Genomic DNA, 52,706 nt, shown 5'->3' with positions numbered 1-52,706 from the left:
CCCGACGGGCAATGGGACTACGACCAGCTCACCCCCACCACCTGGCTCTGGACCAGCCCCCACGACCTCCGCTACCTCGTCCACCCCGACGGCACCACCGAGCTCTGACGCGCACGCTCCGAGCTCGCACAGGGCTGCCCCTGGCAGTCGCTCTCGTGAACCCTCAGACTCTGGGCATGTCTCGGAGCACCCGCCGCGGTTCGCGCCTCTCCTCCCGCCTGGTGGCCACGGCGCTGCTGGCCGGATCCCTGAGCGCCTGTGGCAGCGCGGAGGTCGCGGTCGTCGACGACGTCACCGTCCTGATCGGCGCACGCAGCGGCTCGGGGATGGACGCCCTGCTCCCAGGGCGCCTCGCCGTCGTCGACGGGTGCCTCGGGCTGGACTACGAGGACGGCGCAGTGTCCTACGTCGTCATCTGGCCGCACGGGACCGAGGTCGTGCGGGACAGCCCGCTGACCATCGCCCTCCCGGACGGCGAGGAGCACCAGCTCGGCGACCAGCTCTCGGTGGGCGGCGGCGAGTCGTCGTCCCCGACGGCCGGTGGCATCGACGTCGAGGAGGAGTGCCCCGGCGCGGCCGTCTGGCTGGGCAGCGACTGACCGACGCCTCCGTGCGGCACGATGGCGCGCATGCGTGCGGTGAGCTGTGAAGGCGGAGAGCTGTCCCTGGTCGACCTGCCCGACCCCGAGCCGGGACCTGGCCAGCTGGTGCTGCGGGTGCGGCGTACCGGGATCTGCGGCTCCGACCTGCACGCCCGACGGCACGCCGATGAGCTGGCGGCGGTGATGGACGAGCTGGCCTACGCCCACAGCATCCGCTCCACCGAGCCGACGGTCCTCGGGCACGAGCTGTGCGGCGAGGTCGTCGCGCAGGGCCGCGGCACCGCGCGCTCCTTCCCGCTGGGCTCCCGCGTCGTGGCCTTCCCCCTCGTCCGCGGCACCGAGGGCGTGCACCCGGTCGGGCTGTCGCCGCTGGCGCCGGGCGGGTACGCCGAGCAGGTGCTGGTCGAGGCGTCGATGTCCCACCGCGTGCCGGACGCCCTCGACGACGACCTGGCGGCGCTGACCGAGCCGATGGCGGTGGCGCTGCACGCCGTGCGCCGAGGCGAGGTCGGGAAGCGCGACACCGCGATCGTGCTGGGCTGCGGTCCGGTGGGCCTGGCGGTCGTCCTGCTGCTCAAGTCGCGCGGGGTGCGCACCGTCGTGGCCAGCGACCCCTCGGCCGCGCGCCGCCGGCTCGCACGCGACTGCGGGGCCGACGTGGTGGTGGACCCCAGGGTGGAGTCCCCGTGGACGGCGGCCCCCGGCCGCGGGTGGCGTACGACGGCGCCGGAGCTGCTCGACTTCGCGGTCAGCACCATGGAGCGACTGCGCAGGGTGCCCGGCTGGCAGCACGTGAACCGGGCCGCCGAGCTCGCCGGGGCGGCCGACCAGCCCGCACCGGTCGTGTTCGAGTGCGTCGGCGTCCCCGGGATGCTCGAGCAGGTGCTGACCGAGGCACCACTGGCGTCGCGGGTCGTGGTGGTCGGCGTCTGCATGGCGCCCGACACGATCCGGCCCTCGATGGCGGTCAACAAGGAGCTCGACCTGCGCTTCGTGCTCGGCTACACGCCGCTGGAGTTCCACGACACGCTGCAGCTGCTCGCCAAGGGCAGCGTCGACCCGTCGCCACTGCTCACCGGTGTGGTCGGTCTCGAGGGCGTGCCCGCGGCGTTCGACGCCCTCGAGGCAGCCGACCGGCACGCGAAGATCCTCATCGACCCGAGGCTCACGGGCGCCGAGGTGCGCCTCCGCTGACCCGCTAGAGCAGCCGTCGGTCCGAGGCCCAGCGCGTCAGCTCGTGGCGCGAGGACAGCTGCAGCTTGCGCAGCACCGAGGACATGTGGGTCTCGACGGTCTTGATGGAGATGAACAGCTCCTTGGCGACCTCCTTGTAGGCGTAGCCGCGCGCGATCAGCCGCATCACCTCCCGCTCTCGCTCGGTGAGCCGGTCGAGGTCCTCGTCGACCGCGGCCACCTCGATCGACCCGGCGAACGCGTCGAGCACGAAGCCGGCCAGTCGCGGGCTGAAGACGGCGTCACCGTCCGCGACCCGTCCGATCGCCGCGACGAGCTCCGGCCCGGTGATCGTCTTGGTGACGTAGCCGCGCGCCCCGCCGCGGATGGTGCCGATGACGTCCTCGGCCGCGTCACTGACCGACAGCGCGAGGTAGCGGGTGTCGGGGTGCGGACGCCGCCTCATGACCTCCGCTCCCCCGCCGCCGGGCAGGTGCACGTCGAGCAGCACGACCTCGGGTCGGTGGGTCGCGATCGCCGCGACGGCCTCGTCGACGTCGGCCGCCTCGGCCACCACCTCGACCCGGCCCTCGCCGGCGGCGGCCAGCTCGGCGCGCACCCCGGCGCGGAACATCGCGTGGTCGTCGACGACCACGACGCGGACGGGCTGGCTCACGGGCTCTCCTCCTGCGGTTCACCGGGCTCGGACTCACGGGGCTGGCGCGGCATTGCGAGGCGCACCTCGGTGCCCTCGCCCGGCGCGGTGCGGACCTCGGCGCGGCCGCCGTGACGGGTCATCCGGTCCACGATGCTGCCGCGGACGCCCTGCCGGTCCTCGGGGACCGAGTCGAGGTCGAAGCCGGCGCCCCGGTCGCGGACGAACACCTCGACCAGGCTCGGCCCGACCTCGGCGTACACGTCCACGCGGCCGGTGCCGGCGTGCTTCGCGGCGTTGGTGACCGCCTCGCGGGTCGCGGCGACCAGCGGCCGCAGTCCCTCGGTCATCGGGCACTCCCCCACGACGACCACGTCGACGCTGATGCCGTGGGCGTCCTCGAGCTCGGCGGTCACCGCGCGCAGCGCGCCGGAGACGGTCGCGGCGTCGGTGGTGTCGCCGGCGAAGAGCCAGGCCCGCAGGTCGCGCTCCTGGGCGCGGGCCAGCCGCGCGACGGTCGGCCCGTCGTGGGCCGACTTCTGGATCAGGGCGAGCGTCTGCAGCACCGAGTCGTGCAGGTGCGCAGCCACGTCGGCCCGCTCCTGCGAGCGCACCCGCTCCTCGCGCTCGGCGCTGAGGTCGGAGGCCAGGCGGTAGACCCACGGCCCCACCACGACGGCCAGCGCCGCGACGCCGAGCAGGGCGGCGACCAGCACACCCTGCGCCTGGCCGCCGTTGTCGAAGCCGACGATGAAGACCGCGGCCACGAGCAGCAGCCCGCCCGCCGCGATCCGCGCGTACGACGCCCAGCCACCGGACCCCAGGACGACCCGCACCGGATCGACCCGGCCGGTAGTGTCCAGCCACCGCTCGCGCTGCGCCTCGTCGGCCTGGCGCCACAGCAGCGCGACGCCGGTGAGGCCGATCGCGATCGGCCAGAACACCGCGCCCCGGCCGAGCGTGGCCTCGAGCAGCAGCACCGCGCCCAGGGCCAGCGCCGCGAGCGCGACCGCGGGCCCGACGTCCTGCAGGCGGCGCGACCGGCCCGGTCGCCGGCCGCCGCGGGTGGCGCTCGCGAGCCCGGGCGGCTCCTCCTCGAAGCGTGCGTCGGCCGGGAGGACCAGCCACAGCCCGGCGTACATCGCGATGCCCATGCCCCCGAGCACGGCCGCGAGCAGCATCGCCACCCGCACCCACACCACCGGCACCGCCAGGTGGCGCGCCAGGCCCGCGCAGACACCGCCCAGCACGGGGTCACGGGTGTCGCGGAAGGCCTTGCGCGGCGCGCGGTCCGCGGGCGGGACATGGGTGGAGGTCATGGCCCGACCATCGTCACACAGGGGCAGGGGACCCACCACGGGGATCGACCCCTGCCCGACCCCGGGGGTGCGACCCCGAGGACCAGGGTTGTCCCCGATGGTGCCGGGGACGCCCTGGCGCCAGGCTGGAGCCATGACCGAGACACCGACCTCTCCACCTGGCCCGGCCGGCCCGCCGCCCCCGGGTGACGACCAGGGCCCCCGCACCTCCGGCGAGGAGGTGCGCGACCTGGGCCGCATCCGCCGCTCCACCACCGACAACAAGGTGGCCGGTGTGGCCGGGGGCCTGGCCCGCCACCTCGACGTGGACCCGGTGATCCTGCGGGTGGCGTTCGTGGTGCTCACCTTCTTCGGCGGCGCCGGGTTGATCGCCTACGCCGCCGGCTGGCTGCTGCTGCCGATGGACGACGGGTCCGAGGGCGTGATCCGGATGGAGGACCGCAACCGCGCGGTCGTCCTGACCATCGTCACGGTGCTCGCCGGCCTGGCGATCGTCGCCGAGCTGGCTGGGGACGCCTGGGGGCCGTTCTGGTTCCCGTGGCAGCTGGCCGCGGTCGCGGTGATCGCCGCGGTGCTCATCAACCGGCACGAACGGCGCCGCTCGGCACCCCCGGCGCCGCCCCAGCACGGGCCCCAGCACGGGCCTCAGCACGGGCCTCAGCACGGGTACGGCCAGTCCGCCCAGGGCTGGGTCGGCGAGCAGGCACCGCAGCAGACGTGGGTGGCGCCACAGCAGACCTGGGTGGCGCCCCCGCCGCCCGTGGTCCGGGACCCGCGCCGTCGCGGACCGCGACTGTTCTGGTTCACCGCCGCCCTGGTCACGCTGGCGCTCGGCGTCCTGGGCACCGTCGACCTGGCGGGGGCCTCCGTGGCCGACGGCGCCTACCCCGCGCTCGCGCTGGGCGTGATCGGCACGATGCTCGTCGTCGGCTCCTTCTTCGGCCGCGCCGGCGGGCTCATCCTGGTCGGCCTGCTCACCGTGCCGGTCCTCCTCGGCGCGACCGCCGCCGACCGGATCGACACCGAGCCGCTGCAGGAGGCGCCGACGAGCGCGGCGTCGCTGGACCCGTCGTACCGGATGGGCGTCGGCGAGCTGGTCATCGACCTGCGCGACATCGAGGACCTCGACGAGCTCGACGGCCGGGTCCTCGACATCACCGTGCAGGTCGGGCGGATCGAGGTGCTGGTCCCCCGCGACCTCACCGTCGAGGCGACGGCCACGGTGCACGGGCCCGGCGAGATCCGGCTCTTCGGGGAGCAGCGCGGCGGGATCGACACGCAGGCCACCGAGACGCACGACGGCGGTCCGGGCAGCCCGGTGCTGCAGCTGGACGCCGAGACCAACCTGGGAGAGATCGTGGTGAGGACCCGATGAGCGAGCACGTGCAGGAGCCGGAGCAGATGCAGGAGCAGAAGCCGACGATCTGGGAGGCCGGCCGCCACCCGGTCAACATCGGCCAGCTGGTGATGGGCCTGACGTTCCTCGGCCTGGTCGCGGTGTGGGCGCTGTTCACCACCGACGCCGTGGACGGCGGCGACGTGCGCTGGCTGCTGCCGGTGCCGTTCGTCCTGGCCGGGGCCGCGGGCCTGGTGGCCAGCGCCGTGTCGGGCGCCGCCCGACGCGACCGCTGGAGCTAGCCGCGCTCAGACCTCGAGCAGGTCGCGGGCGGCCAGGCAGAGCTCGGGCTGGTCGGTGATGAGCCCGTCGACCCCCATCTCCAGCAGCAGCGCGGCGTAGCCCCGCAGGTCACCGTGGCCGGCGGGGCCGTCGCCGCCCCGGAACGCCGCGGGCAGGAAGCGGTCCTCGGCACGCAGCGTCCACACGTGCACCGAGAGCCACTCACGGTGCGCGTCGCGGACCAGCCGGGTCGGCAGCACCCGGTCACCCGCGTCGTGGGCCACCAGGGAGTGCCGGGCGCCGATGCCGTCGGCGTACCGCTCGACCAGGGCCAGCCCGGCCGGAGTGACCAGGTCCGCGAAGGTCCGCGGGTCGCCGGTCATCGCCCAGTCCGCGGGCCGCTCGTCGAGCCGCTCGACCAGCTGGATCAGCGGCACCCGGGTCCGGCCGGCCAGCGAGCGCAGCACCGTCGGCTCGAAGCTCATCACGCTGACCCGCGAGCGGCTGTGGTCGCGGCGGTGGCGGCGCAGGTCGTCCAGCAGCGGCTCGGCCAGGTCCAGGCCGAGGGACGCGGAGTGGGCGGGGTCCTTGAGCTCGACCAGCACGCCGACGCTGCGGCCGTGCCGCGCGGACTCCTCGGCCAGCATCGTGAGGACCTCGTCGAAGGTCGGCACCCCCAGCACGCCGTCGTACGCCGCTGAGCCGGCGCGCAGGGCGGGCCAGCGCTCGCGCGCACGCACCAGCCGGACCTCGTCGAGGGTGAGGTCCTCGACGAACCAGCCCTCCACGGGGCGGCCGTCGACCACCCGGGTGCTGCGCCGGTGCGCGAGCTCGGGACGGTCCGCCACGTCGGTGGTCACCGAGAGCTCGCTCTCGTGCCGGGCCACCAGCACCCCGTCGGCGGTGCTCACGAGGTCGAGCTCGATCTCGTCGGCGCCGAGGGCGATGGCGTGGCGGTAGGCCTCGAGGGTGTGCTCGGGCCGGTGGCCGCTGGCGCCGCGGTGACCGGCGACGGCCGGCGTGACGGCCAGCGAGGACGTGCGGCGCACCGCGAGCCGGGAGACGGGTGTGGTGGTCACCCCGCCACGGTGCGAGCCCCGACCCTCACCCCGGCGACGCCGGGGTGAACGGTCGGGTGAACGTCAGGTGATCAGTGGCCCCTCAGTGGCCCTCGAGGCCGGTGATGCGCAGACCGGCGTGGGTCTTGTACTTGCGGTTGATCGAGATCAGCACGGCCGTGAACGGCTCGAGCTGGCGCGCGAGGCGCAGCTTGCCGCCGTCGATGCCGCGGCGACCGGTGACCGAGGCGGCGAGGTCCATCGCGACCTCCTTGGCCTCGAGCACGTCGCCGACGACGAGGACGTCCTCGTCGAGGAAGTCGTCCTCGCCCCACAGCAGGACGGCGGAGACGTTGTGGAAGGCGCCGACCACGGTGGCCTCGGGCTGCAGGCGCTGGGCCTCCTCGGCGGCCGAGCCCTCGCCGCCGTCGACGACGCGGCCGTGGGCGCCGCGCTTGTCGAAGGCCAGCGGGTTCACGCAGGAGATGACGGTCTTGCCGGCCAGCGGCAGCGAGGCGACGAGCTCGTCGTGGCCGTCGTAGGGGACGGCGAGCAGCACGACGTCGGCCTGCTCGCAGGCGTCGGCGTTGGCGGCCCCGGTGACGGTGCCGGCACCCTCGACGCCAGCGAGGCGCTCGGTGACCTCGGCCGCGACCGGGACGGCCTTCTCGGCGGCCCGGGAGCCGAGCACCACGTCGTGGCCGGCACGGGCGAAGCGGTAGCCCAGCCCCTTGCCCTGGGGGCCGGTGCCTCCCATGACGGCGACGCGGTAGGTGGTGGGGGTCTCGCTCACGAGTGGTCCTCTCCTGGACGCGGACGGGTCGTGCCGGATCTTCGCACCCGCTGCTCACCCTGCCGACGTGGAGCCAACCCTTGATACCGTCGCGGGCGTGTCCGGCGGGTTCCGCGGTGATGTCCAGGGGCTGCGCGCCGTCGCAGTCCTCACGGTCGTCGCCGCCCACGCGGGGGTGCCCCACCTCCCGGGGGGCTTCGTCGGGGTCGACGTCTTCTTCGTCATCTCCGGCTTCCTCATCTCCGGGCTGCTCTTCTCCGAGCTCCAGCGCGGGGGCGCGCTCTCGCTGACCGGCTTCTGGGCCCGTCGGGCGCGGCGCATCCTGCCCGCGGCGACGGTGGTCCTGGTCGCGACGGTCGTGATGTCGCTCTTCTGGACCACGATCATCGACGCCCGAGACGTGCTCGACGACGCCGCCTGGTCCGCGGCGTTCCTCGCCAACGTCCACTTCGCCCAGCAGGGCGTCTACTACTTCGCCGCCGAGACCGGGCCCTCGCCGCTGCAGCACTACTGGTCGCTGGCGGTGGAGGAGCAGTTCTACCTCGTCTGGCCGCTGCTGCTCATCGGCGTGACGGTCGCTGCGCGCGTCCTGAGCCGCCGCGGCAAGCAGCAGCGCCTGGCCCGTGGGTCGGTGCTGGCCGTGCTGCTCGTGGTGACGGCCGCGTCGTTCGCCTGGTCGGTGCACGTCACGCAGACCTCGCCGACGTCGGCGTACTTCTCGACCCCCGCGCGCGTCTGGGAGCTCGGCATCGGCGCCCTCGTCGCCCTCGTCGCCCCCCGCCTGGCGTCGCGCCTGCCGCGCCTGCTGGGCTGGCTACTCTCGCTCGCCGGCGTCGCCGCGATCGCCGCCGCGGTCGTGGTCATCGACGAGACCACGCCCTTCCCCGGGTACGCCGCCGCCCTCCCCGTCCTCGGTACGGCCGCCCTGCTGCTGGTCGGCTCCACGCCCGGGCTGCTCCTCGCCCCGGTCCGGTGGCTGCTGGACAACCCGGTGATGCGCCGGGTCGGTGACTGGTCCTTCTCCCTCTACCTGTGGCACTGGCCCGCGCTGGTCCTCACCGAGCGCAGCGCCGGTCGCGAGCTCACCGCCGTCGAGACCGCCGCGGTGGTGCTCGTCGTGGTCAACCTCGCCGCGCTCACCTACCGCTTCGTCGAGCAGCCGTTCCGCCACGGGTTCCCGGCGCGCCGACTCACGGTGCCCCGCAGCCTGGTCCTCTACCCCGCCAGCCTCGTCCTGGTCGCCGCGACCGTGGGCGGCGGCTGGTGGTGGACCGGCGTCCAGGGCGGCGAGGACGGCGACAACCCGGCGATCACCGTCGACGAGGCCGCCCGGCTGGCCGAGCACGAGCGGGCCGTCGCCCTGGTGCGCGCCTCGGTCGAGGCGGCCCGCAACGAGGTCGACATCCCCTCCGACCTCACCCCGAACCTCCTCGACCTGCGCAGCTCGATCGCCGACGTCGGCGCCTGCGACTACGAGGACGCCGACGTCCGCGCGCTGTGCCCGCGCGGGGACAGCTCCGGCGACCGCACCCTGGTGCTGCTCGGCGACTCCCACGCCCGGGCCTGGATCCCGGCGCTGGAGCAGATCGCCTCCGAGCACGGCTGGCGGGCCTACTACCTCGTCAAGCCGCAGTGCCCGGCCGCCCACGTCACGGTGGCGCCGGTCCGCGAGGCCGTCGTCTTCGAGGCCTGCGAGGAGTTCCAGGAGTGGAGCATGGCCACGGTGGCGGCACTCTCCCCCGACCTCGCGATCGTGGCGTCCTCACCGCCGGTCAACGGCGTCTGGGTCGACGGCGAGCGCCACGAGCAGCTCGACGAGGTGGCCGACGTCCTCGAGGACGGCTACGACTCGCTCTTCGACGAGCTCGACACCGCCGCCGACCGCACCGTGCTCATCCGCGACGTCCCGAAGGCCGGGCACGACCCGGGCGACTGCCTCACCAGCTCGCGGCCCAGCCTGCTGGACTGCATGTTCACCCCCGTCGAGCGCTCGACGCTGCTCGGCGACGTGGCGGTCAAGGTGGCGCTGCTGCACGGCGCCGACGTGGTCGACCCGACCCCCTGGCTGTGCTGGCAGGACCTGTGCCCCGTGGTCATCGGCGACACGCTGTCCTACCGCGACACCGACCACCTCACCACGGAGTACGCCGCGGCGCTGGCGGGTGCGCTCGGGCGGGCCCTGGGCCTCGCCGACGGGTGACCACGTCTCCCTCCCGGACCGATCGTGACACTGATACTGTCACGGTCGACGTACACCACCCCGGAGCCGTGGAGGTCCCCATGAAGCTGTCGATGCCGCTCGTCTACGCCGGCAACCCGCGCGAGACCGCCGACCAGGTCGTCGGCCTGGAGAAGGCGGGCCTGGACCTGATCTGGGTCGCCGAGCCGTACGGCTTCGACGCCCCGACCCTGATGGGCTACCTCGCTGCCAAGACCGAGACCGTGCAGATCGGTGCGGGCATCCTCAACGTCTACTCCCGCACCCCCGGCGCGCTGCTGCAGACCGCCGCCGGCCTCGACAACGTCTCCGGCGGACGCGCGGTGCTCGGCCTCGGCGCCTCGGGCCCGCAGGTCATCGAGGGCTTCCACGGCCTGCCCTACGACCGCCCGCTGACCCGCACCCGCGAGGTCATCGAGGTGCTGCGGATGGGCCTGCGCCACGAGAAGCTCGACTACCAGGGCAAGACGATCTCGCTGCCGCTGCCCGAGGGCGAGGGCCTGGGCCTGGGCAAGCCGCTGAAGCTGCTCAACAAGCCCGAGCGCCCCAGCGTCCCCCTGTGGGTGGCCGCCCTCGGCGACAAGAACGTCGCGATGACCGCCGAGGTCGCCGACGGCTGGCTGCCGTTCCTCTACTTCCCCGAGAAGGCCCACCAGGTCTGGGGCGAGCCGCTGGCCCGCGGTGCCGCCAAGCGCTCGGCCGACCTGGCCCCGCTGGAGATCTGCGCCGGCGGCATGGTCGCGATCGGCGAGGGCCCGGAGACCAAGGCGCTGCTGGACTTCATGCGCCCGATGTACGCCCTCTACGTCGGCGGCATGGGCGCACGCGACAAGAACTTCTACAACCAGCTGGCCTGCGAGTACGGCTTCGAGAAGGAGGCCAAGGAGATCCAGGACCTCTACCTCTCGGGCAAGAAGAAGGAGGCCGAGGCACTGGTCCCGCTCGAGTGGCTCGAGGCGGGCAACCTCGTGGGTCCCGAGTCCTACGTCAAGGAGCGCATCGCCGCGTTCAAGGAGTCCGGCGTGACGCACCTGTCGGTCACCCCGGCCAGCGACGACCCGGCCGGCACCATCGCCCAGATCAAGGAGTGGGTGTCCTGAGCACCCGCGGCGCCGCCCCCGTCGCGAGGGTGCGGACCTCGGTCCGCGCCGTCGAGGGGACCTCGGTCCGCGGGGGCGGCAGCCGCAGCTCGGTGCGCACCGCCGGCAGCTGCTCGCCGGCGGAGCCCGCACCATCCGCAGGAGCCGCAGCACCGAGCGGCTCGTCGCGCGTCGGCCGCAGCCGGCCGACCAGGCTCCAGGCGCCGCTGAGCAGCGTGAGCCACGCCGGGATGCCGACCAGGTAGGCCGGCACGACCCAGAGCGGGTGGACCTGCCAGGCCAGGACCAGCCCAGCCATGATCGGTGCCACGACCAGCACCGCGGCAGCCCCGACCAGGGCGAGGCGTCCGAGCCTCGCCCTGCTGGGTACCTCGTCGGTGGTCATGCCTGTGGTCGTACCTGTGGTCGTGCCTGTGCTCATGTCAGTGCTCATGCCTGTGTGTCCCCCATGCGCCGCTGGCCTCCAGACAACCAAACGATCGACGTCAAGGAAAAGTCACGGTCCGATGATCGAACAAGTCCGGACGGTCCCTCCAGACCCGTCGGACCCCGTTCAAGCACCCGTCTTGGCCGGTGGGCCAGGTCACGTGGCGCGCCGCCCGGTCGTTAGCCTGAGTCGATGAACGAGCAGCCCACCCCGCAGCAGGTACGCCGGGCGCTGGCCCGCGTCGAGCGTGGCGCTCGGCTGGATCCGGCCGAGGCGACGGTGCTGCTCGCCGCGTCCGGCGAGGACCTGCAGCGGTTGTGCACCGCGGCGGCGCGGGTGCGCGACGCCGGCCTGGAGGCCGCGGGTCGTGCGGGCGTGGTGACGTACTCGCCGAAGGTGTTCATCCCGGTCACGCGGTTGTGCCGCGACCGGTGCCACTACTGCACGTTCGTGGAGACCCCGGGCCAGGCGGCCCGGGAGGGCCGGGCGCCCTACCTCTCGCCCGACGAGATCCTCGCGATCGCCTCCCAGGGGGCGGCGATGGGTTGCCTGGAGGCGCTGTTCACCCTCGGCGACCGGCCCGAGGACCGCTGGCCCGAGGCGCGCGCGTGGCTCGACGAGCAGGGCTACGACTCCACGCTGGCCTACGTCCGTGCGATGGCGGTGCGGGTGCTGGAGGAGACCGGGCTGCTGCCGCACCTCAACCCCGGCGTCATGTCGTGGGAGGAGATGAACCGCCTCAAGCCGGTCTCCCCGTCGATGGGGATGATGCTCGAGACCACCTCGCGGCGGCTCTTCGAGACCAAGGGCGAGGCCCACTTCGGCTCCCCCGACAAGGACCCGGCGGTGCGACTGCGGGTGCTCGAGGACGCCGGTCGTCTCTCGATCCCCTTCACCACCGGACTGCTGGTCGGCATCGGCGAGACGCTGGAGGAGCGTGCGGACACGATCTTCGCGCTGCGCGGCTCCGCGACGGCCTACGGGGCGATCCAGGAGGTGATCGTCCAGAACTTCCGGGCCAAGCCCGACACCGCGATGCGGCACGCCGACGACCTCGGCCTGGACGAGTACCTCGCCGCGATCGCCGTCACCCGGCTCGTGCTGGGCCCCAGGGCGCGGGTCCAGGCACCGCCCAACCTCACCGACCTCGCCGAGTGCCACGCGCTGCTCGGCGCCGGCATCGACGACTGGGGCGGGGTGTCCCCGCTGACGCCGGACCACGTGAACCCCGAGCGCCCCTGGCCCTCGGTGGAGCGGTTGCGCGAGATCAGCGCCGAGGCCGGCTTCGAGCTGGCCGCGCGGCTCACGGTCCACCCGGAGTACGTCCGCGCCTCGCTGGCCGGTGACGCGGCCTGGATCGACCCCCGCGTGCGGTCCCACGTGGCCGCCCTGGCCACCCCCGAGGGGCTCGCCCGACCCGGCGTACGACCCGAGGGGCTGGCGTGGCAGGAGCCCGACGGTGGACTGGAGTCCACCGGCAGGACCGACCTGTTCGCCGCCATCGACGCAGAGGGGCCAGGAGGGGGCCGCACCGAGGACCGGCGCTCGGACTTCGCCGAGGTCTACGGCGACTGGGAGAGCGTCGGCGCCGCGGCGACCATCACCGGAGCCCCCGCGGTGCTGCACAGCGAGGGCCGCGAGGCGCTGGCCGCCGCCGAGGCCGACCCGGGCAACCTCTCCGACGAGCACGCCCTGACCCTGATGACCGCCGAGGGCCCGCTGCTGGAGCAGGTGTGCCGGCTGGCCGACGACCTGCGCCGCGAGGTCGTGGGCGACGACGTGACCTACGTGGTCAACCGGAACATCAACTTCACCAACGTCTGCTACGTCGGCTGCCGCTTCTGCGCCTTCGCGCAGCGCAAGACCGACGCCGACGCCTACACGCTGTCGATGGACGAGGTCGCCGACCGCGCTGCGGAGGCGTGGGACCTCGGCGCGACCGAGGTGTGCATGCAGGGCGGAATCGACCCCGACCTGCCGGCCTCGGCGTACTTCGACCTCGCGACCGCGGTCAAGCAGCGGGTGCCGGAGATGCACGTGCACGCCTTCTCGCCGATGGAGGTCGTCAACGGCACGGCCCGCACCGGCCTGTCGGTGGAGGACTTCCTGATCAAGGCCCGCGAGTCGGGGCTCGGGTCGTTGCCGGGCACCGCGGCGGAGATCCTCGACGACGAGGTCCGCTGGGTGCTGACCAAGGGCAAGTTACCCGCCCGGACCTGGATCGACATCGTCTCCACCGCGCACCGCATCGGGCTGCCGACGACCTCGACGATGATGTACGGCCACGTCGACAACCCGCGGCACTGGGTCGGCCACCTGCGCGTCCTCTCCCGGATGCAGGACGAGGCCCTCGAGCACGGCGCCGCCCGGTTCACTGAGTTCGTGCCGCTGCCCTTCGTGCACACCTCCGCACCGATCTACCTCGCCGGCGTCGCCCGCCCCGGGCCGACGATGCGCGACAACCTCGCGGTCCACGCGATGGCGCGGATCCTGCTGCACGGGCGGATCGACAACATCCAGACCTCCTGGGTCAAGCTGGGTGTCGAGGGCACCCGGGCGATGCTCCGGGCGGGGGCCAACGACCTCGGCGGCACCCTGATGGAGGAGACGATCTCCCGGATGGCCGGCTCCGAGCACGGGTCGGCCAAGACCGTCGCCGAGCTCGTCGACATCGGCGCCGGCATCGACCGACCCGTCCGCGAGCGCACCACCTTGTACGCCGCCCGTTAGGGGTCTCCCCCACGATGGAGCCATGGCCCTGTCGTGGACGAACGCCCTGATCGCCGCCGGCTCCGCCCTGGGCGGGGCACTGGCGCTGGTGCTGGCCGCGCACGTCGCGTTCCGGCTGCTGGCACGGCGCTGGCCACCGGGAGCGGCGCTGTCGGACTCCGCGCGCGTCCCGTTCCGCGCCCTCGCGCTGGTCCTCGCGGCCAACGGCTGGGTCGCCAGCGTCCGGCCACGCGGGGCCGAGCACTGGGCGTGGTCGGCCGGCGCACTGGGCCTGCGCATCACCGGCATCGTCGTCGGCGCCTGGCTGCTGTGCGCGGTCCTGCTCTTCCTCGAGGACCTCACGCTGGGTCGCGCCCGCACCGACGTCAGGGACAACCGCGTGGCGCGCCGGGTCCGGACCCAGGTGCTGCTGGTGCGCCGCCTCACGGTCGCCGCGGTGGTCGTGGTCGCCCTCGGTGCCATCCTGCTCAGCTTCCCCGGCGTGCGCGCCCTGGGCGCCTCCGTGCTCGCCTCCGCCGGCCTCATCTCCGTCGTGGCCGCCCTGGCCGCCCAGTCCACGCTGGCCAACGTCTTCGCCGGCATCCAGCTGGCCTTCAACGACGCCATCAAGGTCGAGGACGCCGTCATCGTCGAGGGCGAGTGGGGCACCATCGAGGAGATCACGCTCAGCTACGTCGTGGTCCGCATCTGGGACGACCGGCGGATGATCCTCCCGTCCACCTACTTCACCACCACGCCGTTCCAGAACTGGACCCGGCGCAACTCCGAGCTGATGGGGTCGGTCGAGATGGACCTGGACTGGCGCGTGGACACCGACCGGCTGCGCGCGCACCTGCCCACCGTGATGGCCGCCGCCGGCAACCTCTGGGACGGCCGGGTGTCGCACCTGCAGGTGACTGACGCCGTGGAGGGGTTGGTCCGGGTACGCGTGCTCGTGACGTCGTACGACGCCCCCACGCTCTACGACCTGCGCTGCCACGTGCGGGAGGCGCTGGTGGGCTGGTTGCGGGAGGAGCAACCGGACGCGCTACCCCGCTGGCGGATCGCCTGAGGGGGTGGGACGGTCCGGCCGGTGGCGTGCCTAGGTTGGCTACATGAGCCAGAGCGAACCGACCGACCTGGATCCCGACGCCACGACCGCCGCGGAGAGCTACGGCGACTACAGCGTCGACGACGAGGACCAGCCCGTCGGGCTGGACAACCTCACCGACGTCGAGGGCGACGTGGAGGACGAGCTCGACCGGGGCTACTCACCCCCGGAGAAGTACTCACCGGCCCAGGGCTACGGCAACACGCCCTACGAGGAGGCCACCGGCGAGTCGCTCGACCAGCGGATCGCCCAGGAGGAGCCGGAGCCGGACCCCTACGCCGAGGTCCCGACCGAGAACCTCGACGACGGCGAGGTCGGGGACGAGCGCGCCGGACGGCTCGTCGACCCCGACCAGGGCCTGGGCGAGGACACCGAGAAGGACCTCGTGGGCGACGACGTCGGCATCGACGGCGCCGCAGCCTCCGCGGAGGAGGCAGCGGTCCACGTCGTCCGCGACGAGTGACCCGGAGAGAGTAGAACCTGTTCTAGTCCGGCAGTAGGGTGCCGAGGTGCGCTTCAGCCTCAGCACCGCCTACCTGCCCGTGACCGAGCTACCCGCCCTGGCGCGGGCAGCCGACCGGCTCGGCTACCACGCTATGGCCGTCCCCGACCACGTCGTGGACCTGGAGACCCTCCAGACGCCCTACCCCTACACCGCCGACGGTGAGCGACGGTGGGACCGGGACGCGGCATGGCCGGACCCGTGGGTGCTGATCGGGTCGCTGGCGGCGGTGACGACCCGGCTGCGCTTCTTCACCTCAGTCTACGTCCCGGCCATCCGCAACCCCTTCCAGGTCGCCAAGTCGGTGGGCACCGCGGCGGTGCTCTCCGGCGACCGGGTCGCCCTGGGGGTGGGCATCGGGTGGTGCCGCGAGGAGTTCGAGCTGCTCGAGCAGGACTTCCGCACGCGCGGGCGTCGCACCGACGAGGCGCTGCGGCTCATGGAGGCGCTGTGGGCGCCCGGCTGGACCGAGTTCGACGGCGAGTTCTACTCCGCCCCGCGCATGGTCATGGAGCCGACGCCGGGCGAGCGCATCCCGGTCTACGTCGGCGGGCTGTCGGAGGTCGCCTTCCGTCGCGCCGCCCGCCACGACGGCTGGGTGGGCGACCTCTACACCGTGGAGGAGGCGGCGTCGCACGCCGCGACCCTCGCCCGGATGCGCGAGGAGGCCGGCAACGAGCGCGACTTCTCGGTCATCACCGCGCTCACCGACGCCTTCACCCCCGAGCAGTTCGCCCGGGCGGCCGAGCTGGGCGTCACCGACGTCATGACCATGCCGTGGGCCTACTACCACGGTCTCGACGTCAGCCTGGAGCAGAAGCTCGACGGGCTGGAACGCTTCGCCCAGGACGTGCTGCGGCCCCTGGGAGTGGCGGAGCACCCGGAAATGTAGAGAACCGCTGGTGTCTCGGGTCACCAGCGGTTCATGAAGAACACTAAGCCGCGAGCCGGCGCCTGTCAGGTGAACGACCGCGAGATCCCGCCATGCGGGCGAACTGGTCCAGCCCACCAGCCCACTACATTGGCGTCGTGAGCACCCCGAACGAGCAGCCCGAGACCCAGCCCACGGCGCCTGGGTCGCCCGAGTCGCCGGAGCCGAGCGAGCCGTCGCGGCCGTCCAGCTCCGAGAAGCAGCCCGAGAACCCGCTGCGCGGGTCGCGGACCAGCGGCGTGTGGGTCGGGACCGTCGGGCTGGGCCTGCTGCTGGTGCTCCTGGTCGTGTTCATCGCCCAGAACACCGACACCACCACGGTGCGGTTCCTCTCCTTCGAGGGGGAGGCACCGGTGGCGGTCGCCCTCCTGATCGCCGTCGCCGCGGGCATCCTGCTCACCGCGACGGCCGGCTCCCTGCGAATCCTCCAGCTGCGCCGGCGGACCCGGAAGGTCACTCGAGGCTGAGCTCGACCATCAGCTCGTCGGCGATCTGCTCCAGGGCGGCGCGCAGCTCGTCGAGGCCGGACCCGTCCGGGGCACTCAGCTCGGCGTCGACCTCGAACAGCAGACCACCGGCCATCGGAGCCTCTCGCAGGTCGGTGGCCAGGCTCTCGATGCCGACCCCGTGAGCGGCGATCGTGCGCGAGATCTCCGCGACGATGCCGGGGCGGTCGGTGCCCAGTAGGTGCAGCGCCACACTGGTCGGGGACGACTCCGCGGGAGCGTCGGTGCGGCGTACGTCGACGCGCAGCCCGTCGCCCGCCAGCGCCGCCAGGTCGGCCTCGAGCGCCTCGACCGCAGCCTCGGGCACGCTCACCAGCACGATGCCGGCGAACTCACCGGCCAACCGCGCCATCTGCGACTGCTGCCAGCTGCCGCCGTGCCGCTCGACGGGGGCGGAGACCGCCGAGACCAGCCCGGGACGGTCGGCTCCGATGACGGTCAGGACGAGGTGGGCCTGGGGGCTGCTCATGCGGTGGAGCGTACTGCCGGCTCCGGTCGCGACCCGGCCAGCGGCATCAGCGGTCTCATCGAGGCCACGACGGTCCAGGGCAGCACGTCGACCGCGAGGAGCGCCACCGCGCCGGAGATGGTCTTGTCGGCCAGCGAGGTGATGATGTTGGAGCTGGCCACGGCCAGCCACGACGAGTTCACGACGTCCTGGATGATGACCCGGACGTCGTCGGCGCCGTTGCCGGTCTCGCCGTTGAGCGCCAGGATGATCGGCACGGCGAGCACCGAGCAGCACAGGGCCGTGATGGCGCTGAGCCCGAAGAAGCGCGGGACGGTGGTGCCCATCCGGAACCGCCGCACGCCGTAGCCCCAGACCAGCGCCCCGGCGACGTTGACGACGGCGAACGGGATGGAGTCGTAGCCGGAGATGCCGACGCCGAGCAGGTTGCTCGACAGGCCCACGCCGGCACCCCACCAGGGGCCCAGGATGATCGCGGTGACCGCGGTGCCGACCATGTCGAGGTAGAGCGGGATCTCCAGGACGTCGACGAGCCACCGGCCGAAGAGGTTGATCGCCAGGCAGCCCAGGCAGAGCAGGAGTGCCGCCTTCACGGTCGGCGGTGCCGGCGGCGGCGCCGGGGGCTCGGGCGGCAGCTCGGGCTCCGGGGCGGGCGCCGGCTCCCCCACCGGCGTCGGTGCGGCCCCGGCGTGGGCGGTGCGGCAGCGCTCGGCCCACTCGTCGACCTCGGCCTCGCTGGCACCCAGGGCACGGACGATGTCGAGCACGAGCGCGGTGTCCATGCGGCGACGGCCCTCGCGGAAGGCGTCGTAGACGGTGGTGCGCGCCGGGCGGGAGTGCGCCTCGGCGCCTCCTCGCAGCTCGCGGATCCTGGCGATGCGCAGGGCGATCTCGGCGTAGGACGGGGACCCCGCAGCCGCGCGGCGGGCCTGGAGGTCCCCCGCGATCTGGTCAAACGTGGTCATCCGAGCCTCACGGCGAGAAGGATAGGGGTGACGGCCGACCCTGTTAAGGGTTTCCGCGCTACACCCCCGAACAAGTCCGAACATGTCCGAACACGCGGGGCCGCGTATGGTCTCCCGGTGACTGTGCCAGAGACGGGGCCCGCGGAGCCCTCGGCCACCCCCACGTCGTACCTCGAGCGCGTCGACCCCGACGAGCTCGCCACGACGCTGAAGGTACTCTCCGAGCTGCACCTGCTGGCGCCCGACCACCCCGACGTGCGCACGGTCAAGCACGCCACCGGGCACATGTGGAAGCTGATCAAGAAGACCCGTCGTGCTGCGCTGCGCGCCGAGCGAGCGGCCCACGACCGTGCCGTGGTCGAGCGCACCGCCACCGGCTCGGCCCTGCGCATCGACGACGAGACCGCCGGCCTGCCGCTGGTCTCCACCGCGCAGGGCGCCTACGCCGGGGAGCTCATCACCGCCCGCGGCTGCTACATCTGCAAGACCGACTACACGTTGGTCGACGCGTTCTACCACGGCCTGTGCCCCGACTGCGCCGCGTTCTCCCACTCCAAGCGCGACCAGCGCACCGACCTGACCGGCCGCCGCGCGCTGCTCACCGGCGGGCGGGCCAAGATCGGCATGTACATCGCGCTGCGGCTGCTGCGTGACGGGGCCGACCTGACCATCACCACCCGCTTCCCCAAGGACGCGGTGCGCCGGTTCGCGGCGATGGAGGACTCAGCCGACTGGCTGCACCGCCTCACCGTGGTCGGCATCGACCTGCGCGACCCGACGCAGGTGGTGGCGCTGACCGACGACGTGGCCGCGGCCGGCCCGCTCGACATCCTCATCAACAACGCCTGCCAGACCGTGCGGCGCAGTCCCGGCGCCTACTCCCAGCTGGTGGAGATGGAGTCGGCCCCGCTGCCAGACCTGCCCGTGCTGCCGGAGATGGTTTCCTTCGACCGGATCTCCGAGGCACACCCCGCGGCGATCACCGGGGCGCTGCGCGAGCACTCCGTGGCCCACCACGAGGGGGAGTCCGCCGAGCAGGCGCAGGCGGCGCACAACGCCGCCAGCCTCACCGCGCTGGCACTCAAGGCGGGCCACGCCTCCCTCGACGCGCACCTGGCCGGCACCGCCGTCGACGCCGGCGGGCTGCTGCCGGACCTGCAGACCACCAACTCCTGGACCCAGGTCGTCGACGAGGTGGACCCGCTGGAGCTGCTCGAGGTGCAGTTCTGCAACGCGATCGCGCCGTTCCTGCTGGTCTCGCGCCTGCGCCCCGCGATGCGCGCGGCGATCGCCCGCGGTGCGCGCCGCGCGTACGTCGTCAACGTGAGCGCGATGGAGGGGCAGTTCGGCGGACGGCGCTACAAGGGCGCGGGACACCCGCACACCAACATGGCCAAGGCGTCGCTCAACATGCTGACGCGCACCTCGGCGACCGAGATGTTCGAGACCGACCGGATCCTGATGACCTCGGTGGACACCGGCTGGATCACCGACGAGCGCCCGCACCAGGAGAAGCTGCGCATCGCCGCCGAGGGCTGGCACGCCCCGCTGGACCTCGTCGACGGCGCGGCTCGGGTCTACGACCCGATCGTGCGCGGCGAGGCCGGCGAGGACCTGTTCGGCTGCTTCCTCAAGGACTACGTCAAGGCGCCCTGGTAGGGACAAGCGGCAGGCGTGGCGCGACCCCTCGTACGGGATGGTCGACCACCGCCGACCACCCCGTACGGGTCTCAGTCGGTGCTGCCGACGCTCCCGGTCCCCACTGCCTCGCCGTGCGCGGCTGGTTCGCCGGCACTGCTACGGCAGCTCGGCGCGGGCATCGTGAACGTCTTGACGCGGGGCAAGCTGCCCGGCACCAACGCGGTCACGCGGACGAACTCGTCGACCGCCGGGCACCCGCCGACCTCGCCGAGACCGATGGTGCGCACGTTGGAATGCCAGGAGTACGACACCCCATCGCCGAGCCAGCCCTGGTAGAGGAACTTCAGACCAGCCTTCTTGCCCTTCTTCGTGGCCGATGCCTTGGTGGTGTGCAACCACATCGAGGACTTCTTCTTGTCCACCGAGCCGAACGTCTTGACCCATGAGCGTCGAGTGGGCTTCGCCCCGGGGTCCACGAGCAGGCCCGGCGCCCAGGTCCACAGGGCGTCGGCTCGTGCGCCCCCGGGTGACGCGTCCTTGCCCTGGACGGTCACGTAGACCGTCCGTCCGGACAGGCGCTCCTCCGGAACGAACGAGAAGGTCTGGGTGGCCTCGTCGTACGTGGTCGGGATCTCGACCTGCCCCTTCACCTGCTTGGCCATCGGCTTCCAGCCGTGGGTGGCCGTGACGCGCGCGATCACGTCGACGTCCTCGTCCCAGCTTCCGGTGAAGGAGATGGTCGCCTCTTCGCCCGTCTCCAAGACGATGTAGTCGTAGTCGTCGCCGACTCCGCCCTCCGGGCCAGAGACGGTCGCTGCCGTGGGCTGACCGACCACCTCGTGCTGGTAGGAGTAGACCTGGCTCCGGGCGGACTCGACGTACTCGCCGTACTGACCGGCCGACCTGTCGAACTGGTGGTACTCCAGGGTGAGCCTCGACGGCTCGTCGGTCGACAAGGCATAGCAACCGTAGGTCGTGAGCGACGTCGGCAGCTCGTCTTGGAAGGTGTAGGCCGTGCCTATCGGCCACTCGTAGCCGTCGACGCGCAACTCGTAGTAGCCATCGGTGCCAGGCTCGGGAGGCGTCGCGTCCTCGAAGGAGACGACGGCCTGGCACCCGGTCTGAAGTCGGAGATCACCACCGACATGATCGCCGCGCGACCACGTTGACTTGTCCAGCACGACATCGATGATTTCCAGGTCGAGGTCCGGCTCGACCGCGGTGGCTGTGCTCGTCACCAGCGCGGCAGGCAGGATCAAGGTGGCGATCATGCATGACGGCAGGAGGCGCGCAATACGCTGCAGGGAGGGCATGTGCTGCACTCTGCCGCGATGATCAGACGGACGAAGGTGTGTCGGTCATTCCCGAACGACTCCGAACAAGGACCGCGCGGGGACCCGCGGGATCACTCCCACTCGATGGTGCCCGGCGGCTTGCTGGTGATGTCGACGGTGACCCGGTTGACCTCGGGCACCTCGTTGGTGATGCGGGTGGAGATCCGCTCCAGCACCTCGTAGGGCAGCCGCGCCCAGTCGGCGGTCATGGCGTCCTCGGAGGTGACCGGGCGCAGCACCACCGGGTGGCCGTAGGTGCGACCGTCGCCTTGGACGCCGACGCTGCGGACGTCGGCGAGCAGGACGACCGGCATCTGCCAGATGTCGTGGTCGAGCCCGGCGCGGGTCATCTCCTCGCGGGCGATCGCGTCGGCCTCGCGCAGGATGTCGAGGCGCTCGCGGGTGACCTCGCCGATGATGCGGATGCCCAGGCCGGGGCCGGGGAAGGGTTGGCGCTGGACGATGACGTCGGGCAGGCCGAGCTGGGCGCCGACCGCGCGGACCTCGTCCTTGAAGAGCGTGCGCAGCGGCTCGACCAGCTCGAACTCGATGTCCTCGGGCAGGCCACCCACGTTGTGGTGGCTCTTGATCGTCGCAGCGCCCGCGCCGTGTCCGGACTCGACCACGTCGGGGTAGAGCGTGCCCTGCACCAGGAAGCCGACGGTGGTGCCCTCGGGGGCGGCGTCGATGATGTCGGACTGCGCGGCCTCGAAGGTGCGGATGAACTCGCGGCCGATGATCTTGCGCTTGGTCTCCGGGTCGCTGACACCCGCCAACGCGTCGAGGAACTGCTTCTCGGCGTCGACCACGACCAGCTTCGCCCCGGTGGCGGCCACGAAGTCGCGCTCGACCTGCTCGGACTCACCCTTGCGCATCAGCCCGTGATCGACATAGACGCAGGTGAGGCGCTCGCCGATCGCCTTGGCGACGATCGCACCGGCGACCGCGGAGTCGACACCGCCGGACAGCCCGCAGATCGCGCGGCCGGCCTCACCGATCTGCGCGCGCACCCGCTCCACCTGCTCCTCGGCGATGTTGCCGATGGTCCAGGTGGGGGCGCACTTGGCGATGTTCCAGAGGAAGTGCTCGAGGATGCGCTGGCCGTGCTCGGAGTGCATCACCTCGGGGTGCCACTGCACCCCGGCGAAGCCCGCCTCGACGTTCTCGAACGCCGCGACCGGGGTGCCCTCGGTGCTGGCGAGCACCGAGAAGCCCTCGGGCGCCTGCGAGACCGAGTCACCGTGCGACATCCAGACGTTGTGCTGGGCGGGGATGCCCTCCAGCAGCACGCCGTGCTCACCGATGGTGACCGGGGTGCGGCCGTACTCCCGGGCACCGTTGTTGTCGACGGTCCCGCCGAGCCCGAGGGCCATCAGCTGGAAGCCGTAGCACATGCCGAAGACGGGGGTGCCGCTGGTGAACATCGCCTGGTCGATCGACGGGGCGCCCTCGGCGTACACCGAGGACGGGCCGCCGGACAGGATGATGGCCTTGGGGCCCTTCGCCAGCATCTCGGCGACGGGCATGTCGTGGGGCACGATCTCGGAGTAGACCCGCGCCTCGCGCACCCGGCGGGCGATCAGCTGGGCGTACTGCGCGCCGAAGTCGACGACGAGGACCAGGTCGTGCTCAGGCGCATCCGTCATGCGGCGAATCCTATCGGCGAGAAGCCGACCGCTCCCCCACCAGGTGCGTGGCTCTCGACACTGCGTAGATCACGACGTTCTGCAGGCCACCGGGCTGTTCCACCTGCAGAACGTCGTGGTCTGCGGGGCTGCTCGAGCGCCTGCCTCCTGACCGCGGATCTCGACACGTCCGTCGCGGCCTCGTCCCTCGGCCGCGGGGCTGCTCGATCTCCTCGCCGGCTCTTGCTCGGAAAAATGCACCAGGGCCCGGCCGGGGAGGGAGGGTGGCCGGGCCCTGATCGTCCACGCTCTGCTGGACAGCGCCTGGACCGCGACCCGGCTATTGGGAGGGAGCATGACTGCCGGGTCTGCTCACCTCAACGACCACCCGGGGCCGGGGTTACGTCCAGGTCACGACCGGATCAGAAATACTTTCCCGGTCCAGACCACCGACCTGAGGAGGGGTCTCAGGAGACCCCCACGATCGGCAGTCGCAGCGCGCCGGGGGCCGCGGCCGGGACGGCCGGCGAGGCCGGCGGCACCGGGGCGATCCGCTGGTAGTCCGCACCCAGCGGCGGCCGGGCGTCCTCCTCGCCCTTGTTGGGCCACAGCGACATCATCCGCTCGGCCTGGGCGGTGATCGTCAGCGACGGGTTCACGCCCAGGTTGGCGCTGATCGCCGACCCGTCGGCGACGTGCAGGCCGGGGTGGCCGTAGACGCGCTGGTAGGGGTCGATGACACCGTTCTCGATGGAGTCGCCGATCGCGCAACCCCCGATGAAGTGGGCGGTGAGCGGCATGTTGAACGGCTCGCCGATGTTGCCGCCGGGCGTGCCGCCCAGCAGGCGGGCCATCCGGCGCACGGCGTCGTTGGCCACCGGGATCCAGGTCGGGTTCGGGGCGCCGTGGCCCTGGCGGGAGGTCATCCGCCAGCCCAGCAGGCCCTTCTTGCCGTAGGTCTGGATGGAGTTGTCCAGCGACTGCATGACCAGCGCGATCACGGTGCGCTCGGACCAGTGCTTGAGGTCGTAGAGCTCCTTGATGTTGCCGCGCTGGTGCCACATCTCCTTCAGCCAGCTGCGCCAGCGCGGCTCGTCGCCGTCGCCGTCGGTCAGCACCGTCTGCATCAGGGCCATGGTGTTGAAGCCCTTGCCGTAGCGGACCGGCTCGATGTGGGTGTCGGTGTCGGGGTGGAAGCTGGAGGTGATCGCGACGCCGTAGGAGTAGTCCGTGGTGTCGCCGCTGGGCGCGATGGCGCCGAGGATCGACTCGGAGTTGGTGCGCGAGAGGTAGCCGAGGCGGTCCGACAGCCCCGGCAGGTGGCCCTCGTCCTTCATCCGGTGCAACAGCTTCTGTGTGCCCAGCGAGGCCGCCGCGAAGACCACGTGCTCGGCCGTCAGCGTGCGCGTGGTGCGCGGGGTGGCGCGGCGGGCCTTGGTGAACTTCACCGCGACGTCGTACCCGCCGCCCTCGCGCGGGCTGACCCGGGTGACCGTGGTCAGCGGCATCACCTTCGCGCCGTTCTTCTCCGCGAGGTAGAGGTAGTTCTTGACCAGGGTGTTCTTGGCGTTGTGGCGGCAGCCCGACATGCACTCGCCGCAGTTGCGGCAGGGGTTGCGGTCGGGGCCGGCACCACCGAAGAACGGGTCGGCGACCTTCTCGTCCGGGTCCGCACCGGGGCCGCCGAAGAAGACGCCCACCGGTGTGGGGTGGAAGGTGTCGCCCACGCCCATGTCGGTGGCGACCTTCTCCATCACGTCGTCGGCCGGGGTGCGGATGGGGTTCTCGACGACGCCGAGCATCCGCTTGGCCTGGTCGTAGTAGGGCGCCAGCTCGTCGCGCCAGTCAGTGATGTGGCTCCACTGGGCGTCGTTGTAGAACGCCGGCAGCGGCTCGTAGAGCGTGTTGGCGTAGACCAGGGACCCGCCGCCGACGCCCGCGCCGGCCACGATCATCGTGTCGCGGACCGCGTCGATGCGCTGGATGCCGTAGCAGCCCAGGGCCGGGGCCCACAGGTAGGACTTGATGTCGAGGGTGCCGGAGGAGAAGTCGGAGTCCTCGAAGCGAGCGCCGGCCTCGATGACACCGACCTTGTAGCCCTTCTCGGTCAGTCGCAGCGCGGAGACCGAGCCGCCGAAGCCGGATCCGATGACCAGGACGTCGTAGTCGAAGGTCGCGTGCTTGCCCATGGGTCAGGCCCTCCCCAGCTTCTTCATCAGGCGCAGGTTCGCGGTCATGACACCGGCGTACTGCTCGTCGGACATGCCCAGCATCGGCGCGAAGCGCAGCAGGCGCTGCGTGCCGACAGACTGGGACTCGGTGTAGCGGTGGATGCCCTCGCTGCCCTGGCGCCGGCCCATGCCGGACTCGCGCATGCCGCCCATCGGGGAGTCGATGCTGGCGAAGGTGGCGCCGAAGGCCTCGTTGATGTTGACGGTGCCGCACTTGACCTGGCGGGCCAGGTCGCGGGCCCGGGCGCCGTCGCGGCTGTAGATGGAGGCGTTGAGGCCGTACTCGCCGTCGTTGGCGCGCGCCACGGCGTCGGCCTCGTCGTGGAAGCGGTACAGCGAGATGACCGGACCGAACGTCTCCTCGCCGAAGCAGGTCATCTCGGGGGTGACGCCCTCGAGGATAGTCGGCTCGAAGTAGAACGGACCGAGGTCGGGTCGCGCCTTGCCGCCGCACAGCACGCGCGCACCCTTGGCGACCGCGTCGTCGACGTGACGGACCACGGTGTCGAGCTGGTCCTGGCTGATCAGGGAGCCCATGTCGTTGCCCCAGTCCAGGGTCGCGCCCAGCGTCATCGCCTCGGTGCGGGCGACGAAGCGCTCGACGAACCGGTCGTAGACCTGGTCGGCGACGAAGAGCCGCTCCATGGACACGCAGAGCTGGCCGGCGTTGGAGAACGAGGCGCGTACGGCGCCCTCGGCCGCCCGCTCGACGTCCGCGTCACGCAGCACCAGCATGGGATTCTTGCCGCCGAGCTCCAGCGAGCAGCCGATGAGGCGCTCGGCGCAGCCGGCCGCGACCTTCTTGCCGGTGGCCGTCGAGCCGGTGAAGCAGATGTAGTCGGCCTTGCCGATCACCGAGGTGCCGACGCGGGAGCCGGGGCCGGCCACGACCTGCCAGAGGTCCTTGGGGAACCCGGCCTCCTCCAGCAGCTGCGCGCCCAGCAGGGCGGAGAGCATGGTCTGGGCGTCGGGCTTGGCGACGACCGCGTTGCCGGCGAGCAGGGCCGGGAGGCCGTCGCACAGCGCCATGGTGAAGGGGTAGTTCCACGGCGAGATGATGCCGACGACGCCCTTGGGCACCCGGTTGACCTCGACGCGGGTCAGACCGGGCACCACGCCGAGCTTGCGCTTGGTGTCGAGGTGCTCGTGGGCGGTGCGGCCGTAATAGCGCGCGGTGAGCGCGATGTGCATCGGCTCGTCGAAGGCGTGCTTGCGGGCCTTCCCGGACTCCCACACGATCAGGTCGAGGATCTCGTCCTGGCGGTCGAGCACCAGGTCGTGCAGGCGCAGCATGATCGCGGAGCGGTGCTCCAGGCTGGTGCGCGCCCAGGCCTCCTGCGCGCGGCGGGCGCGCGCGAAGGCCTCCACCACGTCGTCCTCGGTGGACTGCGGGATGTGGGCCAGCGGCGCGCCGTTGATCGGCGATCGGACCTCCGCGGTCTCCCCCGAGGTCGCCAGGATGCGGCGCGTCAGCGCCTCGACGTACTCCGGCTCCAGGGCGTAGGAGGCGGTGGGGTCGTGCTCGGGGTCGTGCGGGCCCTCGGCGAGCGGACGGCCGGTGGGGTCGGGCGTGGAGGCACTCATGTACCGAGAGTATGTGACCGGCGTCTCCGGAACTACCCTTCAGTAGCACTTCGTGGCGCTTGACACATTCTTTTGCGATGTCAAACACGAGACCCCCGGGGCCGAGCGGCTCCGGGGGTCTTGCACGGTGAGCGATCAGGGGGCAGCGGCCACCGTCACGTCTTTGGTCACCACGGTGATTCCGTTAGCCTTCAGGACCACGATGAACATCCCCGACGGGGACGAGACACCGGGACCGTCAAGGACGCGCATGCGCAGGTCGGTCCCCGCGCCGGCGTACTTGGTCTTGCCGGTGGCCACCCGAGCACCTCGGGACCCGTTGTTCTTCTGCTCGAACACCTTCCCGGTCACGGTGCGGCACTGCGGGCTGACGTTCGCGCAGGTGACGTCGCCGACCAGGTAGGTCTTCGAGCCGGCCGTGCGCATGGTCAACCCGCCGTCCAGGCTGATCGAGGGCTCCGGGGCGGCCTCGGCGGACGAGGCCAGGCAGACCGCGTCTGTCGAGACCTTCGCCGAGGCGCCGGAGTCGTTGTAGAAGCGCTGGCGCACGTCCTTGTACGCCGACTCCGAGCCCAGGTAGTAGACCCCCGAGGTCAGCTCCGCGAAGGTGCCGGTGACCGCCAGCGACCCCTCCGGGCACGAGGCCGTGGCGTCGGCGGCGGAGCCGTCACGCACGGTGGTTTCTGCCCCCGCGGTCGTCGACGGGACGGTCGAGAGCGTGACCTCGCCGGCGCTGCTGGTGGCCGAGGTGGCCACGCAGTAGACCGTGGAGGTCACCGAACCGGCTCCCGCACCCTCGAAGTAGTGGGTCCAGGTGGATCCGCTGACCGTCGAGCTGAGCAGGTAGGCGTCGCCGTCCAGGGTCCAGCCGGAGCCGACCGGGATGGTCGCGGAGCCCGGGCAGGCAGCTGCCGCCGTGGCGAACCAGTCGGTGGCGGTGGTGCCGAACGGAACCGTCGCCTGCCCCGTGCCGAACGTCAGTGACTGGCCTCCCGCCGTCTTGTTGCCCAGGCAGGTGACGCGCACCCGCCCGGTGATCCGGTCACCGGAGCCGTTGGACACGCTGGTGGTCCACTTCCCGGCGGCGTTGCCGCGGTTGCTGCTGGTGACCACGACGTCGGTCGACTCCCCCACGGAGTCGGCGTCGACCTGGAAGCCGCCATCCACGGCGGTGTAGCCGCTCGGGCAGGAGACCGAGTCGGTCGCGGTGGCGCCGGCGGCGACCTCCACGAACTTCCCGGTCCTGGTGTAGCTCAGGTCCGCGCCAGCAGCGCTGGCGGGGGTGCTCACGGCCACGAGTGGCACCGTGAGTGCGAGAGCGCCCCACATCGCTCCCGTCAGGTGTTTCACGCGCGAATTGCGCATGGCAGAACGTCCTTCCCTCCGACGTAGCGCCCTCCCGCGCCACGTGCTGCTCGCGACAGTAGCCACGCCCGGACGAGCCGGACAGGGTAAAGAACAAGCAAAGGACCAGGTGGGACGAAAGCGCCCCCTGGAGCCGGATTCGGCCCCCGGAAGACCAGACCAGCGGCCTATACCAGCCGGGATCTCAGCCGGCTGGTGGCGGCGTGTAGATCGACTTGAGCTCGGTGTACTGGCCCAGGCCCTCCGGGCCGAACTCGCGCCCGAGTCCGGAGGCCTTGAAGCCGCCGAAGGGCGCGGCGAAGTCCATCGTGTAGGTGTTGATGCCATAGGTGCCGGTGCGCACGCCCCGGGCGACCTCGAGGCCGGCCTCGACGTCGGCGGTCCACACGGTGCCGGCCAGGCCGTAGTCGGAGTCGTTGGCGATGCGTACGGCGTCCTCGACCCCGTCGTAGGCGATCACCGAGACCACGGGGCCGAAGATCTCCTCCTGCGCGATCCGCATCCGGTTGTCGACGTCGGCGAACACCGTGGGACGGACGTACCAGCCGCGGTCCAGGCCGTCGGGCATCCCGACGCCGCCGGCGACCAGGCGGGCCCCCTCCTCCTGGCCCAGGGCGATGTACTTCTGCACCCGCTCCTGCTGGCGCTGGGCGACCATCGGGCCGATCTCGGTGGCGGGGTCCATCGGGTCGCCGACCGTCATGCCGCCGATGCCTGCGGCGAGCGCCTCGACGACCTCCTCGTAGCGCGAGCGCGGTGCGAGGACGCGGGTCTGGGCGACGCACGCCTGCCCGGAGTTCATCACCGAGAGGAACTTCAGTCCCTCGACGGTGGCGGCGAGGTCTGCGTCCTCGAGCACGATCGCGGCGGACTTGCCGCCGAGCTCGAGCGAGACCCGCTTGAGCTGCTCGCCGCAGGCGGCACCGATGGCGCGGCCGGCAGCGGTGGAGCCGGTGAAGGCCACCTTGTCGACGCCGGGGTGTGCGACCAGGTGCTGGCCGACCTCGCGGCCGCCGGCGACGATGTTGACCGCTCCGGCGGGCACACCGGCCTCGTGGAGGAGCTCGGCCATGAGGTAGCAGTCCAGCGGCGACTCCGGCGCCGGCTTCACCACGACCGTGCAGCCGGCGAGCAGCGCCGGGACGACCTTGGACATCACCGTGAACTGCGGGACGTTCCACGGCGGGATGGCGGCGACGACGCCGACCGGCTCGTGGCGCACCACGACGTCGGAGCCCAGCGAGCCGGGGCGCGCGGCCTCCCAGGGGAACTCACGGGCGATCGCGAGGAACGACTCGATCTGCATCCACGGCGCCGGCGACTGGGCCAGCTGGGAGAACGAGGTCGGCGACCCCATCTCGAGGCTGATCAGCTCGGCCATCTCGGTCAGCTTGGCGGCGTAGAGACCCGAGAACGCCTCGATCACCGCGATCCGCTCCTGCGGCGTCATCCGCGGCCAGGGGCCCTCGTCGAAGGCCTTCCGGGCGGCCGCTACGGCGGCGTCGACGTCACCGATGGACGCCTCGGGCACGGTGGCGATGACCTCTTCGCTGTGCGGGGAGACGACCTGCAGGGTGGCGTCGGTAACCGGCGCGCGCCAGCCGCCGTCGATGTAGAAGGCGTCGCGGTCGAGGCTCATCAGTGCTCCAGGGGTGGTGGTGGCGGGGTGGTGCTTGCGGGTGGTTGCCGGGGCTTCGAGACGGGACTCCGTCCCTCCTCAGCCGCCGGCGACGGAGAAGAAGTCGGTGAAGCCGGACGGCTCGTGGCGGCCGACGGAGAAGTGCTCGAAGAGGCCGAAGCCCTCGGTCTCGGTGCCGTTCTCGTGCACCACGGCGCGGCCGACGTGGTCGACGCAGCCGAACATGAACATGCTCTTCACCGCGTCCGAGGTCAGGTCGTAGGTACGGCGCTCGACGAAGGACTCGCCGTGCCACTGCCCGTGCAGCCAGTCCTGGTCGCCGCCGTAGCCGCCGCCGAAGTGCAGCGGGACCGCGAGCCTGGACTCCACCTCGATGCGCAGCGGGCCCTGCCGGGTCGCGCACTCGAGCGTCGCACCGGTCGGCGTACGACCGCCGGGGGTGTAGTGAATGGTGACCTGCGGCCAGCCGAGCTGCTCGACGCGACCGTCCTTCCACACGCGGGTGCAGTCGTTGAGGGTGCGGATGCCGTCGCCGTCCTCCTGCATGATCACGACGATCGCGTAGTCCTCGAAGCGCATCGGGACGTAGAGCCACCACATGCCGTCGAAGTCGGCGGGGCGGCCGGCGGGCTCGGCCTCGCCCACCGGGCGGATACCCCATGAGCGGTCGCGGGAGCCGACCCAGGCGTCCGGACTGACCGCGATCTCCTCGCCGTCGACCGACAGCGAGCCGGACCAGGTGCCGACCTGGGCGAAGCGCTGGGCGTCGAGGGTGACGCGGGCGCCCTGGCGCATGACGTGGCGCTGCTCCTGCACGACCTCGAAGGAGCCCTCCCAGGTCAGGTCGGCCGCGAGCCCCTCGGTCTCCTCCAGCACCATCCGGATCTTCTGCAGCGGCTCGATCACCTCGAGGCGGTAGCCGCCGACCTGCTGGTGCAGCCGGTCGTCGTCGATCTCGCCGCCGAGGTGGACCGCGGTCTGCTGGTCGCCGCGGGTGACGAGGAAGAAGGCGTCCTTGGTGCGCAGGTTGGGGTAGTAGCCCATGCCGGAGATGACGAAGATGTCACCGGTGCGGTCGTGGGCGTTGAAGTAGCAGCGGTCGTAGAAGTGCCGGTCGCTGGATCCGGGCCAGCCGATCGGCTGCGGGACCTGGTGGAGGGGGTACTCGTCGAGAGGGCCGAGCCCGCCGCGCGCGCGGCTGGGCGTGCTCATCAGGCCCCCACCTTCGCCAGGACCGACTCCAGCAGCGGCTTGCAGTGGAAGAGCGACTCGATGTCCGCAGGCATCTCGATCTCGCCGAAGTGCACCTGGCGGGCGCCGGTGCGCATGAAGACGATGCACCACTGCAGCCCGTTGTAGACGTGGTACCAGTCGAGGTCGCCGAGCTCGACGCCCGACTTCTCGGCGTACGTCGCCACCACGTCCTCCTCGCGCAGGAAGTGCGGCATGCCAGGCAGCTCCAGCATCCCGACGATCGACTCGAAGACCTGGTGGGCGAAGAGCAGCCAGCTCACGTCCAGAGCGCGTGGGCCGAGGGTGACCATCTCCCAGTCCAGGACGGCCACCGGCTCGAAGTCGCGGTAGATGACGTTGCCGATGCGGGCGTCGCCCCAGCACAGCACCGGGTCGCCCTGCTCCTCGGCCATCGGGACGTTCGCCTCGAGCCAGGCCAGGGCACGCTCGACGGTCGGTGAGGGGGCGAGGTCGCGGACGGCGAAGTCGTACCACGCACGGACCTTGGCGAGGTTGCGGTGCAGCAGCGTCTCGCCGTCCTGCTCGGGCGCAAGGTAGCCGAAGCGGCCGAGCGGGTCCTCGATCGCGTGCAGCCGGGCCAGGACGTCGACGGTGGAGTCCTGGAGCCGGCGCTGGTCGGCGCGGTCGGCGTCGAAGAGCCAGTTGTCACCGAAGGGGTAGGGCAGCACGTCGGGGGGCACGACGCCCTCGACGCGGTCCATCAGGAAGAACGGGGTGCCGAGCACCTCGCCGGACTCCTCCAGCCAGCGCACGCCGGGCACCGGGACGTCGGTGAGCTCGCCGACCTGGCGGATCACCTCGTACTGGTGGCCGAGCTCGTAGCGGGGGAAGACCGGGAAGTCCTGGGGCGCGGGTGCGACCCGGGCGACCATCGGCACGGTGTCGCGGGAGCCCTCGGTCCAGGTCGCGTCCAGGACCAGGGTCTCCGAGGACATCCCGTTGCTGTCGGTGCCGCTGTGCAGCACCACCTCCGGCTCGGCGTGCTCCGGTAAGAGGCCCTGCAGCCACCCCTCCAGCACCTCGGGCACGCGGGCCGCGTCGCGGCTGCTGCGCTGCATCTTCAGGTCTGCGGGCGGTGGCGCCTGGGTCACGACGGTCGACTCCTTCGTCCGGACGGTGTGACGTGGGTCATGCCCGGCCAGAATCCTAGAACCTGTTCTACATTGTCAACGCGTGCCAGACAGGTGTGAAAGAGGTGTCTCAGGGCGCCCGCCAGGCCCTCGGGTCCGCTCGGCGACCGGTCCGCCGGGGATTCAGCACACCAGCAGCCCCTTCCTTAACCTGGCTGGGTGCTCCGCCCCTCCCCCCGCCCGACCGCACGCGCCGCTGCCGTCGCCGCCCTGGCGGTCGGTGCCGCGGTGAGCACCCTCGCCGGGCCCGCCGCTCCGCCGGCGCCCGCGGCCCCGTCCGCGGCACGGGGGGCGGTGACCGCCGACCCCGACGACCGCCCAACCGTGCGCGGGCTCCCCCGCCCCGACGGTGCGTACCGCTTCGTGTCCTTCCCCGACTTCCTCAACCAGGACGTCGGCGACGTCACGCGCGCCCCGCACTGGCAGCAGGGCGACCCGAAGGGCACCAACTCCGCCTACGAGGACTCCCTCGACCACGTCCTCGACGACGTCGCGGCCCATCAGCCCGAGGCGTTCCTGGTGGCCGGCGACCTCGTCGAGGGCGAGTGGGGCAAGGACGAGACCGGGGTCGACCCGTTCGGCCCCCACCGCACCACCGACCAGCGCAAGAGGGCGCTGAAGGAGGCTGCGCGCGTCTACTACGGCGACTGGCTGCGCCGCCTCACCGACCACGGGCTGCCGGCCTACCCCGCCGTCGGCGACCACGAGATCGGCGACGACCCGTGGACGCCCCGCGGCGACGCCGAGCGCCGGGCGTGGATCCGCTTCAAGGCCAACCACACCTGGCTGTGGAAGCGGCAGCTGGTCAAGCACACCTACGACGCCGTGCGTCGCGCCCCCAGCGACGACCTGCGCCGGGTCGGCGGGGTCTCGAGCCCCGAGCGCGGGCAGGCCAGCGACACGGCGTACGCCGTCCGGCTGGACCGGGACCTGCTGCTGGTCACCGTCGACGTGTTCCGGCCGACCTCGAGCGGCGTCTCGGTCAGCCTCGACCCCGACCAGCGCGACTGGCTCGCGAAGGTGCTGCGCCGGGCGAAGAAGCAGCAGGTCCCGTGGGTGGTCGTCCAGGGCCACGTGCCGGTCCTCGGACCGGTGCGCACCCGCTTCTCCTCCGGGCTGACCTACGAGGGCAGCGACCTGTGGCAGCTGATGCGCAAGCACGACGTCGACGCCTACCTGTGCGGCGAGGTGCACGACCACACCGTGATCCGGCGCAAGGGCGTGGTGCAGATGTGCCACGGCGGGCTCTTCTACCGCGGCGAGTCGTCGTACGTGCTCGGGCAGGTGACCGACACCAAGCTGATGCTGGAGACCCGCTACCTGCAGGGCGACCCGCAGTGGAGCGGCACCAAGCTGTGGTCGACCGAGGGCGGCAACGGGCCGCGGCGCGTGGTCTACCGCAAGCCGTCGCGGGTCGTCGGCGCCTACGTCCTCAAGCGCGACCCCGAGCGCCCGGACCGCAACAACCGGGTCAAGCAGGCGCGGGGCATCTCCGGGGTCACACCAGGTCGGTGACCTGGACCCGCGCCTCGTCGGCCTCCTGGTCGGTGAGCTTGAGCTGCGACTGCCGCTCGGCCTCGACGCGACGCAGGTAGTGGTCGACCTCCTCGGCGATGCGGGCGTCGTCCCAGTCGAGGACCTCGGCCATCAGGCGAGCGGCGCGCGGGGCGGCGGCGACGCCGCGGTCGAAGGTCTCGATGGAGATGCGGGTGCGCCTGGTCAGCACGTCGTCGAGGTGGAGCGCCCCCTCGTGGGTGACGGCGTAGACGACCTCGGCGGCGAGGTAGTCCTCGGCTCCCTCCAGCGGCAGCGCCAGCTGACGGCGGGTCTGCACCATGGCGAGCAGGTCGTCGATCTGGCCGCCGTAGCGCGCGAGCAGGTGGTCGATGCGAGCGACGTGCAGTCCCGAGCGACGCGCCAGCAGCACCCGCTGGTTGGCACGGGTCTCGTAGGACTCCGCCCCCACGAGCGGCACCCGGTCGGTGATGGAGTCTCGGACCGCCCCGTGGCCGGTGGTGCGCAGGCTGTGGGCGGCGGCGTCGATGGCGTCGCGGGCCATCACGCGGTACGTCGTGTACTTCCCGCCTGCGATCATCACCAGCCCGGGCACGGGCGTGACGACGGTGTGCTCGCGGGAGATCTTCGAGGTGGGCTCGGACTCGCCGGAGAGCAGCGGTCGCAGGCCGGCGTACACGCCCACGACGTCCTCGTGGTCCAGCGGCTCGCGGAGGATCTCGTTGACGTGCTCGAGGATGTAGTCAAGGTCGCGGCGGCTGGCCGCGGGGTGGGCCTTGTCGAGGTCCCAGGGGGTGTCGGTGGTGCCGATGATCCAGTGGCGGCCCCACGGGATGACGAAGAGCACCGAGGTCTCGGTGCGCACGATGAAGCCGGTCTCGGAGCGGATGCGGTCGCGCGGGACGACGATGTGCACGCCCTTGGACGCCTGCACGTGCAGGGCGCCGCGGCCGCCGACCATCTCCTGGATCTCGTCGGTCCACACTCCGGCGGCGTTGACGACGACGCGGGCGCGGATCTCGAGGTCCTGGTCGTGCTCGAGGTCGCGGGCGGTCACGCCGACGACCCGCTCCCCCTCGCGCAGGAACCCGGTGACCTTCACCCGGGTCGCGACGTGGGCGCCGTGCTTGGCGGCGGTGCGGGCCACGGCCACGACCATGCGGGCGTCGTCGACCTGGCAGTCGTAGTACCTGATCGCGCCGGTGATCGACTCGGCCTTGAAGTCCGGCGCCATCCGCGCGACCTGGCGCCGGGTGAGGTGCCGGTGCATCGGCACGCCCATGTCGTACTTGCCGGCCTTGGCCATGCCGTCGTACAACGCGAGGCCGGCGCCGACGTAGGCGCGCTCGAGGACGGGCTTGGTCAGCGGGTAGAGGAACGGCACCGGGCTGACCAGGTGCGGGGCGAGGCGGGTCAGGAGCAGCCCCCGCTCCTGCAGCGCCTCGCGGACCAGGCCGAAGTCCATCATCTCCAGGTAGCGCAGCCCGCCGTGGATGAGCTTGCTGCTGCGGCTGGAGGTGCCGCTGGCGAGGTCGCGCTGCTCGAGCAGGCCGACGCTCAGACCGCGGGTGACCGCGTCGAGGGCGACACCGGTGCCGGTGATCCCTCCCCCGACGACCAGCACGTCGAGCTCGTGCTCGCCGGCCTGGCCGGTCATCGCCGCGAGGGCGGCGTCGCGCGCGTCGGGACCGAGGGCTCCGGGCGTGGGAGTCATGCGCCCAGTGTGTCAGGTCCGCGGTGCCGGGTTCAGCCCCCGAAGCGCGGGGGTCGGTAGGAGCGGCACTCGTCACCCGAGCCGGGGTAGCGGTCCTTGACCGCGCAGGCGCGGCGCATCTGGTCGCGGGCGTCGACGGGGAGCAGCCACCCCTTGCGCACCGCGCGGTTGGTGGCTTTGCGCAGCTGGCGCTCGTAGTCGCGGGAGTGCGCGACCACGACGTTCTGCAGGCCAGAGGGTCGGATTCCCTGCAGAACGTCGTGATCGAGGACGCCGAGGCGCGCGATGGGTCAGGAAGCCTTGGCCGCCTCGACCGCCTCGGTGAGCCCCTTGGCCGCCAGCCGGTCCGCGCGCTCGTTGCCCTCGTCACCGGCATGGCCCTTGACCCAGTGCCAGTGCACCTCGTGGCGCTGACAGGCGGCGTCGAGCTCCTGCCACAGGTCGACGTTCTTGACCGGCTGCTTGGCCGAGGTCTTCCACCCGTTGCGCTTCCAGCCGTTGACCCACGAGGTGATGCCCGAGCGCACGTAGGTGGAGTCGGTGTAGAGCTCCACCCGCACCGGCCGGGTCAGCGCCTTCAACGCCTTGATCGGCGCGGTCAGCTCCATCCGGTTGTTGGTGGTCTGCCCGGCCTCTCCCCCGCAGAGCTCGAGCTGGTGGCTGCCGATCCGCAGCAGTGCGCCCCAGCCGCCCGGGCCGGGGTTGGGCACGCAGGCGCCGTCGGTGTGGATGGTGACGGTCTCGGTGCTGTCGGACGGCTCGGTGCTGTCGGGGGACTGCTCGTTCACCGGGAGATTCTCACCCGAGCCGGTCGGCGTGCATCGTCTGGCGCGCCCGGACCTCGGCCAGCAGGTCGAGGTCGATCTCGGCCACGGCCAGCCCGGGCTCGGTGCCGAGCGCCGCGAGCTCGTGGCCCTCGGGGTCCAGCACGCACGAGCCGCCCGTGATCGGGCGATCACCGCACGTGCCGAGAGCAGCCCCTGCGACGACGAACATCCCGTTGTCGAGCGCCCGCGCGGGCAGCGTAGCCGGTGAGGAACGCCTCCGGCAGCACCAGCAGCCGCACGCCCCGGACGCCGGCCTGACGGGTCAGGTCGGCGGCGAGGGCGACGTTGGCGGCCGGGTCGCCGTTGACAGGCACGGCCTGGCCGGCGGCGACGAGGAGTCGGGTCACGCAGGGATCCTGGCACGCCCCCGCCAGACCAGGACCAGCCAGATCGCCAGCGACATCTCGAAGACGACCGACGGGGTGGCCACCACGGCGAGCGCCAGGTCGGCGACCGCCTGGTAGTCGGTGAGCAGCAGCCGGGCGAGGGTGTCGGCGACGTACGCCGCGCCCGCGACGGGCAGGCCGATCGCGAGCCAGCGCGGCCCACCGCCCAGCCGCATCAGGCGGCCCAGCAGCGCCAGGTGGACGCCGAACGCCGCCAGTCCGACCACCCAGGTCGTGTCGAACGCGTTGAGGGCGAGGAGCACGAGCTCCTCGTCGTGGTCGACCAAGCGCAGCGCTGCGTCCAGGAAGACCAGCGAGACGCCGAGGAAGACGGTGTAGGTCAGGCGGCACCAGGCCGCGAGCAGCGACAGGTCGTGGTGGACGCCGCGGAAGAGCACGTGCAGCGCCCAGGCGAGCACGACGTCGACCACGAAGATGAAGAGGAAGGCCGCGGTCCCCAGACGGAACGTCCGCTCCCCCTCGGCCAGGGCGTCCGCGGTCGCGGCGGCGTCGCCCGGGTGGAGCACCGAGCCGACGGCCAGGAAGTTGGCGAAGATCGCGAGCACGAAGATCGCGGCGTACCCGATCGCGGCCGTGCGGGCGGCCGCGCGCAGCGTCGAGGGCTCGCCGGGGGCGGTGGGCGGGGCAGGGGCGGTCAGCGTGGTCATGGGTCCTCCAGGGGGGGGGACGGACGGTCGGGTTGGGACGTCAGAGGGTGATGAGGGCCTTGCCGCGGACGTGCCCGTCGGCGAGGTGGTCGAGGGCCTTCGGGGTCTCCTCGAGCGAGAACGTGCGGTCGACGGCGGGCCGGACCCGACCCGCTGCGGCGTGCTCGACCAGGACCTGCAGGTCCTCGGCTCGCTCGGCGGAGACCAGGCCGGTGAGGCGCTGGCCGACGAAGGGCGACCAGAGCATCGCCAGCAGCTGGCGGTGGGCGCCCGCGGTCCAGCGGCCGCCGTTCTCGCCGCCGGCGACGACGAGTGTCCCGTCGCGCACCAGCAGCCGGCGCAGGTCGCGCAGCCGGTGGCTGCCGCCGACGACGAGGACCAGGTCGTAGCGGGTGCCGTCGTCGAGCGGACCAGCCGCGTAGTCGAGCACCCGGGTGGCGCCGAGGTCGCGGACCAGGTCGGCCTTGGCGGCGCTGGCGACGCCGGTGACCTCCGCGCCCGCGGAGGCGGCCAGCTGGACGGCGTACGAGCCGACGCCGCCGGACGCCCCGATGACCAGGACCCGGTCACCGGTGCGCACCCCGTCGCCGCGGTGCGCCTTGGCCAGGCCCTGCAGCGCGGTGAGGCCGGAGATCGGCAGGGCGGCGGAGGCGACCGGGTCCAGTCCCTCGGGAAGCGGCACGAGGCGGGTCACCGGCACCACGGCCAGCTCGGCGCAGGAGCCGTCGGCGGTGCCGAGCACGCGGTCTCCGACGGCGTACCCCGTGACCCCGGCACCCACGGCCGCGACGGTCCCGGAGACGTCGCGGCCGACGACCGGGAAGCGCGGCGAGCGGAGACCGACGTAGGGGCGAGCGACGTAGGGCAGGCCTGTGAGCAGGTGCCACGTGCCGCGGTCCACGGCGGCCGCGGTCACGCGGACCAGGACCTCCCCCTCCCCCGGCGTCGGGTCGGGCAGCTGCTGCACCGACAGCTGCTCGGTCCCACCGAACCCGCGCTGGACGACTGCACGCATGATCTCGCTCCGTTCGTTGCCTTACGTTGTAAGTCTGATGGCACGACGGTAGCCTTACGCCGTAAGTTCGGTCAACCGGCTGTCTGGACAGCCCGACAGGAGGTGCCCGTGCCCGCACGGAAGGACCGCCCCTCGCTCACGCGGGCAGCGGTGGTGGCCGCCGCGCTCGCGGTGGCCGACGAAGACGGGGTCGCGAAGCTCTCGATGCGAGCGGTCGCGCGACGCCTGGGGGTGGAGGCGATGTCGCTCTACCACCACGTCTCGAACAAGGACGACCTGCTCGACGGGATGGTCGACGCGGTCCACGAGGAGTTCCACGCCCCCGTCCCCGGCGAGGACTGGGCCGAGCAGATGCGGCTGCGCTCCCGGACCGCGCGCGAGGCGCTCAAGAGGCACCCGTGGGCGGTGGGGATGATGGACTCACGGCGTACGCCGGGGTGGGCGACCCTCACCCACCACGACGCGGCACTGGGCTGCCTGCTGGAGGCCGGCTTCTCCCTCGGACTGACCGGGCATGCCTTCGCCCTGCTCGACGCGCACCTCTACGGCTTCCTGCTGCAGGAGCTGGCGCTGCCCTTCGACGGCGGCGGGGCCGAACTCGAGGAGGTCGCGGCCGGCGTGATGGCGTCGATCCCCGAGGGGACGCTGCCGTGGTTCCGGCGCTTCACCCTCGAGCACGCGCTGCAGCCCGGCTACGACTTCGGCGACGAGTTCGACGTCGGGCTGGAGCTGGTGATCGAGGGACTGGCCGCCCGGTTGGCGGCAGAGCAGGCGTGAGCCGCTACTCGACGACGACCTCGACGCGCTGGAACTCCTTGCAGTCGGTGTAGCCGGTGGTGGCCATCGACCGCTTGAGCGCACCGATGAGGTTCATCGTGCCGTCGGCGACCCGCGAGGGGCCGAAGAGGATCTCCTCGATGGTGCCGACGGTGTCGAACTGGACCCGCTGGCCGCGGGGCAGCTCGGGGTGGTGCGCCTCGGTGCCCCAGTGGAAGCCGCGGCCCGGCGCGTCGGTGGCGCGGGCGAACGGCGAACCGACCATGACCGCGTCGGCGCCGCAGGCGATGGCCTTGGAGATGTCGCCGGAGGTGCCGATCGAGCCGTCGGCGATGACGTGGACGTAGCGACCGCCGGACTCGTCGAGGTAGTCGCGGCGGGCCGCTGCGACGTCGGCGACCGCCGAGGCCATCGGGACCGCGACGCCGAGGACGGTGCGGGTGGTGTGGGCGGCGCCGCCGCCGAAGCCGACCAGCACGCCGGCCGCGCCGGTGCGCATCAGGTGCAGCGCCGCGGTGTGGGTCGCGCAGCCGCCGACGATGACCGGCACGTCGAGCTCGTAGATGAACTCCTTGAGGTTCAGCGGCTCGGCCTGGCTGGAGACGTGCTCGGCGGAGACGGTGGTGCCGCGGATGACGAACATGTCGACACCGGCGTCCACGACGGTCTTGGCGAACTCCTTGGTGCGCTGCGGGGACAGCGAGCCGGCCACGGTGACCCCGGCCTCGCGCATCTGGCGCAGGCGCTCGGTGATCAGCTCGGGCTTGATCGGCTCGGTGTAGATCTCCTGCATCTTGCGCGTCGCATCGGTGCCGGTGAGCCCGGCGACCTCCTCGAGCAGCGGCTCGGGGTCCTCGTAGCGGGTCCACAGGCCCTCGAGGTTGAGCACGCCGAGACCACCGAAGCGGCCCATCGCGATGGCCGTGGTCGGCGACATGACCGAGTCCATCGGCGCCGCGATCACGGGCAGGTCGAAGCGGTACGCATCGATCTGCCAGTGCGTGCTGACCTCCTCGGGGTCACGCGTGCGCCGCGAGGGCACGATCGCGATGTCGTCGAAGGAGTAGGCACGCCGGGCGCGCTTGGCCTGGCCGATCTGGATCTCGGTCACCCGAGCAGGTTAGTCGCCGGATCAGCGACCGGTGTAGTTGGGCGCCTCGACGGTCATCTGCACGCCGTGCGGGTGTGACTCGGACAGCGAGGCCTGGGTGATCCGCACGAAGCGCCCCTTCTCCTGCAGCTCCGGCACCGTGCGGGCACCGACGTAGAACATCGTCTGGTTGAGGCCGCCGATGAGCTGGTGGGCGACCGCCGCGAGCGGGCCGCGGTAGGCCACCTGGCCCTCGATGCCCTCGGGGACGATCTGGTCGTCGGAGGTGATCTCGGCCTGGAAGTAGCGGTCCTTGGAGTAGGACTTCTTGCCGCGCGAGGACATCGCACCCAGCGAGCCCATGCCGCGGTAGGCCTTGAACTGCTTGCCGTTGACGAAGACCAGGTCGCCCGGGGACTCCTCGCAGCCGGCCAGCAGCGAACCGAGCATCACGCAGTCGGCACCGGCCACCAGGGCCTTGCCGATCTCGCCGGAGTGCTTCATGCCGCCGTCGGCGATCAGCGGGACGCCGGCCGGCTTGGTGGCCAGCGACGCCTCGTAGACCGCGGTGACCTGCGGGACACCGACACCGGTGACGACGCGGGTGGTGCAGATCGAGCCGGGGCCGACCCCGACCTTGACCGCGTCCGCGCCGGCGTCGACGAAGGCCTGCGCGCCCTCGCGGGTCGCGACGTTGCCACCGATGACCTGCACGTGCTTGGTGGCCGGATCGGTCTTGAGCCGCTCGACCATCTCCAGGAGCATGCGTACGTTGCCGTGGGCCGTGTCGGCCACGAGGACGTCGACACCCGCCTCCACCAGGGTCGTCGCGCGCTCCCACGCGTCGCCGAAGTAGCCGATCGCCGCGCCCACGAGGAGGCGGCCGTCAGCGTCGTACGACGCCTTGGGGAACTGCTCGCCCTTGACGAAGTCCTTGACGGTGATGAGGCCGACGAGACGACCCTCGTCGTCGACCAGCGGGAGCCGCTCGCGCTTGTGCTTGCGCAGCAGCAGCGTGGCCTCCTCGCGCGAGATGCCGGCGTGACCGGTGATCAGCGGCATCGGCGTCATCATCTCGTCGACCTTGGTGGTCGCCCACTCCGCGACCGGGGTGAAGCGCAGGTCGCGGTTGGTGATGATGCCGAGCAGGCGCATGTCGGGGTCGACCACGGGCAGGCCGGAGACGCGGTACTCGCCGCAGAGGCGGTCGAGCTCCTCCAGCGTCGCGTCGGGGCCGATGGTGACCGGGTTGGAGATGATGCCGGTCTGGGTCCGCTTGACAAGGTCGACCTGGTAGGCCTGGTCCTGGATCGAGAGGTTGCGGTGGAGCACGCCGATGCCGCCCTGGCGCGCCATCGCGATCGCCATGCGCGACTCGGTCACGGTGTCCATCGCCGCCGAGAGCAGCGGGACGTTGAGCGTGATCTCGCGGGTCAGGCGCGAGGAGGTGTCGATGTCCGCGGGTGCCAGGTCGGAGTGGCCCGGCAGGAGCAGGACGTCGTCGTAGGTGAGGCCGATGGCGGCGAACTTCTCCGGGATCTCCACGCGCCGAGTCTACGGGCCGCTCAGGTCGCGAGCGGCTTCAGGTCGCGCACGGGGACCCGGACGGTCAGCGTGTCCTGGGCCATCCGAATGCGGCCGCGCATGCCGGCGGCCATCACCATCGGGAGCACCGCCTGGTTGTCGGCCCGGGTGCGCAGCACGATCTCGGCGGCGCCGAGCATGTGTGCGAGCCGGGAGGAGTCGATGAGCAGCCGCGTGCCGAAACCGCGACGCTGCCAGGCCGGGTCGACCCGCAGGGTCACCGGCCGCACGTCGGGGTCGTCCTCGAGCGGCGCCTGGACCGTGGCCAGGCCGACCACGACACCGTCGACGATCGCCGAGACCGTGTCGCCCTCCACGACGTACGACGGCACGGCACCGCCGCCGAGGCGACGGCCGCCCGTGGAGCTGCCGATCGCGGCGGACTCCTTGGTGCGCTGCAGGACGTCGCTCACCAGGTCGGCCATGGCCGCCCCGCGGGCCCGCTCGATGTCGGTGAAGGGTGCGGTGCGGCGTACCTGCACCTGCACGTCGCCGACGGTCATCTCCATGCCGTCCTGGACCGGACCGTGGTCGCCGTCGCGGGGCTCGGACTCGGCGTCGAAGAGCTGGGCGACGACCTCGGGGAAGCTGGTGGGCCGCGCCAGGATCGTGCGCGCGGCCTGGACGTAGCGGGTCGGCTGGTCGGTCAGCGCCGCGGCCGAGACCTGCTGGGCGGCCAGGTGGGTCCAGCCCGAGGACTCCACGAGCAGGGCGACCTCGTGCTCGCTCCAGCCGTCGGGGGTCTCCATCACGACCTCGTCGGTCACGGCCTCCACGCCCGGGAAGATCTGCAGCCCCCGGATGTCCACTCCACGCTCCGCGCACTGCTGCGCCAGCGCCGCCAGCCCACCGGGCCGGTCGGGCAGGCTCGCGCGGACCCTCCACAGCATCGTCATGGCAGGAGTTCATCCCACGCGTGTTGCGGGGTTGTTGCGGTCGCGTGACCTGGCCCGACCGACTGGCGGCCCGGCCTGTGACGTGCGCGACCCCCGCCGGACCGGGGTCCGACGGGGGTCGTGGTGCGGGTGCTGCGAGTGAGCCGAGGCCTCAGTGTCCGTGGCCGTGCCCGTGGCCGGCGGCCGCGGACTCGTCCTCCTCCTCGGGCTTGTCGACGACCAGCGTCTCGGTCGTCAGCAGCATGCCGGCGATCGAGGTGGCGTTGACCAGCGCGGAGCGGGTGACCTTGACCGGGTCCAGGACGCCCTGGGCGACCAGGTCGCCGTACTCGCCGGTGGCGGCGTTGTAGCCGTTGCCGACGCCGAGCTCGCGGACCTTGGTGGTGATGACGTAGCCGTTCTCGCCACCGTTCTCGGCGATCCAGCGCAGCGGCTCGTCGGCCGACTTGCGCACGATGCGCACACCGAGCGCCTCGTCGCCCTCGAGCCCGAGGTTGTCCTCGAGCACGGAGACGGCGTGGACCAGCGCGGAGCCACCGCCGGGGACGATGCCCTCCTCGATGGCCGCACGGGTCGCGGAGACGGCGTCCTCGATGCGGTGCTTCTTCTCCTTCAGCTCCACCTCGGTGGCGGCGCCGACCTTGATCACGCACACGCCGCCGGCCAGCTTCGCGAGGCGCTCCTGGAGCTTCTCGCGGTCCCAGTCGGAGTCGGTGTTCTCGATCTCGGCCTTGATCTGCGCCACGCGACCGTCGACGGCGGCGGCGTCGCCGGCACCCTCGACGATGGTGGTGTGGTCCTTGGTGACCACGACGCGGCGGGCCTGGCCGAGGACCTCGAGGCCCACCTGGTCGAGCTTGAGGCCGACCTCGGGGGCGATGACCTGACCGCCGGTCAGGATCGCGATGTCCTGCATCATCGCCTTGCGGCGATCACCGAAGGCCGGGCTCTTGACCGCGACGGCGTTGAACGTGCCGCGGATCTTGTTGACGACCAGGGTGGAGAGCGCCTCGCCCTCGACGTCCTCGGCGAGGATGAAGAGCGGCTTGCCGGTCTGCATGACCTTCTCCAGCAGCGGCAGCATCTCGGCGACGGCCGAGATCTTGCCCTGGTGCAGGAGGATGTAGGCGTCCTCGAGGACGGCCTCCATGCGCTCGGGGTCGGTGACGAAGTACTGCGACAGGTAGCCCTTGTCGAACTGCATGCCCTCGGTGAAGTCGAGCTCGGTGCCCATCGTGGAGGACTCCTCCACGGTGATGACACCGTCCTTGCCGACCTTGTCGAAGGCCTGGCTGAGCAGGTCGCCGATGTGCTTGTCGCGGCTGGAGATGGTCGCCACGGACGCCATGTCCTCGACCGACTCGACCTCGCGGGCGGCCGAGCGCAGCGCCTCGCCGACGGCCTCGGCGGCCTTGTCCATGCCGCGCTTGAGACCCATCGGGTTCGCGCCGGCGGCCACGGCGCGCAGGCCCTCGTGGACCATCGCCTGGGCCAGCACGGTGGCGGTGGTGGTGCCGTCACCGGCGACGTCGTTGGTCTTGGTGGCGACCTCCTTCGTCAGCTGGGCACCGAGGTTCTCGAACGGGTCGTCCAGCTCGACCTCACGGGCGACGGTCACGCCGTCGTTGGTGATGGTCGGGGCGCCCCACTTCTTGTCGAGCACGACGTAGCGGCCCTTGGGGCCGAGGGTCACCTTCACGGTGTTGGCGAGCGCGTCCACGCCGCGCTCGAGAGCGCGCCGGGCGTTCTCGTCGAACTCCAGGATCTTGGGCACTACTACTCCTTACAGAGAGTCAGGAAACAGTGCGGGTCGTGCGCCGGCGCCCGCGAGGACACAGGCGCACGACCCGGAGCTGAGGATGCGTCAGCCGACGATCGCGAGGACGTCGCGCGCGGAGAGGATGAGGAACTCGTCCCCGCCGTACTTGACCTCGGTGCCGCCGTACTTGCTGTAGATGACCTTGTCGCCCACGGAGACGTCCATGGGGATGCGCTCGTCGCCGTCCTCGTTGAAGCGGCCCGGGCCCACGGCCACGACCTCGCCCTCCTGGGGCTTCTCCTTGGCGGTGTCCGGGATGACCAGGCCGGAGGCGGTGGTCTGCTCGGCGTCGAGCGGCTTGACGACGATCCGGTCCTCGAGGGGCTTGATGTTGACCGACACTGTTGTCGACCTCCACTTTCTGCACGGATGGGTTCAGGAACGTGGTGCCTGCTTCCCAGGTACGCCGTCGCGGGGGCCGCACCGGTGGCAAGCGCTGGCACACTCAGGGTGAGAGTGCCAGCACAGAAACTAGCACTCACCCCTAGTGAGTGCCAGAGCCGGTCGCCACTGGCAGGATCGCGGGGTGGATCTCGACGCCTTCCGGTGGCTGCTCACCGACGACGGGCAGGCCCTGCTCGCGCGCGCCGAGGAGTACGCCGGTGACGACCCGCTCGCCGCCCAGACCCGCCTGCGCGCCGCGGCGACGCCCGAACAGGCGGCCGCCGCCCTGACCCAGGCGACGCTACGGCGGCGGGCCGAGCCGAAGTTCGGCGAGCTCGCCCCCCGGCTCTACTTCACCCCCGACGGGCTCGAGCAGGCCACCCGACCCGCGGTCGCCCGACACCGGGTGGCCCGGCTGCAGGCGTTCGCCGCGAGCACGCTGGTCGACCTCGGCTGCGGCATCGGCGGGGACCTGATGGCCTCCGCAGAGGTGGGGATCATCTGCGCGGGCGTCGACCTCGACCCGGTGCGGGTTGCCGTCGCCGAGGCCAACCTGGCCGCGCTCGGCCTGCCCGGCGCGGTCATGGTCGCCGACGCCGTCGGCGTCGACACCTCGCCGTTCTCGGTCGCCTTCGCCGACCCGGCCCGCCGCTCCGCGCGCGGCCGGTCGTTCTCCGTCGACGACTGGGCGCCGCCCTGGTCCTTCGTCGAAACGCTGCTGCGCCGCGACTCCTGCGTGAAGGTCGCCCCCGGCATCCCGCACGACCTGGTGCCGGCCGGCGTGGAGGCCGAGTGGGTCAGCGACCACGGCGAGGTCAAGGAGGCCGCTCTGTGGTCGGGCTCGCTGGCCACCACCGCGCGCCGCGCCACCGTGATCGGCCGCGGCGGGCTCGCCACGCTCACCGACGAGGACCCGGTGGCCGACGAGGTCCGCGCGGTCGGTGACTTCCTCTACGAGCCCGACGGTGCGGTCATCCGCGCCGGGCTGGTCACGGCAGTCGCCGCCGGCGTCGGCGGCGGGCTGGTCGACCCGCACATCGCCTACGTCACCAGCGACCGGGCCTTCCGCTCGCCCTTCGCGCGCGGCTACCGCGTGGTCGAGGAGCTGCCCTACCGCGAGAAGCAGCTGAAGGCCGCGCTGCGCGAGCGCGGCGTGGGCCGGCTGACGATCAAGAAGCGGGGCGTCGACGTCGTACCCGAGGTGCTGCGCAAGCGGCTCTCGCTCTCCGGGGACGCCGAGGCGACCCTGGTGATGACCAGGGTCGCCGGGAGCGGCACCGCGCTGCTGGTGCAGCCGCTGTAGCGCCGCGTGCAACAACGACGTTCTGCAGGTCGACCTCGGCGTGTCGCCTGCAGAACGTCGTGATGCGGACTCAGGCGTTGGCGGGCACCGCGGCCGGGGTGTCGGTGCGGGCCTTGACCTCCTCGCGGTGGCCGTGGCGCAGCCCGAGCAGCGCGAGGACCAGCAGGACGGCGGCACCGGCGAAGGCGGCGATCGCGGCGTACCCCGCGATCATGCCGATGGTCGCGAAGGCGTACCCGTAGAGCAGCAGCCCGCGCAGGGTGTTGCCCATGAACAGCGACTGGCGCAGCCCGGCGAGGGCCTGGCCGTCGGCGGTGGCCTTGTCGGCGTCGGAGAGGGCGAGGTACTCACCACTCACCTGCTGGTAGGTCCGCCCGTCGCTGGAGGCGTTCATGTGGGCGAGGATGTAGTGGTCGGCGTAGGCCTTGGCCTCCGCGCCGGTGTCCAGCGGCGAGCCGACGAACGGCTCCAGGGCCTCACGGTCGGCGTCGGGCAGTTCCGCGATGGCCTCCTCGGCGGGCATCGTGATCTCCTGCATCCCCAGCTGGTAGTCGACCTGGTCGGCCACGAAGGCGTTGGCCCAGGTGAGCAGGCCGCCGGCCACCAGGAGCACCGCGGCGAGCGCCAGGCCCACCCACGAGGTCAGCTTGTCGAGCATCGCACGCATCGTCTTGTTCCTTTCCCCGGGCGGGACCTCCCCGCCTCGACGAGTACGACGCTATGGGCCGTCGCCGGGGCGGGGAGAGGGTCCGCGGGCACCCGCCCGGAGGGCCATGGTCCCGAGGTCGTGGGACCTCGGCCCAGGGACCTTGTACCCGGTCGGGTCAGCCGAGGGCTGCCTTCTCCGCCCCGATCGTGGTGTCGTCACCGTGCCCGGTGTGCACGACGGTGTCGTCGGGCAGCTCCCACAGGCTGGCGCGGATCGAGGCCTCGAGGGTCGGCCGGTCGCTGAAGGAGCGGCCGGTGGCGCCGGGGCCGCCGTTGAAGAGCGTGTCCCCGGTGAAGACGCAGCCCAGCGCGGGGGCGTGGAAGCAGACCGCACCGGGCGCGTGCCCGGGCGTGTGCAGGGCCCGCAGCGTGGTGCCGGCGACCTGGACCTCGAAGCCGTCGGCGAGGTCGACGTCCCAGAGGTGGTCGGTGTGCGTGAGCTCCCACAGGGGCTTCTCGTCGGGGTGCAGCATGATCGGCGCGACCACTCTCTCGCGCAGCGAGGGTGCGACACGGCAGTGGTCGTCGTGCGCGTGGGTCAGCAGGATCGCGCGCACCTGCCGGTCGCCCACGACCTCCATGATCGCGTCGACGTCGTGGGGGGCGTCGATGACGACGCACTCGGTGTCGTCGCCGACCACCCAGATGTTGTTGTCGACGTCGAAGGTCTCGCCGTCGAGGGAGAAGGTCCCCGAGACGACCGCGTGGTCGATGCGGGCCCCCGATCCGATGCCCGCCATCAGAGCACCACCACCGAGCGCAGCACGCCGCCGTGGTGCATCTTCTCGAAGGCGGCCTCGACGTCGTCGATGCCGATCTCCTCGGAGACGAAGGCGTCGAGGTCGAGGCGGCCCTGCCGGTAGAGGTCGACGAGCATCGGGAAGTCGCGCGAGGGCAGGCAGTCGCCGTACCAGCTGGACTTCAGGGAGCCCCCGCGGCCGAACACGTCGATGAGCGGCAGGTCGGGGACCTTCATGTCCGGGGTCGGGACACCGACCAGGACGACGGTGCCGGCGAGATCGCGGGCGTAGAACGCCTGCTTCCAGGTCTCGGGGCGACCGACCGCCTCGACGACGATGTCAGCGCCTTCGGCGCCCTCGTAGACGCCGCCGCAGATCTCCTTGACCGCCTCCACGACGTCGGTGCTGCTGGAGTCGATGGTGTGGGTCGCGCCGAGCTCGGTGGCCTTCTCCAGCTTCTTGGCATCGATGTCGATCGCGATGATCGGGCTGGCCCCGGCCAGCGCGGCGCCGGCGACCGCGGCCACGCCGACACCACCGCACCCGATGACCGCGACGCTGCGACCGCGGGTCGCACCGCCGGTGTTGATGGCCGCGCCGATGCCGGCCATCACACCGCAGCCGAGCAGACCGACCGCGGCCGGACGAGCCTCGGGGTCGACCTTGGTGCACTGGCCGGCGGCGACGAGGGTCTTCTCGGCGAACGCGCCGATGCCCAACGCCGGGGACAGCTCGGTGCCGTCCTCCAAAGTCATCTTCTGGGTCGCGTTGTGGGTGGCGAAGCAGTACTGCAGGTCCCCGCGCTTGCAGGCGCGGCACTCGCCGCAGACAGCACGCCAGTTGAGGATCACGAAGTCACCCGGCGCGACGTCGGTGACACCCTCGCCGACGGCCTCGACGACGCCGGCGGCCTCGTGGCCGAGGAGGAAGGGGAACTCGTCGTTGATGCCGCCCTCGCGGTAGTGGAGGTCGGTGTGGCAGACCCCGCACGACTGCACCTGCACGACTGCCTCACCCGGGCCCGGGTCGGGGACGTTGATGGTGGCGACCTCGACGGGGGCGCCCTTGCTCATGGCCACGACGGCCTTCACCTGCTGCATGGGATCACTCAAGCCGATTCCGCCGACGGTTCCAACCATCCGTCCGGGGCGCGCGTCCCACGGACATGAATTCTTGGGGACCACGATGAGGTCGGCGACGGAGGTGAGGACGGACGTGGGCACAGGCACCCGGCGCGAGCGCGTCGACGTCGAGTTCACGGCGTACCTCGAGGCCCGGCAGGGCGCGCTGCTGCGCACCGCCTACCTCCTCACCGGCGACCGGCACCAGGCCGAGGACGTGCTGCAGACGGCGCTCGCGAAGCTGTACCTGTCGTGGGACAAGGTCCAGGACCGAGGCGCCCTCGACGGCTACGTCCGCCGGATCCTGGTCAACGAGACCACCTCGCTGTGGCGGCGGCCGTGGAAGCGGCGCGAGCGGGCGACCGACACGATCCCCGACACCGCCGCGGTCGAGGAGACCTACGACGAGGGGCAGCGCGCGGCCGTCTGGACGGTCGTCTCCACACTGCCGCCGAAGGCGCGGGCCGTGGTGGTCCTGCGCTACTACGAGGGGCTCACCGAGTCCGAGACCGCCGACGTCCTCGGGGTGAGCGTCGGCACCGTGAAGTCCCAGGGCAGCAGGGCGATGGGCCTGCTGCGTGACCGCACCCCGGGCCACCTGGCCCCCGGCTCCCGGGAGGAGGAGCGATGAACGAGCAGCAGGCCTTCGAGGAGGCCCTCCGCATCCAGGCCGTCGGAGCGGGTACGCCGACGCTGACCCTCGACGACGTCCGCGGTCGCGCCCGCGGCATCCGGCGCCGTCGCGCGTCCCTCGCCGCCGCGGCCGGTGCCGGTGTGGTCGCCGCGGCCGTCGTGCCGATCGCACTGCTCGTGGGCGGCAGCACCTCCGAGGACACCATGCCCCCGGTCGACGCCCCCACCGTCAGCGACACCGCCAACCCGGTGCCCTCCGGCCCGTCGGCGGCGTGGATCGTCGACGGCGAGGTCAGGACCGCGGACGGCACCGCGTTCGAGCTGCCCGTCGACGGCGAGGTGTCGTACCTGCTGCGGATGGCCGGCGACCAGTGGGTCCTCGGCGCCTACCCCGAGGGTGCCGGCAGGGAGTTCCAGGTCCTGGTCGTCGACTCGTCCGGATCGGTGCTGTCCACCCACCCCGCGACCGACGGCGGGCTGGTCCGCGACGACGCTGGCTCTGCGGTGGGGTGGATCGATGAGGACCGTCGGCCACGCATCCTGGTGCCGGGGTCCGACGAACCGTTCGTCCTGCCCGTCGTCCTCGAGGGACGGGCGGCTCCGAGCCCGCGCGAGATCCTTCCGGGCTGCACGACGACGTCCTGCCGGATGCTCGTCGAGGTCTACGACGGCTCGCCCGACGGGTCGAGCGACCTCGTGGTCTCCCTCGACGGGACGACCGAGCCCCTCGAGCGACTCGGCCTGCTCTCGATCACCGACGTGTCGCCCGACGGCGCTCTGGTCTCCGGGCTCGTGAGTGCCGATGAGATGACGTTCGAGTACTGCAGCGCGGTGCTGGAGCTGGCCACCGGGACCGAGCTGTGGAGCACCTGCGACGCCGGCTCCTTCCGCTTCTCGCCCGACAGCCGGAGCGTGCTGGGCGCCGACGCCTACCTCGACGGGTTCGGCCACTCGTTCGCCGAGGTCCGTGACGCCCGGGACGGTGAGGTGGTGCGCGGGTTCGAGGCCGGCACCGTCTTCGACGAGCGCTGGAACGACGACGAGTCCTTCCTGGTCTCGATGCAGACCAACGCCGGGGAGAACCTGCTGCTGCGCGTCCCGGTGGACGGGGGCGAGCCGGAGGTGGTCGAGAGCGTGCCGGGCACCCCCGGTGACCCCGAGGGCATCATCCGGCTCGGCGGCTAGCGGCTCAGCCCGCCAGCACCTCGGTGACCGGGAGGCTGGAGTCGGCGGGGAGGTCGAGCGAGGACGGGGTACGTCCCCGCGCGACCATCTCCGCTCCGAGCGCGGCGACCATCGCGCCGTTGTCGGTGCACAGGCCGGGGCGCGGGACGCGGACGCGGATGCCGAGCTTCTCGGCGCGCTCCTCGGCGAGGAACCGCAGCCGGGAGTTGGCCGCGACGCCGCCGCCGATGAGGAGGTCCTCGATGCCCTCGCTGGACGCAGCGTCGAGGGCCTTGCGCACCAGCACGTCGCAGACGGCCTCCTGGAAGGACGCGGCGACGTCCTTGACCGGGACCGGCTCGCCGGCGCGCTCCTTGGCCTCGACCCAGCGGGCCACGGCGGTCTTGAGGCCGGAGAAGGAGAAGTCGAAGCGGTGCCGCTCGAGGTCACGGCGGCTGGTGAGCCCGCGCGGGAAGTCGATGAAGACGCTGTCGCCCTCGCGGGCGGCCTTGTCGATGTAGGGGCCGCCGGGGAACGGCAGGCCGAGCAGCCGGGCGACCTTGTCGAAGGCCTCACCGGCCGCGTCGTCGATGGTCTGGCCCATCGGGTCGACCCCGCCGTCCTGGCCGGTCACGTCGGAGACGCGCAGCAGGCTGGAGTGGCCGCCGGAGACGAGCATCGCCACGCACGGCTCGGGCAGCGGGCCGTGCTCGAGCTGGTCGACGGCCACGTGGGAGGCGAGGTGGTTGACGCCGTAGATCGGCTTGCCCAGGCCCAGCGCGAGCGCCTTGGCCGCGGCGACCCCGACCAGCAGGGCGCCGGCCAGGCCGGGCCCGTTGGTGACGGCGACGGCGTCGACGTCGTGGAGCGCGATGCCGGCGGTCTCGCAGGCACGCTCGATGGTGGGGACCATCGCCTCGAGGTGTGCCCGGCTGGCGACCTCCGGCACGACGCCCCCGAAGCGGGCGTGCTCGTCGACGCTGCTCGCGACCGCGTCTGCCAGCAGGGTGTGGCCCCGGACGATGCCGACGCCGGTCTCGTCGCAGGAGGTCTCGATGCCGAGGACGAGGGGCTCACTCACGGGTTCATCGTGCCACCGGTGAGGATGGGCCCGTGGAGGGGCTGCGCGAGATCGATCCTCATCGGCTGGTCGCGACGTCCGCGCACCCGTTCGTGCGGCACCAGATCGACCCCACCGACACGCCTCGCGTGCTCGCGCTCGGGGACGCGCTGGTCGTCGACGGCAACCGGAACCGCACCGGCCCCTCGGACGGATCACCCTCCTTGTGGTGCCTCGGCCCCACCGACGACCTGGCCCGGCTCGCGGCCCAGGCGGTCGACCTGATCGACGAGCCGGGGCGCGTGAGCGTCGAGGCAGCGGCGTACGACGAGCTGCCGGAGGCCTGGCGGCTGCCGGTCTCGGGCCACTGGCACTGGATGCTCACCCACCAGGCCCCTCCCCCGCACCCGCTGGAGCCGACGGTCGTCGAGGTCACCGAGGCGGGGCCCATCGACGGGCTGCTGGACGTCGCCAACCCGGGTTCGTTCGCGCGCCCCGGCTCCCGCGGGGTGGAGTGCTGGCTCGGGATCCCGGGGGACGACGGGCTGCTCGCGGTCGGCGCGCTCTACCGCGACCCCTCGGGCGCCGGGCACCTGCGCTCGGTCACCACGCACCCCACGGCCGCCGGGCGGGGGCTCGGCACCGCCGTCTCCGCCGCCCTGACGCGTCGGGCGCTCGCCGTCTCCGGGACCGCCACGCTCGGGGTGTACGTCGACAACGCGCCAGCCCTCGCGGTCTACGACCGACTGGGGTTCCGGACCCACGTGACGTTCAGGTCCGCCAAGCGCTGATGCTGGCGTCGACCTCGGCCTGCTGCTCGGGTTTCAGCGGCCACAGCACGCAGAACTCGTTGCCCTCGGGATCCGCCATCACCGTCCACCGCGTCTCGCTCTGACCGATGTCGGCCTTGGTCGCCCCAAGCGACTCCAGGCGCGCCACCTCGGCCTCCTGGGTGTCGCCGACGCCGGGGCGCAGGTCGAGGTGGACGCGGTTCTTCACCGTCTTGTCGTCGGGCACCTTGATGAACAGCAGGTCGGGCAACAGACCGTCGCCCAGCTCACCCTGCGGCGGCTCGAGGCAGATCTCGACGTCGCCCGCGAAGGTGCGCCGCCAGCCGAGCGCCTCCGCCCAGAAGGTCGCGACCAGGTCGAGGTCGTGGCAGTCGATGGTCAGGCACTGGATGCGCAGGGTCATGGGACGACCCTGGCGACCGGACGGCTCAGCGTCCAGGGGTTTGTGAGGCCGATGCAGCGCGCAGTCAGAGCGTGGTGGTGCCGTCGGGGTGGACGAGGTAGCGGAGGTCGTGGGGGCTGGTCCAGAGCCAGGTGGTGGGGGTGAGCTGG

At 72.2% G+C, this 52,706-nt stretch carries 50 protein-coding genes; 18 read left to right on the top strand and 32 right to left on the bottom strand.

All coding sequences use genetic code 11. From position 1 onward, the window contains the following. Nucleotides 1-176 precede the first annotated feature (176 nt). Together A6R01_RS07815 and A6R01_RS07810 are read left to right on the top strand one after the other, a co-directional pair. Nucleotides 177-599: a hypothetical protein gene (locus A6R01_RS07815; protein WP_292604906.1), complete on the top strand. Its 423-nt coding sequence runs from the start codon at nt 177-179 to the stop codon at nt 597-599. A 30-nt stretch (nt 600-629) separates the two neighbouring features. Next, nucleotides 630-1,796 (top strand): zinc-binding dehydrogenase, encoded by a 1,167-nt coding sequence (locus tag A6R01_RS07810; protein ID WP_292604905.1) that lies wholly within the window; start codon nt 630-632, stop codon nt 1,794-1,796. A gap of 4 nt (nt 1,797-1,800) precedes the next feature. On the opposite strand, the gene A6R01_RS07805 is transcribed toward A6R01_RS07810, so the two are convergent. Both A6R01_RS07805 and A6R01_RS07800 read right to left on the bottom strand, forming a co-directional pair. Beyond that, nucleotides 1,801-2,451, bottom strand: coding sequence for a response regulator transcription factor (locus tag A6R01_RS07805; protein ID WP_292604904.1), 651 nt, complete (start codon nt 2,449-2,451; stop codon nt 1,801-1,803). Next, on the bottom strand, nt 2,448-3,749 hold the full coding sequence (locus A6R01_RS07800) for an ATP-binding protein (RefSeq protein WP_292604903.1): 1,302 nt from the start codon (nt 3,747-3,749) through the stop codon (nt 2,448-2,450). Before A6R01_RS07800 ends, A6R01_RS07805 begins: the two co-directional genes overlap by 4 nt. Nucleotides 3,750-3,882: 133 nt before the next feature. Here A6R01_RS07800 and A6R01_RS07795 point away from each other — a divergent pair, with 133 nt between their 5' ends. Together A6R01_RS07795 and A6R01_RS07790 are read left to right on the top strand one after the other, a co-directional pair. Next, on the top strand, nt 3,883-5,124 hold the full coding sequence (locus A6R01_RS07795; protein WP_292604902.1) for a PspC domain-containing protein: 1,242 nt from the start codon (nt 3,883-3,885) through the stop codon (nt 5,122-5,124). After that, nucleotides 5,121-5,387: a hypothetical protein gene (locus tag A6R01_RS07790; RefSeq protein WP_292604901.1), complete on the top strand. Its 267-nt coding sequence runs from the start codon at nt 5,121-5,123 to the stop codon at nt 5,385-5,387. The genes A6R01_RS07795 and A6R01_RS07790 overlap by 4 nt, the downstream gene beginning before the upstream one ends. A gap of 6 nt (nt 5,388-5,393) precedes the next feature. On the opposite strand, the gene A6R01_RS07785 is transcribed toward A6R01_RS07790, so the two are convergent. Then, entirely contained in the window at nt 5,394-6,446 is a 1,053-nt protein-coding gene (locus A6R01_RS07785) for a glycerophosphodiester phosphodiesterase family protein (RefSeq protein ID WP_292604900.1), read from the bottom strand. 82 nt (nt 6,447-6,528) lie between these two features. Further along, nucleotides 6,529-7,218, bottom strand: coding sequence for an NADPH-dependent F420 reductase (npdG, locus tag A6R01_RS07780; RefSeq protein WP_292604899.1), 690 nt, complete (start codon nt 7,216-7,218; stop codon nt 6,529-6,531). Nucleotides 7,219-7,315: 97 nt separating this feature from the next. Here npdG and A6R01_RS07775 point away from each other — a divergent pair, with 97 nt between their 5' ends. Continuing rightward, a complete protein-coding gene (locus A6R01_RS07775) occupies nt 7,316-9,418 on the top strand; it encodes an acyltransferase family protein (protein WP_292604898.1) in 2,103 nt (700 codons plus the stop codon). 80 nt (nt 9,419-9,498) lie between these two features. Continuing rightward, the gene (locus tag A6R01_RS07770) at nt 9,499-10,536 is read left to right on the top strand and encodes an LLM class F420-dependent oxidoreductase (protein WP_292604897.1); all 1,038 of its coding nucleotides are present in this window, start codon (nt 9,499-9,501) and stop codon (nt 10,534-10,536) included. Here A6R01_RS07770 and A6R01_RS07765 read toward each other — a convergent pair. Then, entirely contained in the window at nt 10,517-10,921 is a 405-nt protein-coding gene (locus A6R01_RS07765; RefSeq protein ID WP_292604896.1) for a hypothetical protein, read from the bottom strand. The two genes, A6R01_RS07770 and A6R01_RS07765, sit on opposite strands and share 20 nt — an antisense overlap. 234 nt (nt 10,922-11,155) lie before the next feature. Here A6R01_RS07765 and A6R01_RS07760 point away from each other — a divergent pair, with 234 nt between their 5' ends. The 5 genes from A6R01_RS07760 to A6R01_RS07740 all read left to right on the top strand — a co-directional run bounded on the left by A6R01_RS07760 (nt 11,156) and on the right by A6R01_RS07740 (nt 16,683). Beyond that, nucleotides 11,156-13,693: a bifunctional FO biosynthesis protein CofGH gene (locus A6R01_RS07760; RefSeq protein WP_292604895.1), complete on the top strand. Its 2,538-nt coding sequence runs from the start codon at nt 11,156-11,158 to the stop codon at nt 13,691-13,693. A gap of 22 nt (nt 13,694-13,715) precedes the next feature. Continuing rightward, nucleotides 13,716-14,744: a mechanosensitive ion channel domain-containing protein gene (locus A6R01_RS07755; RefSeq protein ID WP_292604894.1), complete on the top strand. Its 1,029-nt coding sequence runs from the start codon at nt 13,716-13,718 to the stop codon at nt 14,742-14,744. Nucleotides 14,745-14,787: 43 nt separating this feature from the next. Further along, nucleotides 14,788-15,246: a DUF5709 domain-containing protein gene (locus A6R01_RS07750; RefSeq protein WP_292604893.1), complete on the top strand. Its 459-nt coding sequence runs from the start codon at nt 14,788-14,790 to the stop codon at nt 15,244-15,246. A gap of 46 nt (nt 15,247-15,292) precedes the next feature. Beyond that, on the top strand, nt 15,293-16,177 hold the full coding sequence (locus A6R01_RS07745) for a TIGR03619 family F420-dependent LLM class oxidoreductase (RefSeq protein WP_292604892.1): 885 nt from the start codon (nt 15,293-15,295) through the stop codon (nt 16,175-16,177). 137 nt (nt 16,178-16,314) lie between these two features. Beyond that, nucleotides 16,315-16,683, top strand: a complete 369-nt coding sequence (locus tag A6R01_RS07740) for a lipopolysaccharide assembly protein LapA domain-containing protein (RefSeq protein WP_292604891.1) — start codon at nt 16,315-16,317, stop codon at nt 16,681-16,683. Here A6R01_RS07740 and A6R01_RS07735 read toward each other — a convergent pair. Together A6R01_RS07735 and A6R01_RS07730 are read right to left on the bottom strand one after the other, a co-directional pair. Continuing rightward, nucleotides 16,670-17,191 carry an ACT domain-containing protein gene (locus A6R01_RS07735; protein ID WP_292604890.1) on the bottom strand — a complete coding sequence of 174 codons (522 nt, stop codon included), beginning with the start codon at nt 17,189-17,191 and terminating at the stop codon, nt 16,670-16,672. The two genes, A6R01_RS07740 and A6R01_RS07735, sit on opposite strands and share 14 nt — an antisense overlap. Further along, on the bottom strand, nt 17,188-18,156 hold the full coding sequence (locus A6R01_RS07730; protein WP_292604889.1) for a hypothetical protein: 969 nt from the start codon (nt 18,154-18,156) through the stop codon (nt 17,188-17,190). Before A6R01_RS07730 ends, A6R01_RS07735 begins: the two co-directional genes overlap by 4 nt. Before the next feature lie 117 nt (nt 18,157-18,273). Here A6R01_RS07730 and A6R01_RS07725 point away from each other — a divergent pair, with 117 nt between their 5' ends. Next, the gene (locus A6R01_RS07725; protein WP_292604888.1) at nt 18,274-19,815 is read left to right on the top strand and encodes an SDR family NAD(P)-dependent oxidoreductase; all 1,542 of its coding nucleotides are present in this window, start codon (nt 18,274-18,276) and stop codon (nt 19,813-19,815) included. 71 nt (nt 19,816-19,886) lie between these two features. Here the strand turns inward: A6R01_RS07725 and A6R01_RS07720 are convergent, their stop codons facing one another. From A6R01_RS07720 to A6R01_RS07685, 8 genes are all read right to left on the bottom strand, one after another. Continuing rightward, nucleotides 19,887-21,110, bottom strand: coding sequence for a hypothetical protein (locus A6R01_RS07720; RefSeq protein ID WP_292604887.1), 1,224 nt, complete (start codon nt 21,108-21,110; stop codon nt 19,887-19,889). 92 nt (nt 21,111-21,202) lie between these two features. Then, nucleotides 21,203-22,777 carry a glutamine-hydrolyzing GMP synthase gene (gene guaA, locus A6R01_RS07715; protein ID WP_292604886.1) on the bottom strand — a complete coding sequence of 525 codons (1,575 nt, stop codon included), beginning with the start codon at nt 22,775-22,777 and terminating at the stop codon, nt 21,203-21,205. Nucleotides 22,778-23,223: 446 nt separating this feature from the next. Next, entirely contained in the window at nt 23,224-24,945 is a 1,722-nt protein-coding gene (locus tag A6R01_RS07710; RefSeq protein WP_292604885.1) for a GMC family oxidoreductase, read from the bottom strand. 3 nt (nt 24,946-24,948) lie between these two features. Continuing rightward, the gene (locus tag A6R01_RS07705; protein WP_292604884.1) at nt 24,949-26,571 is read right to left on the bottom strand and encodes a succinic semialdehyde dehydrogenase; all 1,623 of its coding nucleotides are present in this window, start codon (nt 26,569-26,571) and stop codon (nt 24,949-24,951) included. Nucleotides 26,572-26,706: 135 nt separating this feature from the next. Beyond that, nucleotides 26,707-27,861 (bottom strand): hypothetical protein, encoded by a 1,155-nt coding sequence (locus A6R01_RS07700; protein WP_292604883.1) that lies wholly within the window; start codon nt 27,859-27,861, stop codon nt 26,707-26,709. 259 nt (nt 27,862-28,120) lie between these two features. After that, nucleotides 28,121-29,575 (bottom strand): aldehyde dehydrogenase, encoded by a 1,455-nt coding sequence (locus A6R01_RS07695; RefSeq protein WP_292604882.1) that lies wholly within the window; start codon nt 29,573-29,575, stop codon nt 28,121-28,123. Between the two features lie 78 nt (nt 29,576-29,653). Continuing rightward, a complete protein-coding gene (locus A6R01_RS07690) occupies nt 29,654-30,787 on the bottom strand; it encodes a hypothetical protein (RefSeq protein WP_292604881.1) in 1,134 nt (377 codons plus the stop codon). After that, nucleotides 30,787-31,920, bottom strand: coding sequence for a phosphotransferase family protein (locus A6R01_RS07685; RefSeq protein WP_292604880.1), 1,134 nt, complete (start codon nt 31,918-31,920; stop codon nt 30,787-30,789). Before A6R01_RS07685 ends, A6R01_RS07690 begins: the two co-directional genes overlap by 1 nt. Nucleotides 31,921-32,118: 198 nt before the next feature. Here A6R01_RS07685 and A6R01_RS07680 point away from each other — a divergent pair, with 198 nt between their 5' ends. Next, nucleotides 32,119-33,474 (top strand): metallophosphoesterase, encoded by a 1,356-nt coding sequence (locus A6R01_RS07680; RefSeq protein ID WP_292604879.1) that lies wholly within the window; start codon nt 32,119-32,121, stop codon nt 33,472-33,474. Here A6R01_RS07680 and glpD read toward each other — a convergent pair. The 7 genes from glpD to A6R01_RS07645 all read right to left on the bottom strand — a co-directional run bounded on the left by glpD (nt 33,458) and on the right by A6R01_RS07645 (nt 38,084). Beyond that, nucleotides 33,458-35,188, bottom strand: a complete 1,731-nt coding sequence (glpD, locus tag A6R01_RS07675; protein WP_292604878.1) for a glycerol-3-phosphate dehydrogenase — start codon at nt 35,186-35,188, stop codon at nt 33,458-33,460. The two genes, A6R01_RS07680 and glpD, sit on opposite strands and share 17 nt — an antisense overlap. 32 nt (nt 35,189-35,220) lie before the next feature. After that, nucleotides 35,221-35,406: a hypothetical protein gene (locus A6R01_RS07670; protein ID WP_292604877.1), complete on the bottom strand. Its 186-nt coding sequence runs from the start codon at nt 35,404-35,406 to the stop codon at nt 35,221-35,223. Nucleotides 35,407-35,478: 72 nt separating this feature from the next. Further along, entirely contained in the window at nt 35,479-35,976 is a 498-nt protein-coding gene (rnhA, locus tag A6R01_RS07665; RefSeq protein WP_292604876.1) for a ribonuclease HI, read from the bottom strand. A 10-nt stretch (nt 35,977-35,986) separates the two neighbouring features. Next, entirely contained in the window at nt 35,987-36,184 is a 198-nt protein-coding gene (locus A6R01_RS07660; protein ID WP_292604875.1) for a nitrilase-related carbon-nitrogen hydrolase, read from the bottom strand. Further along, nucleotides 36,144-36,362 carry a nitrilase-related carbon-nitrogen hydrolase gene (locus A6R01_RS07655; protein ID WP_292604874.1) on the bottom strand — a complete coding sequence of 73 codons (219 nt, stop codon included), beginning with the start codon at nt 36,360-36,362 and terminating at the stop codon, nt 36,144-36,146. Before A6R01_RS07655 ends, A6R01_RS07660 begins: the two co-directional genes overlap by 41 nt. Further along, entirely contained in the window at nt 36,359-37,069 is a 711-nt protein-coding gene (locus A6R01_RS07650; RefSeq protein ID WP_292604873.1) for a DUF4386 domain-containing protein, read from the bottom strand. The genes A6R01_RS07655 and A6R01_RS07650 overlap by 4 nt, the downstream gene beginning before the upstream one ends. Before the next feature lie 40 nt (nt 37,070-37,109). Next, entirely contained in the window at nt 37,110-38,084 is a 975-nt protein-coding gene (locus A6R01_RS07645; RefSeq protein WP_292604872.1) for an NAD(P)-dependent alcohol dehydrogenase, read from the bottom strand. A 108-nt stretch (nt 38,085-38,192) separates the two neighbouring features. Here A6R01_RS07645 and A6R01_RS07640 point away from each other — a divergent pair, with 108 nt between their 5' ends. Continuing rightward, nucleotides 38,193-38,861: a TetR/AcrR family transcriptional regulator gene (locus A6R01_RS07640; RefSeq protein ID WP_292604871.1), complete on the top strand. Its 669-nt coding sequence runs from the start codon at nt 38,193-38,195 to the stop codon at nt 38,859-38,861. A gap of 4 nt (nt 38,862-38,865) precedes the next feature. On the opposite strand, the gene A6R01_RS07635 is transcribed toward A6R01_RS07640, so the two are convergent. The 5 genes from A6R01_RS07635 to groES form a co-directional block, all read right to left on the bottom strand. Beyond that, the gene (locus A6R01_RS07635; protein ID WP_292604870.1) at nt 38,866-39,972 is read right to left on the bottom strand and encodes a GuaB3 family IMP dehydrogenase-related protein; all 1,107 of its coding nucleotides are present in this window, start codon (nt 39,970-39,972) and stop codon (nt 38,866-38,868) included. Nucleotides 39,973-39,993: 21 nt separating this feature from the next. Beyond that, nucleotides 39,994-41,496 (bottom strand): IMP dehydrogenase, encoded by a 1,503-nt coding sequence (guaB, locus tag A6R01_RS07630; protein WP_292604869.1) that lies wholly within the window; start codon nt 41,494-41,496, stop codon nt 39,994-39,996. A gap of 20 nt (nt 41,497-41,516) precedes the next feature. Continuing rightward, nucleotides 41,517-42,431 (bottom strand): GNAT family N-acetyltransferase, encoded by a 915-nt coding sequence (locus A6R01_RS07625; protein WP_292604868.1) that lies wholly within the window; start codon nt 42,429-42,431, stop codon nt 41,517-41,519. Between the two features lie 151 nt (nt 42,432-42,582). Beyond that, nucleotides 42,583-44,205 carry a chaperonin GroEL gene (gene groL, locus A6R01_RS07620; RefSeq protein ID WP_292604867.1) on the bottom strand — a complete coding sequence of 541 codons (1,623 nt, stop codon included), beginning with the start codon at nt 44,203-44,205 and terminating at the stop codon, nt 42,583-42,585. Nucleotides 44,206-44,295: 90 nt separating this feature from the next. Continuing rightward, a complete protein-coding gene (gene groES, locus A6R01_RS07615; RefSeq protein ID WP_179530124.1) occupies nt 44,296-44,592 on the bottom strand; it encodes a co-chaperone GroES in 297 nt (98 codons plus the stop codon). Nucleotides 44,593-44,776: 184 nt separating this feature from the next. On the opposite strand from groES, the gene A6R01_RS07610 reads away from it, so the two are divergent. After that, nucleotides 44,777-45,937, top strand: coding sequence for an SAM-dependent methyltransferase (locus tag A6R01_RS07610; RefSeq protein WP_292604866.1), 1,161 nt, complete (start codon nt 44,777-44,779; stop codon nt 45,935-45,937). Between the two features lie 70 nt (nt 45,938-46,007). Here A6R01_RS07610 and A6R01_RS07605 read toward each other — a convergent pair whose 3' ends face one another. The 3 genes from A6R01_RS07605 to A6R01_RS07595 all read right to left on the bottom strand — a co-directional run bounded on the left by A6R01_RS07605 (nt 46,008) and on the right by A6R01_RS07595 (nt 48,485). Then, nucleotides 46,008-46,604 carry a hypothetical protein gene (locus tag A6R01_RS07605; RefSeq protein ID WP_292604865.1) on the bottom strand — a complete coding sequence of 199 codons (597 nt, stop codon included), beginning with the start codon at nt 46,602-46,604 and terminating at the stop codon, nt 46,008-46,010. A gap of 157 nt (nt 46,605-46,761) precedes the next feature. Continuing rightward, nucleotides 46,762-47,385: an MBL fold metallo-hydrolase gene (locus A6R01_RS07600; RefSeq protein ID WP_292604864.1), complete on the bottom strand. Its 624-nt coding sequence runs from the start codon at nt 47,383-47,385 to the stop codon at nt 46,762-46,764. Beyond that, nucleotides 47,385-48,485: an S-(hydroxymethyl)mycothiol dehydrogenase gene (locus A6R01_RS07595; protein ID WP_292604863.1), complete on the bottom strand. Its 1,101-nt coding sequence runs from the start codon at nt 48,483-48,485 to the stop codon at nt 47,385-47,387. The genes A6R01_RS07600 and A6R01_RS07595 overlap by 1 nt, the downstream gene beginning before the upstream one ends. A 115-nt stretch (nt 48,486-48,600) precedes the next feature. On the opposite strand from A6R01_RS07595, the gene A6R01_RS07590 reads away from it, so the two are divergent. After that, entirely contained in the window at nt 48,601-49,137 is a 537-nt protein-coding gene (locus tag A6R01_RS07590; RefSeq protein ID WP_292604862.1) for a SigE family RNA polymerase sigma factor, read from the top strand. Then, a complete protein-coding gene (locus A6R01_RS07585) occupies nt 49,134-50,324 on the top strand; it encodes a hypothetical protein (RefSeq protein ID WP_292604861.1) in 1,191 nt (396 codons plus the stop codon). Before A6R01_RS07590 ends, A6R01_RS07585 begins: the two co-directional genes overlap by 4 nt. Before the next feature lie 4 nt (nt 50,325-50,328). Here the strand turns inward: A6R01_RS07585 and tsaD are convergent, their stop codons facing one another. Then, nucleotides 50,329-51,384: a tRNA (adenosine(37)-N6)-threonylcarbamoyltransferase complex transferase subunit TsaD gene (gene tsaD, locus A6R01_RS07580; RefSeq protein ID WP_292604860.1), complete on the bottom strand. Its 1,056-nt coding sequence runs from the start codon at nt 51,382-51,384 to the stop codon at nt 50,329-50,331. Between the two features lie 32 nt (nt 51,385-51,416). Between tsaD and A6R01_RS07575 the strand changes: the two genes are divergently transcribed. After that, nucleotides 51,417-52,154 carry a GNAT family N-acetyltransferase gene (locus A6R01_RS07575; RefSeq protein WP_292604859.1) on the top strand — a complete coding sequence of 246 codons (738 nt, stop codon included), beginning with the start codon at nt 51,417-51,419 and terminating at the stop codon, nt 52,152-52,154. On the opposite strand, the gene A6R01_RS07570 is transcribed toward A6R01_RS07575, so the two are convergent. Continuing rightward, nucleotides 52,135-52,557, bottom strand: a complete 423-nt coding sequence (locus A6R01_RS07570) for a VOC family protein (protein WP_292604858.1) — start codon at nt 52,555-52,557, stop codon at nt 52,135-52,137. The genes A6R01_RS07575 and A6R01_RS07570 overlap by 20 nt on opposite strands. Nucleotides 52,558-52,706 lie beyond the last annotated feature (149 nt).

The organism is Nocardioides sp. REDSEA-S30_B4 (assembly GCF_001627265.1).
Classification (GTDB): domain Bacteria; phylum Actinomycetota; class Actinomycetes; order Propionibacteriales; family Nocardioidaceae; genus Nocardioides.
The sequence above is the reverse complement of the archived record's forward strand: the minus strand, read 5'-3'. Positions and strand labels throughout refer to the sequence as shown.

Excerpts from the sequence above, each read along its gene's own strand:
- A6R01_RS07815 (WP_292604906.1), top strand. The coding sequence starts at position 177 with ATGTCTCGGAGCACCCGCCGCGGTTCGCGCCTCTCCTCCCGCCTGGTG.
- A6R01_RS07810 (WP_292604905.1), top strand. The coding sequence starts at position 630 with ATGCGTGCGGTGAGCTGTGAAGGCGGAGAGCTGTCCCTGGTCGACCTG.
- A6R01_RS07800 (WP_292604903.1), bottom strand. The coding sequence starts at position 3,749 with ATGACCTCCACCCATGTCCCGCCCGCGGACCGCGCGCCGCGCAAGGCC.
- A6R01_RS07795 (WP_292604902.1), top strand. The coding sequence starts at position 3,883 with ATGACCGAGACACCGACCTCTCCACCTGGCCCGGCCGGCCCGCCGCCC.
- A6R01_RS07790 (WP_292604901.1), top strand. The coding sequence starts at position 5,121 with ATGAGCGAGCACGTGCAGGAGCCGGAGCAGATGCAGGAGCAGAAGCCG.
- A6R01_RS07770 (WP_292604897.1), top strand. The coding sequence starts at position 9,499 with ATGAAGCTGTCGATGCCGCTCGTCTACGCCGGCAACCCGCGCGAGACC.
- A6R01_RS07765 (WP_292604896.1), bottom strand. The coding sequence starts at position 10,921 with ATGACCACCGACGAGGTACCCAGCAGGGCGAGGCTCGGACGCCTCGCC.
- A6R01_RS07760 (WP_292604895.1), top strand. The coding sequence starts at position 11,156 with ATGAACGAGCAGCCCACCCCGCAGCAGGTACGCCGGGCGCTGGCCCGC.
- A6R01_RS07755 (WP_292604894.1), top strand. The coding sequence starts at position 13,716 with ATGGCCCTGTCGTGGACGAACGCCCTGATCGCCGCCGGCTCCGCCCTG.
- A6R01_RS07750 (WP_292604893.1), top strand. The coding sequence starts at position 14,788 with ATGAGCCAGAGCGAACCGACCGACCTGGATCCCGACGCCACGACCGCC.
- A6R01_RS07735 (WP_292604890.1), bottom strand. The coding sequence starts at position 17,191 with ATGAGCAGCCCCCAGGCCCACCTCGTCCTGACCGTCATCGGAGCCGAC.
- A6R01_RS07730 (WP_292604889.1), bottom strand. The coding sequence starts at position 18,156 with ATGACCACGTTTGACCAGATCGCGGGGGACCTCCAGGCCCGCCGCGCG.
- A6R01_RS07720 (WP_292604887.1), bottom strand. The coding sequence starts at position 21,110 with ATGCCCTCCCTGCAGCGTATTGCGCGCCTCCTGCCGTCATGCATGATC.
- guaA (WP_292604886.1), bottom strand. The coding sequence starts at position 22,777 with ATGACGGATGCGCCTGAGCACGACCTGGTCCTCGTCGTCGACTTCGGC.
- A6R01_RS07710 (WP_292604885.1), bottom strand. The coding sequence starts at position 24,945 with ATGGGCAAGCACGCGACCTTCGACTACGACGTCCTGGTCATCGGATCC.
- A6R01_RS07705 (WP_292604884.1), bottom strand. The coding sequence starts at position 26,571 with ATGAGTGCCTCCACGCCCGACCCCACCGGCCGTCCGCTCGCCGAGGGC.
- A6R01_RS07695 (WP_292604882.1), bottom strand. The coding sequence starts at position 29,575 with ATGAGCCTCGACCGCGACGCCTTCTACATCGACGGCGGCTGGCGCGCG.
- A6R01_RS07690 (WP_292604881.1), bottom strand. The coding sequence starts at position 30,787 with ATGAGCACGCCCAGCCGCGCGCGCGGCGGGCTCGGCCCTCTCGACGAG.
- glpD (WP_292604878.1), bottom strand. The coding sequence starts at position 35,188 with ATGACTCCCACGCCCGGAGCCCTCGGTCCCGACGCGCGCGACGCCGCC.
- A6R01_RS07660 (WP_292604875.1), bottom strand. The coding sequence starts at position 36,184 with ATGTTCGTCGTCGCAGGGGCTGCTCTCGGCACGTGCGGTGATCGCCCG.
- A6R01_RS07650 (WP_292604873.1), bottom strand. The coding sequence starts at position 37,069 with ATGACCACGCTGACCGCCCCTGCCCCGCCCACCGCCCCCGGCGAGCCC.
- A6R01_RS07645 (WP_292604872.1), bottom strand. The coding sequence starts at position 38,084 with ATGCGTGCAGTCGTCCAGCGCGGGTTCGGTGGGACCGAGCAGCTGTCG.
- A6R01_RS07625 (WP_292604868.1), bottom strand. The coding sequence starts at position 42,431 with ATGACGATGCTGTGGAGGGTCCGCGCGAGCCTGCCCGACCGGCCCGGT.
- A6R01_RS07605 (WP_292604865.1), bottom strand. The coding sequence starts at position 46,604 with ATGCGTGCGATGCTCGACAAGCTGACCTCGTGGGTGGGCCTGGCGCTC.
- A6R01_RS07600 (WP_292604864.1), bottom strand. The coding sequence starts at position 47,385 with ATGGCGGGCATCGGATCGGGGGCCCGCATCGACCACGCGGTCGTCTCG.
- A6R01_RS07595 (WP_292604863.1), bottom strand. The coding sequence starts at position 48,485 with ATGCAGCAGGTGAAGGCCGTCGTGGCCATGAGCAAGGGCGCCCCCGTC.
- A6R01_RS07585 (WP_292604861.1), top strand. The coding sequence starts at position 49,134 with ATGAACGAGCAGCAGGCCTTCGAGGAGGCCCTCCGCATCCAGGCCGTC.
- A6R01_RS07570 (WP_292604858.1), bottom strand. The coding sequence starts at position 52,557 with ATGACCCTGCGCATCCAGTGCCTGACCATCGACTGCCACGACCTCGAC.